44 protein-coding genes and 2 pseudogenes (2 of these 46 running past the window's edge) are annotated in these 57,671 nt (G+C 42.8%); 22 read left to right on the top strand and 24 right to left on the bottom strand.

Annotation, left to right across the window (positions count from 1 at the left end; translation table 11 throughout):
* Positions 1–2,478, top strand: partial view of an insulinase family protein gene (locus tag Q9G97_RS11190; protein WP_305898880.1) — the 3' portion only. The gene continues 591 nt to the left of window position 1, outside the view; the window shows 2,478 of its 3,069 coding nt (coding positions 592–3,069); the start codon falls outside the window, past its left edge; its stop codon occupies positions 2,476–2,478.
* Between the two features lie 89 nt (positions 2,479–2,567).
* Here Q9G97_RS11190 and Q9G97_RS11185 read toward each other — a convergent pair whose 3' ends face one another.
* Positions 2,568–3,131, bottom strand: coding sequence for an NUDIX hydrolase (locus Q9G97_RS11185; RefSeq protein WP_305898879.1), 564 nt, complete (start codon positions 3,129–3,131; stop codon positions 2,568–2,570).
* A gap of 334 nt (positions 3,132–3,465) precedes the next feature.
* On the opposite strand from Q9G97_RS11185, the gene Q9G97_RS11180 reads away from it, so the two are divergent.
* The gene (locus Q9G97_RS11180) at positions 3,466–4,242 is read left to right on the top strand and encodes a CoA pyrophosphatase (protein ID WP_305898878.1); all 777 of its coding nucleotides are present in this window, start codon (positions 3,466–3,468) and stop codon (positions 4,240–4,242) included.
* Between the two features lie 22 nt (positions 4,243–4,264).
* Here Q9G97_RS11180 and Q9G97_RS11175 read toward each other — a convergent pair whose 3' ends face one another.
* The 3 genes from Q9G97_RS11175 to nhaA all read right to left on the bottom strand — a co-directional run bounded on the left by Q9G97_RS11175 (position 4,265) and on the right by nhaA (position 7,562).
* Entirely contained in the window at positions 4,265–5,581 is a 1,317-nt protein-coding gene (locus Q9G97_RS11175; RefSeq protein WP_305898877.1) for an oxygenase MpaB family protein, read from the bottom strand.
* 147 nt (positions 5,582–5,728) lie between these two features.
* Positions 5,729–6,316: a DUF2799 domain-containing protein gene (locus tag Q9G97_RS11170; protein ID WP_305898876.1), complete on the bottom strand. Its 588-nt coding sequence runs from the start codon at positions 6,314–6,316 to the stop codon at positions 5,729–5,731.
* Positions 6,317–6,362: 46 nt separating this feature from the next.
* Positions 6,363–7,562, bottom strand: a complete 1,200-nt coding sequence (nhaA, locus tag Q9G97_RS11165) for a Na+/H+ antiporter NhaA (RefSeq protein WP_305898875.1) — start codon at positions 7,560–7,562, stop codon at positions 6,363–6,365.
* Between the two features lie 587 nt (positions 7,563–8,149).
* Between nhaA and Q9G97_RS11160 the strand changes: the two genes are divergently transcribed.
* Positions 8,150–8,905, top strand: a complete 756-nt coding sequence (locus Q9G97_RS11160; protein ID WP_305898874.1) for a TSUP family transporter — start codon at positions 8,150–8,152, stop codon at positions 8,903–8,905.
* Positions 8,906–8,977: 72 nt separating this feature from the next.
* Here Q9G97_RS11160 and Q9G97_RS11155 read toward each other — a convergent pair.
* From Q9G97_RS11155 to radC, 4 genes and pseudogenes are all read right to left on the bottom strand, one after another.
* Positions 8,978–9,550, bottom strand: a pseudogene (locus Q9G97_RS11155) (sodium/glutamate symporter); the annotation flags it as partial.
* A gap of 180 nt (positions 9,551–9,730) precedes the next feature.
* Positions 9,731–11,104, bottom strand: a complete 1,374-nt coding sequence (locus tag Q9G97_RS11150) for a dicarboxylate/amino acid:cation symporter (protein WP_305898872.1) — start codon at positions 11,102–11,104, stop codon at positions 9,731–9,733.
* Positions 11,105–11,613: 509 nt separating this feature from the next.
* Entirely contained in the window at positions 11,614–14,592 is a 2,979-nt protein-coding gene (locus tag Q9G97_RS11145; protein WP_305898871.1) for an acyl-CoA dehydrogenase, read from the bottom strand.
* Positions 14,593–14,876: 284 nt separating this feature from the next.
* On the bottom strand, positions 14,877–15,560 hold the full coding sequence (radC, locus tag Q9G97_RS11140; protein ID WP_305898870.1) for a DNA repair protein RadC: 684 nt from the start codon (positions 15,558–15,560) through the stop codon (positions 14,877–14,879).
* A 165-nt stretch (positions 15,561–15,725) separates the two neighbouring features.
* Between radC and coaBC the strand changes: the two genes are divergently transcribed.
* Both coaBC and Q9G97_RS11130 read left to right on the top strand, forming a co-directional pair.
* Positions 15,726–17,132 (top strand): bifunctional phosphopantothenoylcysteine decarboxylase/phosphopantothenate--cysteine ligase CoaBC, encoded by a 1,407-nt coding sequence (gene coaBC, locus Q9G97_RS11135; protein ID WP_305898869.1) that lies wholly within the window; start codon positions 15,726–15,728, stop codon positions 17,130–17,132.
* Between the two features lie 50 nt (positions 17,133–17,182).
* The gene (locus Q9G97_RS11130) at positions 17,183–17,965 is read left to right on the top strand and encodes a sulfite exporter TauE/SafE family protein (protein ID WP_305898868.1); all 783 of its coding nucleotides are present in this window, start codon (positions 17,183–17,185) and stop codon (positions 17,963–17,965) included.
* 52 nt (positions 17,966–18,017) lie between these two features.
* On the opposite strand, the gene Q9G97_RS11125 is transcribed toward Q9G97_RS11130, so the two are convergent.
* The 4 genes from Q9G97_RS11125 to Q9G97_RS11110 all read right to left on the bottom strand — a co-directional run bounded on the left by Q9G97_RS11125 (position 18,018) and on the right by Q9G97_RS11110 (position 21,331).
* Positions 18,018–18,224 carry a DUF2905 domain-containing protein gene (locus Q9G97_RS11125; RefSeq protein WP_201570119.1) on the bottom strand — a complete coding sequence of 69 codons (207 nt, stop codon included), beginning with the start codon at positions 18,222–18,224 and terminating at the stop codon, positions 18,018–18,020.
* A gap of 149 nt (positions 18,225–18,373) precedes the next feature.
* Positions 18,374–19,291: a histone deacetylase gene (locus tag Q9G97_RS11120; RefSeq protein ID WP_305898867.1), complete on the bottom strand. Its 918-nt coding sequence runs from the start codon at positions 19,289–19,291 to the stop codon at positions 18,374–18,376.
* 104 nt (positions 19,292–19,395) lie between these two features.
* Positions 19,396–20,115: a YbjN domain-containing protein gene (locus Q9G97_RS11115; RefSeq protein ID WP_305898866.1), complete on the bottom strand. Its 720-nt coding sequence runs from the start codon at positions 20,113–20,115 to the stop codon at positions 19,396–19,398.
* A 121-nt stretch (positions 20,116–20,236) separates the two neighbouring features.
* Complete coding sequence (locus Q9G97_RS11110) at positions 20,237–21,331, bottom strand: hypothetical protein (RefSeq protein WP_305898865.1); 1,095 nt, start codon at positions 21,329–21,331, stop codon at positions 20,237–20,239.
* A 126-nt stretch (positions 21,332–21,457) separates the two neighbouring features.
* On the opposite strand from Q9G97_RS11110, the gene ccmA reads away from it, so the two are divergent.
* From ccmA to ccmE, 5 genes are all read left to right on the top strand, one after another.
* Positions 21,458–22,117: a heme ABC exporter ATP-binding protein CcmA gene (ccmA, locus tag Q9G97_RS11105; RefSeq protein ID WP_305898864.1), complete on the top strand. Its 660-nt coding sequence runs from the start codon at positions 21,458–21,460 to the stop codon at positions 22,115–22,117.
* A gap of 72 nt (positions 22,118–22,189) precedes the next feature.
* Complete coding sequence (locus Q9G97_RS11100) at positions 22,190–22,891, top strand: heme exporter protein CcmB (protein ID WP_305898863.1); 702 nt, start codon at positions 22,190–22,192, stop codon at positions 22,889–22,891.
* Between the two features lie 233 nt (positions 22,892–23,124).
* Complete coding sequence (locus tag Q9G97_RS11095; RefSeq protein ID WP_305898862.1) at positions 23,125–23,925, top strand: heme ABC transporter permease; 801 nt, start codon at positions 23,125–23,127, stop codon at positions 23,923–23,925.
* A gap of 46 nt (positions 23,926–23,971) precedes the next feature.
* Positions 23,972–24,181, top strand: coding sequence for a heme exporter protein CcmD (gene ccmD, locus Q9G97_RS11090; RefSeq protein ID WP_305898861.1), 210 nt, complete (start codon positions 23,972–23,974; stop codon positions 24,179–24,181).
* A gap of 234 nt (positions 24,182–24,415) precedes the next feature.
* The gene (gene ccmE / locus Q9G97_RS11085) at positions 24,416–24,916 is read left to right on the top strand and encodes a cytochrome c maturation protein CcmE (protein ID WP_201570111.1); all 501 of its coding nucleotides are present in this window, start codon (positions 24,416–24,418) and stop codon (positions 24,914–24,916) included.
* A gap of 119 nt (positions 24,917–25,035) precedes the next feature.
* Here ccmE and Q9G97_RS11080 read toward each other — a convergent pair whose 3' ends face one another.
* From Q9G97_RS11080 to Q9G97_RS11050, 7 genes are all read right to left on the bottom strand, one after another.
* Complete coding sequence (locus Q9G97_RS11080) at positions 25,036–25,884, bottom strand: aldo/keto reductase (RefSeq protein ID WP_305898860.1); 849 nt, start codon at positions 25,882–25,884, stop codon at positions 25,036–25,038.
* Between the two features lie 283 nt (positions 25,885–26,167).
* Complete coding sequence (locus tag Q9G97_RS11075; protein WP_305898859.1) at positions 26,168–27,139, bottom strand: MetQ/NlpA family ABC transporter substrate-binding protein; 972 nt, start codon at positions 27,137–27,139, stop codon at positions 26,168–26,170.
* Positions 27,140–27,325: 186 nt separating this feature from the next.
* A complete protein-coding gene (locus Q9G97_RS11070; protein WP_201570107.1) occupies positions 27,326–28,012 on the bottom strand; it encodes a methionine ABC transporter permease in 687 nt (228 codons plus the stop codon).
* A gap of 15 nt (positions 28,013–28,027) precedes the next feature.
* Positions 28,028–28,798, bottom strand: coding sequence for a methionine ABC transporter ATP-binding protein (locus Q9G97_RS11065; protein ID WP_201570106.1), 771 nt, complete (start codon positions 28,796–28,798; stop codon positions 28,028–28,030).
* A gap of 246 nt (positions 28,799–29,044) precedes the next feature.
* On the bottom strand, positions 29,045–31,231 hold the full coding sequence (locus tag Q9G97_RS11060; RefSeq protein WP_305898858.1) for a sensor histidine kinase: 2,187 nt from the start codon (positions 31,229–31,231) through the stop codon (positions 29,045–29,047).
* A gap of 90 nt (positions 31,232–31,321) precedes the next feature.
* Complete coding sequence (locus Q9G97_RS11055) at positions 31,322–32,044, bottom strand: response regulator transcription factor (protein WP_201570104.1); 723 nt, start codon at positions 32,042–32,044, stop codon at positions 31,322–31,324.
* A 284-nt stretch (positions 32,045–32,328) separates the two neighbouring features.
* A complete protein-coding gene (locus Q9G97_RS11050; RefSeq protein WP_305898857.1) occupies positions 32,329–33,624 on the bottom strand; it encodes an efflux RND transporter periplasmic adaptor subunit in 1,296 nt (431 codons plus the stop codon).
* Between the two features lie 485 nt (positions 33,625–34,109).
* Here Q9G97_RS11050 and pilG point away from each other — a divergent pair, with 485 nt between their 5' ends.
* From pilG to Q9G97_RS11015, 7 genes and pseudogenes are all read left to right on the top strand, one after another.
* Entirely contained in the window at positions 34,110–34,502 is a 393-nt protein-coding gene (gene pilG / locus Q9G97_RS11045; RefSeq protein WP_201570102.1) for a twitching motility response regulator PilG, read from the top strand.
* Between the two features lie 132 nt (positions 34,503–34,634).
* Positions 34,635–34,997: a PleD family two-component system response regulator gene (locus Q9G97_RS11040; RefSeq protein WP_305898856.1), complete on the top strand. Its 363-nt coding sequence runs from the start codon at positions 34,635–34,637 to the stop codon at positions 34,995–34,997.
* Positions 34,998–35,000: 3 nt separating this feature from the next.
* On the top strand, positions 35,001–35,531 hold the full coding sequence (locus Q9G97_RS11035) for a chemotaxis protein CheW (protein ID WP_201570100.1): 531 nt from the start codon (positions 35,001–35,003) through the stop codon (positions 35,529–35,531).
* A gap of 355 nt (positions 35,532–35,886) precedes the next feature.
* A pseudogene (locus Q9G97_RS11030) lies at positions 35,887–36,906 on the top strand (methyl-accepting chemotaxis protein); the annotation flags it as partial.
* Between the two features lie 186 nt (positions 36,907–37,092).
* The gene (locus Q9G97_RS11025; RefSeq protein WP_305898855.1) at positions 37,093–44,211 is read left to right on the top strand and encodes an Hpt domain-containing protein; all 7,119 of its coding nucleotides are present in this window, start codon (positions 37,093–37,095) and stop codon (positions 44,209–44,211) included.
* Positions 44,212–44,268: 57 nt separating this feature from the next.
* Positions 44,269–44,844 carry a hypothetical protein gene (locus Q9G97_RS11020; protein ID WP_305898854.1) on the top strand — a complete coding sequence of 192 codons (576 nt, stop codon included), beginning with the start codon at positions 44,269–44,271 and terminating at the stop codon, positions 44,842–44,844.
* A gap of 87 nt (positions 44,845–44,931) precedes the next feature.
* Positions 44,932–45,459: a cytochrome b gene (locus Q9G97_RS11015; RefSeq protein WP_305898853.1), complete on the top strand. Its 528-nt coding sequence runs from the start codon at positions 44,932–44,934 to the stop codon at positions 45,457–45,459.
* 143 nt (positions 45,460–45,602) lie between these two features.
* Here Q9G97_RS11015 and minE read toward each other — a convergent pair whose 3' ends face one another.
* The 5 genes from minE to Q9G97_RS10990 form a co-directional block, all read right to left on the bottom strand.
* Positions 45,603–45,890: a cell division topological specificity factor MinE gene (gene minE, locus Q9G97_RS11010; RefSeq protein ID WP_201570095.1), complete on the bottom strand. Its 288-nt coding sequence runs from the start codon at positions 45,888–45,890 to the stop codon at positions 45,603–45,605.
* A gap of 2 nt (positions 45,891–45,892) precedes the next feature.
* Positions 45,893–46,705 carry a septum site-determining protein MinD gene (gene minD, locus Q9G97_RS11005; protein ID WP_201570094.1) on the bottom strand — a complete coding sequence of 271 codons (813 nt, stop codon included), beginning with the start codon at positions 46,703–46,705 and terminating at the stop codon, positions 45,893–45,895.
* A gap of 351 nt (positions 46,706–47,056) precedes the next feature.
* Positions 47,057–47,905: a septum site-determining protein MinC gene (gene minC / locus Q9G97_RS11000; protein ID WP_305898852.1), complete on the bottom strand. Its 849-nt coding sequence runs from the start codon at positions 47,903–47,905 to the stop codon at positions 47,057–47,059.
* A gap of 77 nt (positions 47,906–47,982) precedes the next feature.
* Positions 47,983–49,125 carry a hypothetical protein gene (locus tag Q9G97_RS10995; RefSeq protein WP_371747884.1) on the bottom strand — a complete coding sequence of 381 codons (1,143 nt, stop codon included), beginning with the start codon at positions 49,123–49,125 and terminating at the stop codon, positions 47,983–47,985.
* A 177-nt stretch (positions 49,126–49,302) separates the two neighbouring features.
* A complete protein-coding gene (locus tag Q9G97_RS10990; RefSeq protein ID WP_305898850.1) occupies positions 49,303–50,256 on the bottom strand; it encodes an acyltransferase in 954 nt (317 codons plus the stop codon).
* Between the two features lie 471 nt (positions 50,257–50,727).
* Between Q9G97_RS10990 and Q9G97_RS10985 the strand changes: the two genes are divergently transcribed.
* The 5 genes from Q9G97_RS10985 to Q9G97_RS10965 form a co-directional block, all read left to right on the top strand.
* Entirely contained in the window at positions 50,728–51,381 is a 654-nt protein-coding gene (locus tag Q9G97_RS10985) for an OmpA family protein (RefSeq protein ID WP_305898849.1), read from the top strand.
* Between the two features lie 223 nt (positions 51,382–51,604).
* Positions 51,605–53,044: an imelysin family protein gene (locus Q9G97_RS10980; RefSeq protein ID WP_305898848.1), complete on the top strand. Its 1,440-nt coding sequence runs from the start codon at positions 51,605–51,607 to the stop codon at positions 53,042–53,044.
* Positions 53,045–53,269: 225 nt separating this feature from the next.
* Positions 53,270–54,958: a di-heme oxidoredictase family protein gene (locus tag Q9G97_RS10975; RefSeq protein ID WP_305898847.1), complete on the top strand. Its 1,689-nt coding sequence runs from the start codon at positions 53,270–53,272 to the stop codon at positions 54,956–54,958.
* Between the two features lie 79 nt (positions 54,959–55,037).
* Positions 55,038–56,180: an imelysin family protein gene (locus tag Q9G97_RS10970; protein WP_305898846.1), complete on the top strand. Its 1,143-nt coding sequence runs from the start codon at positions 55,038–55,040 to the stop codon at positions 56,178–56,180.
* Positions 56,181–56,253: 73 nt separating this feature from the next.
* Positions 56,254–57,671, top strand: the 5' portion of a protein-coding gene (locus Q9G97_RS10965) for a DUF1513 domain-containing protein (protein WP_305898845.1). It continues 145 nt past the right edge of the window; 1,418 of the gene's 1,563 nt are visible here — the first part of the coding sequence; the start codon lies at positions 56,254–56,256; its stop codon lies beyond the right edge, outside the window.

Here is a 57,671-nt window from a genome sequence, read left to right as displayed (position 1 = left end):
GGCGGTGACCCTGCTGATATTCCAGACTTGACCCACAACGAGCTGGTCGAGTTTCATCAGAGCCACTATCATCCGTCTAATAGTGTGATTATGAGCTTTGGTAATATTCCAGTACGCGAAACTCAAACTAAGATCCATGATGATGCTTTGACGCGTTTTGCGGCGGGTAAAAAGCATGTTTCGCGTCCAGAAGTGCGCTTTTCTGCCCCTATTATCGCCACCGACACTTATACTGCTGATGAGGCAGGAGACCACCAAACTCACCATGTTATCGCGTGGTTATTGCCGTCGATTACTGATCCCAAGCAGCGCTTGGCATTGCGTTTGCTTGAGGGCGTATTAATTGAGCATGCAGGCTCGCCATTGCGTGCCTATCTTGATAGCCATCCGCTGGGTAAAGCACCAAGCCCATTATTAGGCCTTGACGATAGTCATTACGAGATGGTGTTCTATACCGGTCTGCGCGGTTCTGAAGCTGAGCATGCCGAAGCGGTTGAGCAAGGTATCATTGACTTGTTGACGCAAGTGGCCAGCCAGCCTATCGATGATGAAACCATTGAGACCATACTGCATCAGATTGAAATCGATCAGCGTCATATCGGTGGCGATAGTATGCCTTATGGGTTGAATCTATTGCTTGAGGGCTTTAGTACCGCTATTCATGATGGCAATCCTCTAGATGTTTGGGAAGTTGATGAGCACCTACTATGGCTACGCGAGCAGGTAAAAGATAAGCAGTGGCTACCTAATTTAATCAAGCATCACCTACTTGATAATAACCATCGCGTACGTGTGACGTTGACACCAGATAGCGAAAAGTCTGCGCGTCTTGCGGCTGCTGAACAAGTGCGTCTTGACACTATCGCGATGGATATGAGCGCTGATGATAAGTCTATTCTAAAGCAACAAGCGCTAGACTTGGCGGCGCGTCAAGCCGCACCAGATGACTTGAGCTTGTTGCCAAAGGTGGGATTAGAGGACGTGCCTGCAGATATTAGCTTTAAGCAAGGCAGTCAAAAGCAGATCATGCTAAGTGGCGAGCAGAGCACATTATTCGAATATGAAGCGGGCACTAATGGTCTGTATTATTATCAGGTCATCGTGCCATTAACAGATGCGATCAATCCTGAAAACGCCGACTCTATATATAAGCAGCTGCCTGCTAACGATGTGATTAATCATCCGCTATTGCCGGTTTATTTAGCCCTATTATCTGAGCTTGGTACCGACTCAATGGATGCCTATGAGCTGCAAGCTAAGCAAGCGGCGCACTCCTCTGGGGTGACCGCACGCGTCAGCCAGCGCACAAGCATTGATGATAGCCAAACAATAACAAGCTATTTTGTGATGGCAACTCGTGCCTTGAATCGCAAGCCTGAGGCTATCGATCTGCTCAAGGAAGTCATGGAGCATAGTGTCTTTACCGAGCACGCACGTATTAAAGAAATCTTGCAATCACGCCAAGCTTCTTGGCAATCGCGTCTATCTAGTGCAGGTCATGCTTATGCGCTCCAGACCGCCAGTCGTGCCATGAGCCGTCAAGCGCAGTTGGAGTATGTGCGCAGCGGTCTGCCTGCGCTGGGTGCGCTCAAGGAGTTTTTGACTCATGCTAGTGAAGATGAGGCGCTTTGGGATCAGCTGGCGACGAGCTTGATGGACTTACATCAGCGTCTGCTAAGTCTACCCAAACACGCGGCTATTATTTGTGAAGCCGAGCAAACCGAGCGTTTGAGCAATTTGATTGTCGAGAGCTGGCAAGACAGTGATGCGCCAAAGTTTGACGCAACCGCTCAATTATCGATGGTTAATATTCCAAGCGAGTTTAGTGGATTATCTTTAGATTCAGCCCTAAATGGTGAAACAGACGTCACACAATCTTTAGAGAGTAATCCAATTGTTGAGGATTTGGCGTGGTTGGTAGCGACCAACGTGTATCATAATGCCAGCGCCTATACTGTGCCAGCCGCTGATCATCCTGATACCGCAGCGCTAATGGTGCTCGCGCCTTACTTACGCAACGGCTACTTGCACAGTGCTATTCGTGAGCGTGGCGGCGCGTATGGTGGCGGGGCAGGCTACGACGCCAACGCTTGTGCCTTTAAATTCTTTAGCTATCGCGATCCCAATTGTAACGAGACCTTTGCGCATTTCGATGCCAGTATCGAATGGCTATTAAATGAGCCGCAAACGGATGAGCAATTAGAAGAAGCTATTTTGGGCATCGTTTCAGGCATGGATAAACCAGGCTCTCCTGCTGGCGAGGCGATCAAAGCTTGCTTTGCCAATCTGCATCATCGTGGAGCAGACTGGCAACGCAAGATGCGCGCCGCTATCTTAGCCGTTACTATCAATGACTTGCAGCGCGTTGCTCAGCAATATCTGCAGGGTCAAGACCATGTACGCGCGGTGTTAGCGCCGTACGATAAAGAAGAGGCTGTAAAAGAGCTTGGCTTTAAAGTATGTAAAATTAAGAGCTAACCTACTGCTGTATTTTAGATTATAAAAAAGCCAAGCATAGTTGCTTGGCTTTTTATACTTTAGGTTCAGTAATAATTAATGCTTTAATGCTAATAACGCTTAATGCTCTGATCTTTAGCGATTTGATCTTGATGAATAGGGAAGTCTTCGCGATTATCAAATTGCTTGCGATCTGAAAAATAGCTTTTTAGGGTACGTTTTACCGCCTCAAAAGCAATAGTATCCCAAGGAATGTCTTCTTCAGTAAATAAGGCACAGTCAAGACTCTCAGAGCCGATACCATAAGCGCCGTCTTTAAGATCATTCAAATAAATAACGTAAATCTGACCAATATCAGGAATATCATAAATACAGTAAAGCTGTGGATTAGTGACTACTGCATCTGCCTCTTCAAAGCTTTCGCGCGCTGCGCCCTCTGCGATGGTCTCACCATTTTCCATAAATCCCGCAGGTATCGTCCATAAGCCGTATTGTGGCTCAATAGCACGACGGCATAATAACACTCTGTGTTTATGTACGACCAACGAGCCACAAATCACTTTTGGATTTTCGTAGTGAATATAATTGCAGTTAGGGCATACCAAACGCGGTATATTATCAGTAGGTGGGATTTTACGTTCGGCTTCGTGGCCACATTCGAGACAATAGCGCATAATAACGGCCTTATTGTTATAGAAATTATAAATGAAATTTATTTTCAGTAAGTAAAAACAAGCAGTAAAAGATTGTTTTAGAATTTTACCTTAAGATAGCACAGATTGAGCTGATATTAATTATTGTCCAGCGCTGAAAGTTAATAATCGTATCAGCAGTCACATAAACTTTGTGCAGTAGAGCAGGGTTTAGGCTAGTCTAAATCAAATGCAGCTTTTAGCGTCTACCGTTTGATAATATTAAAGATCTGATAGTCTTTAAAATGAAAATACAGCGCTGTTCTAAATTGCAAAAATATAATAAAGAATAGCTAAGAAAAAGAAGGTACTTACAATGACCAAATCGCAATATGCTGATAATTTTAATGAATTAACAGTCGCGCTGCCCGCTTTTATTCGTCATCCTACGCTGAGACAATTGGCTGAGCGTGTGCAGTATGAAACGCTTAATACGCCAGATCAGACGATAGGCCAAACGCTAAATAATACTAATAGCAGAGATGGTATTTATCATAATAGCAATCGCACTCGCTTATTAGATAGCTTATATAAAACCCCTATTGCCGATGCTTCGGTACTAGTTGCTATCACTAATGAAAATCGTCCCAAGCTATTATTGACTCGGCGCGCCGCACATATGAAGAGTCATGCTAGCGAGATATCTTGTGCTGGCGGGAAATATGAAATAGGGGATGGCAACAACGTCGTGACGGCACTGCGAGAAGCCTGTGAAGAAACCGCCTTGTCACCGAATAAAGTACAAATCGTTGGTCAATTGCCTATTCAAACCTCAAAAAGCGGTATGAGTGTACGCCCTATTGTGGCGCTTATAGCACCAGATTTGGTGCTGGTGCCAGAGCTGGCAGAAATATCGCGTATCTTTTGGGCAGACTTTGAAACTTTTACCACTCAACCGACCATTGAGTATGCGATAGAGTATACCATGTTAGGGCAAACATCGACTATCGTCACCCCAAGCTGGGAGATTGAAGGCGAAACGGTTTGGGGCTTAACGGGTATGATCCTAGCAAATTTACTTAAAACAGGCTTTGATCGTCAGCTCGATTGGTATTATCGCGTGCAAGAGTCAGGCATAGCATTAGATCGCTAGTTTAAGATTAGGTCAGCGATAGCTATTTATAATAATTATCGTTCTTTTTGAGCCACCAGTTCATATTATCTTGGCGACGAGCTCGAAAGCGCTCTAGCTTATCAGCAACTCTATCATTATATTGTCGTGCGCTATCGAGTGCGAATAGTATCGGCACTGAAGACAGCACACCAAAGCGAATTTTGGACTTTGGCAAGTCCAGCCCATCGCCGATATCATCACCGACTAAGGTTCGGGTCACGCTAGCGTTGACCATCTCTACAAACCGACCTTTACGATTGTCTTCACCCATGAGTTGGCGCGGTAGATCATGTAGCGCTTTGGCTAATGGCTGTCCCATCTTAAAATCCAGCTGCTGGATTGAGAGGTAAGTATAAAGCCACTCCCAACAGGCGGCTTCATCTTTGGGCAAGCGCTCAAGATCGACGCCCATCCAATAGCTGGCAAGATTCCACAGATGTAGGATGCCTTGCGCTTCCTCGCTACTGATACGCGCACCCAAAATACGCAGACCACGCATAATCAATAATGAAAACTGCAAGTGAGTGGCGATCATATCACTTTGATTAATCGGCACACCCCAATAATCTGTATTCCAGCTACCATCAGCATTATGATGTTGATCACTATCAGCAATAACACCTTCTGCTGAAGTTAACTTGCCTTTAAGCAGATTTTGCCGAACTAAGGTATGAATTTGACGTACATTTATAGACTGTCGCCAGCCCTCAGAGCTGATCGCTAGTACTTGACTAATAGGCGCTTGCTTAGGGTTAGTCTTGAGCTGTGGGTATTCAGATACTGCCAATATATAAGCGTAGGTACGCATGAGCCTAGGCAGGGCATCATGCATTAGTGCGCCCGTTTGGATAAGTGGTAGTGAGAGGGCAGGAATACTATAGCCAGCCATCAGCGCCACATTACGCAATAACCAAATGAGCATCAGGGGATAGCGACGATAAGCGATAGCGCCAATCTCAGCCAGCTTAGGGTCATACCAGTCAGGATGAGCGCCAAATTGCTCAGTCAGCATCATAAAAGAGGGGTTATCAGCAAGCGATTGGTCACTTTCACCTTGGATAATACTGCGCTGTAGCGGCTTAGCAAAGCGTATGCCGTCGGCGGCAAGCTTATCCGCGATAGGATCACCGATATCATAACCCTCTACTATTTGGGCTAACAATGTCGGTGAGATAGTAAAATCTTTAGGCAGAAGGTGACGCTTGATACGACGTAAAACCTGCAAATCACTATGATCATCAATGCTTGTGGTACGCCCATGACGTTGATAGGTCTGACGGCTTGAAGGATTTATAAGGCTGCTATTATCTATACTCATCAACGGCTCTTATTATGATTGCCAAGTCTTGTGAATGACAGGTCGTTAAGTGCAAGTGCTATTAATGGAGAAATAAAAAATAGTCAAGTTAAGAGGCTTAGCCTTATTCTCAAACTTATTATTAATCCTAGTATCTGATAAAACCTATCACCGATAAGGATTGGTCCGATCTAATAGCTCTATTCTGCGCTCATTATTATCGATTCGTCGTTGAATTTTGTATAATTCTTCTGGCAAGTACAATAAGCGCGTACGTGCTTCTTTTTCGGTCTCAAAATCTAGCATGTCACCATTACGCAGCTTGTCATACTCGTCGCGATAAGTCTTAATCAGCTGTTTATCTTTTTCTATCTCATTAATAAAGGTGTAGTACTGCTGACCTTGCTGATTGATTTTTCGTAGACTGCTCATCATAGACGCAGGACAGACATTGTTCAGCGCATTGCCACGGCGACCTACATTGTAAGCACTATCAGCTGTGCAGTATTGCTGCAACCCAAGTTCGCGACCGCGCTCCCACGCCTGATAGTCAGGCGCAACACTTACTTTAGCGCAAGCTTTAGAGTGTGAAGCTAGTCGCTCTACAGAGTAGCCTGCTACACCATCATTATAGCCAATAGCTTGCCAGTCACCGACTATGCATTCTTGCTTAGATAGCGTCGCACAGCTTGAGAGTAGCGAGATGCTGCCTATTACAAACATCGTGGTCATTAACTGCATAGTTATTAACCGCATACTGACCTCCTGTATTAGCCTCTATAAGCAAGTACTAGCTTGTCGTCTATGGGTGAGTCAGATCAACTGAAGTAGTATTTACTTCATCTTTTAGAGTGACTTTTAACATAATGTAGCCGGCGATACCTGAGACAATGGATCCCATAATGATGCCTAAGCGCTCATCAAATACATAATCGCCACCTGCAAATGCAAGACCACCGATAAACAAACTCATGGTAAAGCCGACACCACATAGCAGAGCGGCACCATATATTTGCTGGAAATTCATGCCATTAGGCATCTTAGAGACACCTAATTTAAATATCAGCCAGCAAGCAAGCATAACGCCAAGCTGTTTACCAATGAATAATCCTGCGGCAATACCTAGTGGGACTGAATGGAACAAATCAGCAAGTCCTGCACCTTTTAGAGAAATGCCTGAGTTGGCAAAAGCGAAAAGTGGCAAAATAGCGTAAGATACAATATCTTGCAAACTGTGCTCAAGCTCTTCTAAGGGCGAGTGTTCAGGATCGGTCTTATCAAACATCGGTATAAATAAGGCTAGTACTACACCTGCTAAGGTGGCGTGAATACCAGACTTTAAGACGAACACCCACATCACTAAGCCGATTATCAAATAAGGCGCAACGTTCGTGACATTACGACGGTTAAGCAGATATAAAAAGGGCAGACATAGTCCTGCCAATGCAATGGCGCTCAAAGATAGCTCGCTGGTATAAAACAAAGCGATAATCAAAATAGCGCCAATGTCATCGAAGATAGCAATGGAGACCAAGAACACTTTTAGCGAGTTGGGTACGCGACTCCCCAATAAGCTTAAGATACCTAAGGCAAAAGCAATATCAGTAGCCGCAGGAATTGCCCAACCTTTCCAATATTCAGGCTCATTGTAGTTAAATATCAGATAAACAATAGCGGGAAAAATCATCCCACCAATAGCCGCGCCTGCTGGCAAGATAATCTGCTTTACGTTAGAGAGCTCACCGATAAGGACTTCGCGTTTAAGCTCAAGCCCGACTAAAAAAAAGAAAATCGCCATCAGGCCATCATTGATCCAGTGATGAGCATCTTTAGCAATCTCAAAGCTACCTATTTGAATGGCAACTGGCGCATGAATAAAGGCCTCATACCACACATTGAGAGGAGTATTGGCGATAATCATTGCTGCGATAGCGGCTAGAGCTAAAATAATTCCGCCTGCTGCTTCGAACTCAAAAAACGCCTTTATTCTTTGTATTGCCATATCGTCCTCAGTTGCAAAATATTCAATAAACGTAGATAAATAGTATCGTCAATAATGACGTTTAATAGCATTTATCTATGTTTTCATAATGTTATATCAATAATAAACAAGCCAAGCGCTATCTATTAGGCAACCGTGTAGCTCGGGCAATAACCCTGCGGTGGTCTTAGATGGTGAAACTGATAGTAGAGTAATGCTGACTTGTGGGCATCCTTATTATAAAAGTTGTGCAATCTTCTTCCATAAAGGTTCTACGGTTATTACTTAATGCCTTGTTGCTCCTTCTAATTTAGTGACATGGTCATTTATAGCGTTAAAATATAGGTGTTTATAAAAAGTACTAGATACTAGATGTTGTCTTACAAAATATAAAACGTTGATGCAGTGTTGTCTAGTCATCAAATCGTTAAAATGGGCAAACTTTAGCTATTTTTAGAACTTTGGCTCTATAATGTATGGTTTTGCTTATTCATCTTATTGACTCTTAAGCCATATATCAATAGTTAATCCTTTTTTCTCTTAGCAACTGACCTTTATCAGTTGAATACACTCCCGTTGTTTCGTTATACATTTACAAGGCCAGTGCCATGGACTTATCCCTCTCTTTAGAAGTTATCTTGATGTTGACCGCCATTGCTGCCTTAGCAGGTTTTATTGATGCTATTGCAGGTGGCGGTGGTTTATTGACTATTCCCGCTATGCTACTGGCAAATATTCCACCTGTGCTGACACTGGGCACGAATAAGTTACAAGCGGCATCAGGAGCGCTTGCCGCTTCTATTACGATGATAAAAAAGGGCATCGTCAAACCAAAAAACATGAAAGTGGCTATTGTCGGTGCTTTCGTTGGCTCCATAATTGGTGCTATCGCCGTACAGTTATCACCGCCTGATCTTTTAGAGACTCTCATACCGTTTTTGATTGCCGCTATCGGTATTTATACTTTATTTGCGCCTAAGCTTGGTGAGGTTGAGGCCGCGCCGCGTATTAGTGAGCGCAAATGGCAAAAAGTAGTAGCGCCCGTTATTGGCTTTTATGACGGTTATATGGGACCTGGGACAGGCATGTTCTTTGCGTTAGGTAATGTTGCGCTACGTGGTCGAAAAATCATTGAAGCGACAGGGGCGGCAAAGGTACTGAACTTATCTACTAACGTTGGCTCACTGATATTTTTTATCTTAGGCGGTAATGTATTATGGAAGGTGGGACTGGCAATGATGGTCGGTCAAACTATAGGCGCGTACTTTGGCTCACAGATGGTGGTCAAAAATGGCAGTAGACTGATTCGACCGATGATCGTATTGGTTTGTTTAGCGATGCTAACCAAATACGTGTTTGGTTAGTTTAAAACAGAACCCCAATCATTAAAAACCCCAAGCTTTAAAGGCTTGGGGTTTTCTTTATTATTATCACACTATTAAATCACAACTTAAGATAATCAGTACAGGACCTGCCAAATCGGTCAATTGCCATAGCTTCAAGGACAGTAACGCCATCGCTAAGAACAAGCTCAAAGAGGCGTTATCGATAACATCAATAGCACGATCGAATATATCGAAGTTAAACACTATAGTAAGCGAGTTGTGAATAATGACCTCAGCTGCTAGCGCCCAAACGAAGGTAGGCAGTTGAAACCAAGTCCCTTCTGCAACATTGGTCATTATATCGGCAAAAGCTAAAGCAGCAGCAAATAATGCCAATGACTCAATAGTAGAGGAGGCCGTGATAAGGCGAATATGATCTGGCTTCTCAAAAATCTCTTTTTCGTGAAGGATCTCATCCTCGTCATGTTTCGTGCTATATAACGACTGTGCGCTGGCTACTTTTTCGATATCAGTGGGATTAGGGTCGGCGAGTGTAGGGCTGATGCCAAGGTTACGGATGAGTTTACGTGCAACAGGTCCACCAACTAGGCCGCCTGCCACTAAGCCATAAGTGGCTACTGCAATGCCTAATGTTGTCGCACCAATCACGCCATACTCTTCCTCACCTTAGTACAGGTTTTAACCATTTTTTTGGGATAAAATACAGTAAATACTTAGAATGCTGTAGGAGATTTTATTTAGAGTAATTTACAGCGTTATTTTAGTAAAAGTAGGTATAAACAAAAAGTCCTAGACTATTCGACTAGGACTTTTTACAGAGGTTCGCTAAGAGGTAGTTAGTTGTTATGGGCGACGATCATCATCATATTCGCTACCCATTTTCCCATCGGTAAAGACACCCGCAAATTCGCGTTCGCTATCTTCATCAATATGTCCATCGAAGACCTCTTTAGTGCCAGCAGCAGGATCATTGTAAATTGCCAAGTCCATCTTGCCCTCAGATTTTGCGACAATAGCAGTTACTGCAGCATCACCACCGACGTTTACAGCCGTACGTAGCATATCAAGAATACGATCCACGCCTAAGATAAGAGCGATACCCTCGACTGGTAGGCCAACTTGCGAGAAGACCATCGATAACATGATAAGGCCTACGCCTGGCACACCAGCAGTACCAATAGAGGCGAGTACTGACATTAAGATTACGGTCAAATATTCAGCAATACCTAAATCGATACCGTAAATGTTGGCAATAAAAATAGTTGCCGTACCTTGCATAATAGCCGTACCATCCATATTGATAGTAGCGCCAAAAGGGACAGTAAACGAAGCTACTGAGTTGTCCACACCCATACGTTTAGTGACCGTACGTAGGGTAATAGGAATAGTCGCGTTCGAGCTTGAAGTACTAAAAGCAAAAATCTGTACTTCGCGCATTTTTGCCAAAAAGGTTTTGACTGATAACCCTGAGAATAGCTTTAGGACAATCATCATAGTGATAAAGAAGTGAAACGCGAGTGAGCCGACGAGTACGGCGACATAGCCGAGTAAAGAGACAATAAGATCTAAGCCTAAGTCTGCCATGGCATTCGCTAAGAGTACAAAAACACCATAGGGTGCAAGATTCATAATAATAGTCACCATCTTCAAGATGACTTCATTAAATAACTCTAAGCTCTTTACCAAACCTTTAGCAGGCTTACCAACCATCAGAATACTAATACCTAATAATACGGCAAAAAAGATAATCGATAACATGTCGCCATTAGCCATCGCACTAATAGGATTGGAGGGAATGATATTAGCGAATACCTCCATGAGCGGCGGCGCTGCTTTGGCTTCAAAAGCGGCCTCGGTAGGAATATTCATACCTTTGCCAATGCCAAGCAATACGCCAAGGCTAATAGCAGTCGTGATGGCAAGTGCCGTAGTCATCATATAGATAAAGAAGGTCTTAGTACCAATACGCCCAAGCAGACGAATATCACCAATACCACAAACTCCACAAATCAGTGATACAAGTACCAAAGGAACGACTAACATTTTTAACGAATTAATAAATAGCTTACCTATAATGGCAAACAACCCTTCGGTCACGTAAGTATTGACAAAGCTACCTTCAACATTCAAATTTAGCACGTTGATAGTTAAGCCCAGTATAATACCGAGTACCATAGCAACAATAATCTTGCCGGTTAATCCCATATTCTTCCACATAACTTATATCCTTGTGTGTACGTAACGCTTGTTAACAAGCCATCATCCAATCAAAATAATGGTAAGTACAGATTTGTTACCATTATTGTTACGTCTAAAAATTATTCTCTATCATCTCTTGTCCATCTCTATTATTACTTACTTGCTGTTAGATCGGGCAGACAATATAAATAACTATTAAGGGTACTGCAATATTTTTTTATCAAGTCTTTCAATTATTTCTCATAACTTAATGATTTATAGGTTTATCGTCAAATAATAGCCTAGAAATAAGTCATTTATTCATTCTAAACATATTATGATTAATAAACTAATATTTTTTAATTAATTTTTATGATAAGGCTAACTAAAAGTAATTGAATAAGAATCAAGGTAGAAGGTCAGCTATTTTTACTATAAACATAAAAAAGCAAGGCTACCCATAATGGATAGCCTTGCTTATAGTCATTTTCAGGTCACGTATATATCTTGAACGTGTGTATCTCAAACGTTTTATCGTAAAACAGTCTTTACGCCTTATCGCTCTCATCTATATCATGATGCTGTGAGTCGCCACGTTGCAAACCATCGTGCCAAGCAGCGTCTTTACTAGCAGTATCCGTAGAGCTATTAAACTCAAAGTGGTCAGCTACTTTATTTTCGCTTAAGCTAGTATTACGTTTGTCTAAATTTTTATGATTGTAGCTCATACGCTCACTGAGGATGGACTCTGCATCACGGCTACGGTGGACCAGAGCGTCGTCTTGCGGGTTGCTACCCGTAAAGTCCGCTTGCTCAGCAGCTTCTTTGATGTCAGTTTGCTCATCGACCATCTTGACATCGCCATCCGCTTCATAACCATGATTAGGATTAGCGTCTCCTGTTTGCTCATAGATAGCTGAATCCGTATCACCATTCTCCTGGATTATAGAGTCACTAGCGACTTTTTCATTTTCTGCATCACCATTCAGCTGCGCATTGTTTTTAAGCTGAGCATAGTCAGTAAGCTTATATACTGCATTCTCAAGGCTATGCGGGTTGATACGATCTAGAGCAGTATGCAAATGTTCATCAAACACATCAGTCAATAGCGAGTCAAAACGTAGCGCATTATAGTTGATAAGTTGCTCAGCTTCTTCTTCGGTAACCTCACCAATCTGACTGGCATGAACGACATGATCTTCAAAAGTTAAACCCTCAAAGTCACCATTATGCTCAGCCTTTTTGAACTTATGCCATAAAGGTTCAATTGCTAGCAGCATCTGATAGGCATGCTCCATGCGTCCCGTGATATCGTCAGGCTCAGTATTGTAATAAACCATTGTTTTGAGATAATCACGGAAAGGGTTGGCCTCAAAATCATCCATAAAGACATCACCAAGCTGAGTTTTTAGCGCATCGCTGACAGGTGTGAAAATACGACCACTTGGAAAAGTCACAAAACTCACAAGATTTGCTGCCATACGATTAGGGAAATTCTCAAATAATGCCAAAAAAGCCTCTTGAATAGTATAAAGACTATCTTGCAGGGCAACCTCAGCATGCAACTGCTCCGCTTTAGATTTACTACCATGCTCATAAAACTGCAAAATAGCGGTAGCGATAAATAAATGCCCATGAATATCCGCTAAGCGACCAGAGAGCATCTCTTTACGCTTGAGATCACCAGCCAGCAGTCCTAAAGCCATATCAGCGGTTAACGCAAAGCTAGCGCTGAGACGATTGATATGCTGGTAGTAGGGACGAGTGAATTTATCAGCAAAGCTTGGGGCTGACTTGCTACCACCGACATAACCTGCGACAAAAGCCTTAGCACCGCGATTAAAGGTGTAGCCTAAATGCTTAAAGAATAAAGTATCAAACTCTTTAACAGCGCTCTGTTTATCTTCACTTTGTAATAGTTGTAGCTCATCGAATAAATACGGATGACAACGCATCGCCCCTTGACCAAATATCATCAAGGATCGGGTGAGAATATTGGCGCCTTCTACCGTAATTGAAACAGGAATCGCTTGATAGGGCGTCGATAAAAAGTTACGCGGTCCCATCTGAATCGCGCGACCACCCACCACGTCCATACCGTCATTGATGACCTCACGCATAGTTTCAGTGGCGTAATATTTTGCCATAGCCGTCATCACTGACGGGGTTCCCCCTTGATTGAGACCGCAAGTGACGAGATGTCTGAAAGCCTCTAGCATATAAGTCTGACTTGCCATACGACTCGTCGCATCTTGTACGCCCTCAAATTTACCGACAGAGATCTTAAATTGCTCCCGTACCTTAGCAAAGGCACTGACGGATAAATAAGTCATCTCACTGGCTGAGGTCGATAGCGCTGGTAAGGAGATACCGCGACCCACACCAAGACATTCCATCAGCATTCGCCAACCGCGCCCAGCGTTCTCAACACCACCGATAATATAATCAAGCGGGATAAAAACATCGGTACCGTCAACCGTACCATTCATAAAGGGCGAGCCACTTGGATAGTGACGCGGACCTGTGATAACCCCATCATGATCGGCAGGGACTAGTGCACAAGTAATGCCGTAATCGGTTTTACCCGCCTCGCCCAAACCGTTGGCGCCTAATAAACCCTCAGGATCATACATCTTAAAGGCTAAGCCGACGACTGTGGCGATAGGCGCAAGAGTAATCCAGCGTTTAGAGAAGTTCATACGCAAGCCAAGCATCTGCTCGCCTTCATGCATGCCATAGCAGACAACCCCAGTATCAGGGATAGCGCCAGCATCAGATCCTGCCTCAGGGCCTGTTAGACCAAAGCAGGGAATCTCATCACCGTTAGCGAGACCTGGTAGCCAATGCTGCTTTTGTGCATCAGTTCCATAGTGCATGAGCAGCTCACCAGGCCCTAAAGAGTTAGGTACCATACAAGTGACTGCAGCGGTAGGTGAGCGCGAAGCAATCTTACTCATGACTCGACTCTGCGCATAGGAGCTAAAAGCCAAACCGCCATACTCTTTAGGAATAATTAAACCCAAAAAACCATTGGCTTTAATAAACTGCCAAGCTTGTGGCGACAGATCTTTGTCTTCGTGCTGAATCTTCCATTCATCAAGCAGCACGCACAAGGTTTCGACTTCATTGTCGATGAAGCTCTGCTCTTCCTCGGACAGCTGTGGATAAGGATAGGCGGCAAAAGTATCCCAATTTGGCGCACCCATAAATAGCTCTTTTTCCCACCAGCTCGTACCAGCGTCGAGTGCTTCGCGCTCAGTATCACTCATACTCGGCATAGCGCCGCCCAAGGTTTTATAAACTCGCTTAGTAATGAGCGCCTGACGCATAGGGGTGATAAGTAGCACTAGACACAATAGCGCTATCGGCACACCCAAGATCAGCGACCACGGACTAATAATAGCGGTGACTACTACCGTAATGAGCGCTACGATACTACCAGTAACGCGAGATAGTGACAGCAAAAAGATGGCCAAAACGACGGCTAACTGAATAATCACTGCCAATATAAATAGGCCAATCGCCATGACACTCTCCTTGATAAAACAGCATTAAAATTATGCCAATGGATAGATAAGATTTTGAATAGCCCTAAAGCTTTGATGCAGTATTTAAGCTAGATACTATTTGTTAAGCTAAATACTAGTTATGCCAAAAATACTTATTCTATAACTAAAAAATATATGTCTACTACTATGAAACTTGTTTTATCAACTATCAAGGACAAAAATGCAATCCTATGTCAATAATATGTATTATTTTTAATAGTAATATAAGAGCTTAATCCTATTTTGTGATAAGTATCAAATAATTAGTCAAAAGGCGTCAAGCTGCTCTCAGCATATGATAGCGTATCATTGCGACCGACAATGATGTGATCAATCAAGGCTAGATCTATTAGGTCGCAAGCCTTTTTTAATTCATAAGTTAATAAATTATCAGCAGTTGAGGGTTTAGCGTCAGTATGAGGATGATTATGAGCGATAATCAGCTGGCTAGCAGCGTGATTGAGGGCATGACGCAAGACATGTTTGATACAGACGGAGCATGAAGATAGACCGCCTGTAAACAGTATCTCAAAGTTAAGTAAGTTGAGCGAATTATCTAGACAGAGTACAGCAAATACTTCACGCGTCTCACCCCGCAGTTGCGTGCTGATATAGTCTTTGACCACCTGCGAGCGTCCCAGCGCTTGTCCTGTCTTGAGTTGACTATTGAGATAGCGCGTACCCATCTCTAAGGATGCCAGCATTTGCGCGTATTTGGCAGGGCCGATACCGTGACAGGCTAAGACGGTCTCTTTTGGCGCTGCAAGCAACTCAGCTAAGGTGCCAAAATGATCGATTAAGTAGCGCGCTAATTCGATAGCAGACTGCGACTGAGTGCCCGTACGCAGAAATATCGCCAATATCTCAGCATCCGATAACTGACTGGCACCAAACTTCAGAAGTTTCTCACGTGGTCTATCGTCTTCGTGCCAGTCTTTGATAGCCATTATCATTCCTTAATTAAAAGTTATAAATTTATAAAATTTACGCAGTCGATTAGATAACCAAATAAAACCTTACCTAACTTATCTCATAATTGTTACTATAAGCGCAATTTTATCTTTTTATCTTTTCTCAATTATCTTTCAACTATCTATAGTAACGCTACGCCTATGAAAAACATTGTACTGGCTATTACTGGTGGTATTGCCGCTTATAAATCTGCTATTTTTGCACGTCTTTTGGTTAAGGCGGGGTTTGAAGTGCGGGTTATTATGACGACTGGAGCGCAAGCCTTTATCACACCGCTGACTTTGCAGGCTTTGACGGGTAATGAAGTGCATACCTCTTTGCTTGATGAGCAAGCTGAGGCGGGTATGGGTCATATTGAGCTGGCTAAATGGGCGGAGCTAATCATCATTGCACCTGCCTCTGCCAATACTTTAGCAAGGCTTGCGATGGGTATGGCCGATGACTTATTGACCACCGTTTGCTTGGCTACTACTGCGCCTGTGATTATTGCGCCAGCGATGAATCAGCAGATGTGGGCGCATCCAGCCGTGACCCTAAATGTGCAGACATTGCGTGATATGAATTACTATATGATTGAGCCTGCCAGTGGCGAGCAGGCGTGCGGTGATGTGGGTGCGGGCAGACTACCTGAACCTGAGCAGTTATTGGCTGAGGTGCAACTGTTTTGTGCGCAGCAGATGACAGCACAATTATTAGCAGACAAGATTGTAGTCATTACCGCAGGGCCTACCGTTGAAGCTATCGACCCCGTGCGCTATTTATCTAACCATTCCTCAGGGAAGATGGGCTTTGCTTTGACGCGCGCTTGTATTGAAGCAGGCGCTAAAGTAATACTTGTGGTAGGTGGTAAAGTCGCTCTGCCAACACCGCTTGGTGCAACGCGTATTGATGTATTATCTGCGCAAGATATGCTAATAGCTGCTCAGCAGTGTGTAGACGGCACTCATCCCATCATGTTATCTAGTCTATCCTCCTTGGCACACGATCACTCTCTAAATAATCACAACCACGACCATATGCACGACCACCATCATGATCATAACCATCAAAATGGAGAGTGCGATTGTGGCGATGACCATCCTAGCGATACTCATAACCACCACAGTAATGAGCAGCAACCTCTAACGGCTGATATCTTTATCGCAACCGCTGCGGTCGCGGATTACCGTACTGAGGAAGCTGCCCCACAAAAAATCAAAAAGACTCAGGATACTATGAGCTTAAGCCTCGTTAAAAATCCTGATATTTTGGCAACGATTTCCTTGTCGCATCCCCAATTATTTGTCGTAGGTTTTGCTGCTGAAACGCAAGATGTCGAGCATTATGCGCGTGGTAAATTAGTCGCAAAAGACTTAGATATCATCGCTTGTAATGATGTCTCACGCGCAGATATTGGCTTTGCGAGCGACGATAATGCTATGCAAGTATTTTTTGCCAAAGACTACGAGCGCGAGGCCATAAACTTAGATAAAGCCAGTAAAGATGATATTGCTAAGCGGCTCACTACCATCATTGGTGAGACCATCTGGCAGCATCGACGTGGCTAATTGGGTTGTCGCTACAGTCGCTTCCCTTTTAGTGCTATGGTCTTAGCACTATGACAGCCGCGGTCGATAGCGACAGCACGCAGACGCTATTACTGATGGCGATTTTTGCGCTGGCATCGCTACTACATGGCATAAGTGGATTGGGAGTCACATTAGTAACGACCACGGCTTTGGCCAGCATGTATCCCTTACCGTATGCCATTGTCCTTGTGATTTTTCCATCCTTACTACTCAATGCTATGACTTGGCTGGCGGGTGGCGAGCGCACTATTTGGCAAAACTTCATTTATTATGGCAGGCGCTATTGGCTGCTCGCGTTAACCAGTCTGCTTGGCAGTATCTTGGGTGCCAAGTTACTGCTAATCGTAGATAGCGCTTATATTCTACTGCTGCTAGCGGCGGTGATTGGCTATTACGTTATCAGCAGCTTACTGGGCAAGCAAATTAAGCTACCCAATACCAAGCCTGTGCTGATCATCGTAGGGTTTAGCGCAGGTATTATTGGCGGCTCGACCAATGCCATGTCAACGATATTGATGATGTATCTGTTGTCTGCCAGCGACGATAAAAACACCATCGCCAAAGTCGGTAATATGTGTTATCTATTAGGCAAAATCGCGCAAATTATCGTCCTACGTGAGCCTATTATGGCGCTAAGCCATGGAGAGTGGCAATTAATTGCGCTACTTAGTGTCTTATCCGTTGTAGCGCTATTGATCGGTATTCGTATGCGTCGTTACCTGCCACAAGCGCGTTTTCGTCAGCTTATTTTGGTGATTTTGACAGTACTTGGATTGCGGGTAGGCTGGCAGGGAATTACGGCGTTTTTGTAGAACAAGGCCCTAGAGCAATAAAGTGTCTGACTCTGTATGTTTAGCGATACCTTTAACGATTGAATAAGTTTAAGACGATAGTCGCTACTATACTTATGATAATCATAGAGACAATCGGGAAGTACACGCGGGTATTGCCTGAGGTGTGTTTGATGTCTCCTGGCATATTACCAATCCAAGAAAAAGCGCTTGGAAATAGCAGCCAAATGATACCAACTATAACTAACACTACTCCTAAACCAATCAGTAGTTTTGCCATATAAAATTGTCCTATTACTTTACTTTATCGACTATCAAGAAACTCATATTCTATAATTGCAATATAATCCGTGGGTTACCACCCAAGCTACTTATCAAAATTACTCACTTGATTATTTTACAAGATGATATCTATATTCAACAAAAAAACTAGCTAGCCGTTTCACTAAAATATATCTGCTGCGCCACCCGAAAGGTGTTGCAATGCGCCTCGACCACATCCTCAATATCTTCCGAATAGCCGCCGCCCATGACGATAGCGACGGGTATATTAGCCGCTTTAGCCGTACGCAACACATAGTCATCACGCGCCATGCAGCCCGCCTGCGTTAGTCCTAATTTCCCTAGTTTATCAGTCGCTAGCACATCAACCGCAGATTGATAAAAGATCATATCTGGCGCGACCTCTGTTATTAATCGTGGTAAAGTCTCTGTCAAAATCTGCAAATATTCCTCATCACCTGTGTCATTATCCAGCTCGATGTCTAGATCTGATAGCTGTTTACGAAACGGGTAGTTCTTTGCGCCATGCATACTAAAGACAAACACCCGAGGCTCATCCGCCATGATGCTGGCGTTACCATTGCCTTGATGCACGTCCAAATCCACGACTAATATCTTCTGCGCTTGCCCGCGATTTAATAACAAATTGCTAGCGATACAGACGTCATTGAATACACAAAATCCTTCGCCGTGATCGGCAAAAGAATGATGAGTGCCACCTGCAACGTTCATAGCCACACCATATTGCTGAGCGTATAACGCGCATTCATAAGTAGCGTGAGCGATATGACGACCGCGATCGACCAAAGCTGGTGTCATCTCAAAACCAATAGGTCGCGCCTCTTTTGGCGTTAACGTCTGAGTTTTGAGCTTATACCAATACTCAGGGGTATGGGTGGTCAAAATCTCAGCTTCGCTCAAGCGCTTAGGGGCAAAGAAGTTCGCCGTAGTGATAGTGCCCTCAGATAGCAAGCGCTCAGGAATCATCGTGTATTTCTGCATAGGGAAGCGGTGTTTCTCGGGTACGGAATACCGAAAGATCTCGGAATAGGCGATTTTTAGCATAGAATTAAAGAGCATCCTTTCAAAAAATTAATAGTTTTTTAATAGTGTAATTTTAGCTAAAACAATCATTGGTAGAGTAGGAGAATAGTAGCTTTATGCAGCGATTACTGCCTCTTTTGTGAGGGTAAAAAGAATACTCTAGCATCCGCTTGCAGGCGTAGCTCACTGAGTAGCGTTGCTATATCTTCACTTGGATCTTGTGTATCGACTAAGTCACCAAATATCTCATAAGCGACGGTAGTCATCGCAATTACGCTCTGTAGTAAATACTCAATAGTGGCGTCATTCATACCAACGGCTTCAACATCGAGAGCGTTTTTATAGCGCAGCTCACCATCACGGGTATCTAGCTCAAGATTGCCAATGAGCATGTCATAGTTGATCTGAGTTATCAGCAGTATAGCAGCGTTTTGATGGCTCTCTGGTATCACAAAGGGCAACACCCCGTAGAGTGCTAACAACGCGTTTTTTTCTTGTACTCGAAACATATAACCACAGTCGAGCTTTTTGCTACGCATCCGTAGGGAGAGATGATGAGACTTTTGCGGGTCGTTTTTTCTGGGGCGATAGTGAGTATAGTGCCACTGCTTATTATCTAAGTAGCGTTTGAGATAGTCGATAACAGGCGTCGACTCAGTATTAATCTGCTTGACTAAAGATACTTTGGCCCTACTGTCAGGGTGAATAGAGCTCTTAGAGTTAATGGAGTCTACTAGTGATGAATCCTGAGGCTCATCTACAGCATCTATAATCGACTGCGGTGCGGCGCTGGTCAGCAGGCGTTTGAGCTTTTGCCATAAAGTAAGCTTAGGATCGTCACTCATAAAGATTAACTCATAATTTTCAGACTTTTGATAAAAAGGGTAAGCGCTCATTAGTATTTAACGATTAACGATTAGCTATTGGCAATCAGCTTTTAGCGACTATATTTTTAGTCATTGGTTTTTATTCATTAAAAGTAAAGCTATCTGTAATGGTGGCCTGATTATAAAAGGCTTGCAGCATCTCGCGGATATGGGCACCAAACCAAGGGCTGTCGATAGCATCATGCGCTAGGGGAAGTAGGGCGATGCTGAGCTGAGATATCGCGGCCTCATCAATATTTAAGCTGGCCGCTAAGCTGGCAAAGGTATCGGTTTGATGGGCGTCATACCAAGTCGTTACTCCAATAGTAATCAGGCTGTGCAGATAGGGCGATACCCGCAGGCGCTCATAGCTCTGCTGCACGCTAGCCTCAAGATGATAGATGCTGCCATTATCAGGATCAGCATTAAGATAAGTCTGAATATGACTGATCGGCTGATCTTTGATACGCGCCCAGCCAGTAATCAGTAGACGGGCGACTTCTTCATTAGATAGATGCTCTTGCGCATTCGCTTCAGCGCGGCGAGCTAAGTCTTTTATATTACGATTTAGATAAGTTTGCAGCTTTTCATCAAGGTTGCGATTGGTCGCTTTCTCAAACGAGCTGCGCCCCATTTTCATAAGTTTACCGACACCGCCAGCTTTATCTAAAGTGTTCTCCATAAAGTCGTTGATGGCGTGATAGAGAGTTTGAGTTAATAAGTCAGCAAAGGTTTCATTACCGATTAAAGTATGAATAAGTATACTGCGCTGCTGCTCATGACTGCCGATATAATGCGCAACGGTATCTATTTGACCGTCATCAATAAGCTCAGATAATGGTACAGTGTCATTGATAGGATGATAGATAACACTGTGCAGGATATCACGAATATCTTTACGCATAACCTCGCTCATCGGCTGGGACAATAACCAGTCCTTGATGATATATTGTAGGTCATCACTCTTGATGTAGCGGCTTATCGGCTGCTCGCCCAGCCATTGCCATGCTTGCACAGTAAGCGACTGTGCCTGCTCACGCAACCAGTGCTGCATAAAGCTAACTTGCGCTTCGATAAGGCCATCTAGGTTTGCTATAGAGGCAGTAGATGTAGATATTGAGTTTTTAGATGCATGGCTTTGGCTTTGGTTGCTAATATTATTTGCAGTCAGGTTTTGCATATCTTTTGAGGTCATATTTGAGGTCATAGTCGTCGGCAATTTGTTATACTGTGAGGGTAAGCATAGCCTATTATGCCCTGGAGATAGTATTTATTTCTGGTGAATATTTATTGCTCATCGAAAAAATAATAAGAGGTTTGGATGACGGCATCGTCTCTATCTATAACAGAATCTGCGAGGCCCTCTATTTTAGAGTTTGAGCAGCTGAGTGTTCAACGCGGCGAGACGCCTTTGTGTGAGCAGGTCAAGCTATCCTTAATGGCAGGTGATATCTGTCATTTGGTTGGTGCTAATGGTACTGGAAAAACCACTTTGCTGATGCAGCTAGCAGGTCTATTACCAGTGTTGACAGGAGATATCCATTATAAAGGGCAGGCCGGCGTCCCCGTGCAGCCGTTATATGTCTCACATCAGTTAGGCATTAATACCAGTCTGACGGTAGCGCAAAACCTAATGTTTTTGCTTAATCTGTATGGTATTACACCCAGCATCGACGATATCGATGAAGCATTGGCTTGGGTAGGTCTGCAAGGATTTGAGACGATTAGCTCAAGTCATTTATCCGCAGGGCAAACCCGCCGAGTGACTTTGGCGCGCTTATACTTATTGACCGCTGATGTCACGCCACTATGGTTACTTGATGAGCCTTTTACAGCGCTCGATGTCGATATGGTAGCTCGCATGCAGATGCGCCTGCAAGAGTTTGCGCAGGCAGGTGGAGCGATAGTAATGACTAGCCACCAGCCAGTCAATGTCGCCACTCAGCGCCTTGATTTGTCAGATTATATGAGCTGTTATTAGGCTGCACACAAAAAATAAAGTTGTAGAAGATAAAGTCATAAAATACAAAAATTGCGGTACAAAGGATAAATAATGACAGAGAGCCCAATAATGTCAGAGCCGCGTAGTATTCTTTTTATGCAGCTGTGGCGGCGCGAATGGCAAGTTAAGCAGCAAGGAGCCGTGCAGTGGCTTTACCCCTTGATATTGTTTTTGGTTATCGTAACCCTGTTTCCATTAGCCGTTGGTAGTGAGCCTGAGCTATTACAGCGCCTTGCCGTGTCAGCGGTTTGGATCGCGGCTTTATTATCGCTAGTGATGGGCGTCGATAGCTTATTTAAGCCCGCGCTTGATAATGGTACTTTGGCGCAGTTGGTAGTTTCTCAGGCCTCCTTACCGCTTTGGGTGTTGATTCGCTTGGCGATTCACTGGCTATTTAGCAGCGGTATTGTGGCGTTGTTGAGCTTACTCGCGGTGCCTTTATTTCAGCTTAGCTGGTTTGAAGCTGGTATCTTGATGTTATCTATTATCGTAGGTAGTCCTATGCTGCTTATGCTCTCAGCGGTCGCTAGTAGCTTAACCTTATCACTGAAAAACGGTGCAGTATTAGTGCCATTGATTGCCTTACCGATGCAGCTGCCGGTACTTATCTTTGCTACAGGTGCGGTTGATTTATTTGCTACAGGCATGAATGGCTTGCCTATTTTAGCGTTATTGCTAGCAGGTAGCATAATGTCAGTCGTGATTATGCCCTGGGTCATCTCGGTGACTCTAAAGATGTCGTGGCTTAATTAGGGCGGGTGTAATGATGTTCAAATTAATATAGATTTTGCAGACTCAAAGGTTTTTAGCTGGACTATTTACTTCATGCTGAAAAGCGCCAGTTTTGCTATAATGAATTATTGAATAACTCGTTATCTATTTTGTCAGTATTTAATGTCAGCAGGTTATGGAGATGTATGATGAGTAGGGTCAATGCCCACTGGTTATATCCACTCAAACCATACGCTGTGCAATAGGTCTATCCCATGCCCAATCTGAATAATAGCTCAACTCCCAGTCCAAATGGTTCAATGCGCCAGCGCATTTGGCAAGGCTTTTTGACCACTGTGGGCACTAAGCAATTTTTTCGCCTATTTGCGCCTTGGGTAAAATGGCTTGCTATCTTAGCTACTATTTTTTTAATGATAGGTAGTATTTGGGGCTTAGCATTTGCGCCGCCTGACTATTTGCAAGGCAATAGCTATCGTATTATATTCATCCATGTACCTGCTGCTAGTATTGCTATATCGATTTATTTTGCGCTTGCGATACTTGGGGTTATCTACCTAGTATGGAAAATAAAAACTGCTAATTTAGTCGCGCAGGCAATAGCACCGATAGGGTTTTTGCTGTGTGTAATCAGCTTGTTGACGGGCTCTATTTGGGCCAAACCTACTTGGGGTACTTATTGGGTGTGGGATGCGCGTCTCACATCGATGTTGATTCTGGCATTTTTATACGCTGGAGTAATGGCTCTATTTGCTGCTTTTGAACATACTGCCAATCGTGGTAAAGCCGCTGCTATTTTGTCTATCGTTGGTGCAGTTAATTTGCCTATTATTAAATATTCTGTTGAATGGTGGAACACTTTGCATCAAGGCGCGACTTTTACCCTGACCGAAGCGCCTAAGATGTCTGCCGATATGTGGATGCCATTACTGTTTATGGTTATTGGTACTTATTTATTGGTTGCAACGCTAGCGATTTATCGGACCAATACTTTGATTTTATATCGCGATCAAGGCAAAGCTTGGGTAAAAGAGTACATTCGTAATCAAAATAAGTAGCCGTTGTTCTAAAATTTATAGCAAAATTGACTAGCTGGAGAGTCTAATGCAGCCTTATTTTTATAGCTTGTCTGAGTTTATCGCTATGGGCGAGCATGGTGTCTTTGTTTGGTCTTGTTGGGCTATTACCATCGTTATGATGTTAATACTGGTGATCTATAGCCGTCGCCAACGCCAGGCACTGGTCAAGCAGCTTACTATTCAGCAGGCAAGACAAGCACAGCGTAACGCTACTAGTGAGGCGTCTAGACCTTGAGATTCTAAACACCAATGCTCCAAATACTGAGATTTAACAGCATAGTTGCTGGCAATTTTCTGTAGTTGACTTGCTATCATCACCTATTGATTTACACCCAAATCGCTACCATATAGCCTATATAAGGTCTTTATCTGCATAGCTAAGAGCTATGATTTGCATAGAGTCAGGCTGAATCAGTCTCTATTTTGAATCTGTAGAGCCGATATTAAAAGCATATTATGAGGGAGTCGTATGAACGCAGTTCGTCGCAAAAAACTTATGTGGGTCTTTTTTACCCTTGCAGGTGCAGCGGTGGCCGTGGTACTGGTACTGTATGCTATTGGACAACAGACGGATTATTATTTTGACCCAACGGCTATCTCAGAAGGTCAGGCCCCTCAAGATAAGCGCATTCGTGCAGGCGGTATGGTGGTTGCAGGCAGTGTACAGCGCTCGCCAACCGATCCCCTGAGCGTTGAATTTGATATTACTGACTTTCAATCAACAGTACCCGTGACTTATCAAGGTATATTGCCGGATTTGTTTGCCGAAAACTCAGGGGTAGTCGCTACAGGTAAGATGCAAGGTAAGACCTTTGTAGCAGGTGAAGTGCTCGCTAAGCATGACGAAAACTACATGCCAGCTGAGGTCGCAAACTCTCTTAAAGAGAATAATCGTAGCAGCTTAGCACCTGCTTCTGAGCAGTACAATCCTGCTGAACCTTTGCATAAAACTCAAACTCTCGTACAGTAGAATTATTTTTAGCTAAATTAATCTAAAAATTCATTGCAAAAAAGCCACTGTCTGATGCAGTGGATTTTTTAGTAATAAAAATAGTCTTAACTTTTAGATTGTATACTTTTCATTCTTAATCAGTCATCCCACTTGGGGGTATAATCTGGATGTTCAATTTTACGACCGTCGCTACGAGCCAATTTACTGATTTGCGTTAATTCATCGGCATTCAACTGTACTTTAGTCGCATCCAAATTACCTTGTAAGTGGTCAGGGTTAGATGTCTTCGGAATAGCGATACGGTGTTTGTCTGATAATATCCAAGCCAATGATATCTGTGCTGGCGTCACGTTATGCTTGTCAGCGATGTCTTTGATGATGTCATTATCAAACACATCACCGCGCGCCAGTGGCGAGTAGGCTTCTAATAAAATATGATGATTATTCAAAAAGGTCTGCAAAGTATCTTGCTTAATAAATGGATGAAACTCAACTTGGTTAACCACAATCGGCACGTCAGCATACTTTTTGGCTTCAATAATATTGGCAATATTAAAGTTAGAAACGCCGATATTGCGCGTTAAGCCTTGCTTTTGTAGCTCGCACAAGGCTGGAATGGTATCAGATAATAGCACACGATCATCAGGCCAGTGTAGTAATAGCAGGTCAACATAATCGGTATCTAGATTTTCTAAAGAACGTTTAGCCGCTGCCACCAGTTTCTCTGGCTCAAACTTCATATCATCAGGGAAAATCTTCGTCGTCAAAAAGAATTTATCACGTGCCACGCCTGACTGTTTAATACCTTTTCCAACCTCGACTTCATTGCCATAAGCTTGCGCGGTATCGATATGTTCATAACCCATTTTTAGACCTTGGCTGACGACATCGATACAGTCTTGTCCAGTCGACTGCCAAGTTCCTAGTCCCAGTACTGGAATATTGGCTTGTCCAGCGGTACGGATATTATAGTTTTTAGTACTCATATTTAGACCTTATTATTCGTGTGATTTGTTAATAGAGGACTTATTAAGAGAGGTTACTCATGAATATTATTGTCTCGACCTCTATAGAGCCTAACTACTATAGAAAAAAGCAGGCTAAAGTGAAAGGGCGAGTGACGGTTTCCTACAAAGCTTACACAGGCTGTAACGTCAAAGCTTACTATTATAAAGCTTAGTGACCCTTTAAAATCAGTCATAAAAAACGCCCAGTACCTTTTGGTAGTGGGCGTTTTTATATCTACTGTTTAGAGCTCTGACAAGCTAGCTATTCAGCAGCAGCGACTTCGCCAGTAGCAGTAGCCGTACCTGCAGTAGCGCTAACTTTTGCGGCATAATCTTCTGGATTCCAAATCTTTGGATATTTATAGCCTGGGAAAGTGTCGTTCGCATACTTTTTGAACTCATCTGAGTTATAAGCGTTAGTGATGTCTTTGACCCATTTTTTATTAGCATCAGCAGATTTAATCGCTGACCAATTGACATAATTGAAGCTAGGCTCTTGGAACAGAGCGCTCGTCAATTCGATGCCAGCGTCAGTCGCATAATTACCATTAATAACCGCAAAGTCAACTTCGTCACGAGCGCGTGGTAATTGGGCGGCTTCTAATTCAACGATTTTGATATCGTATTTACTATTATCAGCAATATCAGACTTTGCTGCAGTCAGCGGGTCGATATCGTCTTTTAACGTAATCCAACCAAGATCGCTCATCATTACTAACGCGCGAGCAAAGTTACTAGGATCGTTCGGCGCTGAGACGCTCATGCCTTTATAGGCTTCTTCGATGTTAGTTTTTTTGCCAGAATAAATACCTAATGGCGCGGTAGGAACTTGAAATAGCTCAATCAAATCAAGATTATTTTCGGCTTTAAAGTTATCGAGATAAGGCTTGTGTTGGAAGATATTAATATCTAGGTCGCCATCAGCCAAAGCTAAGTTTGGACGCACATAATCGGTAAAAGTGATCAACTCAACTTCGTAGCCTTGCGCTTCTAGCGAGCCTTTGACTTGATTACGGACCATATCAGCAAAGTCGCCTTCGGTCGTACCGATGACGATCTTGGTATGGTCAGGATCGATATCACTAGGAGCGGCTACGGCAGTTTCACCTTCGGTTACTGCCTCTTTAGTGGCTTCTGGTGCTGATGAATTATTACAGCCAACGAGCACGAGACCTGATACGCCAACAGTCGCTAATGCGGTTGCTAATTGACGACTGATATCTGTTAATTTCATGGTTTTTCCTCAAGGATAAGTGGTAAATAGCTAATAATATAAAAGGCTGGTATTAAAAGATGAACAAATTAAGATGACGGCTTTTAATTCGGCACCACTGGGCAAATGATGATAAAACTAAACTTAGGACGCGCTAAAGTCAAGGGTTTCACTTATGATAACTAAATTCTACGCTTTGGGCGTGGCCTAGCGCTTATCTAAGCGAGTGGCTAGCCAATTACCAAAAGCCTGAATTGAGATCACCATAATCGATAGCATAATGACGATGAACACCATAACCTCAGTTTGATAACGATAGTAACCATAACGAATCGCTAAATCACCAAGACCGCCACCACCAATCATACCTGCCGCTGCCGAGTAAGACAGCAAACTAATACACAGGATCGTGACGGACAATATCAGTCCTGAGCGCGCCTCATTGAGCAGTACTTTGATAATAGTAAAGGGACGTGCTCCCATAGATTCGGTGGCTTCAATGATACCCCGCGGCACTTCACGCAGGTTTTGTTCAACCAGTCGTGCAAAATAAAACGAACCTGCAATAGCCAGCACTAAAGAGGCGGCAATAGGTCCAATGCCTGTGCCGACGATAGCTTTGGTAAAAGGGCTCATTGCAATCATCAAAATCACGAACGGAAAGGCGCGCATAAAGTTGGTAATACTACCTAATATTCCATATAGCGCTTTGTTCTGTAAGAACTGTCGATCACTTGATAAGAATAAAAATATTCCAAATATTCCACCAATAATAATCGCTGCAGTCGTTGAGATACCTAGCATAATAAAAGTATCGAGGGTCGCCTGCCAAATTTCTTTACGTAGGGTCAGTAGTTTATCAATTGAGACGGATAATTCAGTGCCAGTTAACATAATGATCTCTTTTGGCTAGTCTTCTTGTACTAAGCCTTTGCCGATTAAAGTAGTCGCTTGAATCAGGCCATCGCTAACATCCGCAACCTCAAGCAGATGTCCTTGATGTAGCAAGGCGGCGCGATGGCAGAGACGGCGAATAACGCTCATCTCATGGGTGACGATGACGATGGTCACGCCTAATTGCTCATTGATATCACGCAGGCAGGTGAGCAAGCTACGCGTCGTAGCAGGATCGAGCGCACTAGTTGGCTCATCGGCTAGCAACACTTTAGGACTAGGCGCAATAGCCCGAGCAATCCCAACGCGCTGCTTTTGCCCACCCGATAACTGAGCAGGGTATTGATCCGCTTTATCCGTAAGATCGACAATGTCTAGGCACGCCATTACCCGCTTGTTTATATCGCGACTCGCGTACCCTGAGACGGTTAGATTAAAGGCAACATTATCGTAAACCGTACGATTAGCCATCAAATTAAACTGCTGGAAAATCATACCTATATTATGTCGGGCAATGCGTAAGTCGCTGGCGGATAACTGAGTCAAGTCCACACCATCAATAATGACTTGACCGCTATCAGGGCGCTCAAGCATATTTATCAGGCGTAGCAAAGTTGACTTGCCTGCCCCTGAATAACCCATCAAGCCGAATATCTCGCCTTGCTGTACAGACAATGAGGTCGGCTCAACCGCTACAAATTGCAACGTTTTACCATCGGCACCCTTTATAGAGCGATCACTCATAAAGCTTTTGGTTACATCATTTAGGACGATCATCTCGCTCATAGAAAACTCAAGATTAGATAAGTTTTTTTGGTTATCAGCAGTGCTTATTTTTGAAGGATTAAACAAGCTTTGAAAGGTGATAACAAAATAGGGGCGTCAATATAGCATATTATTGACAGATTTAGTTATGAGGTTAGTGACTAAGGATATAGAGGTAGGATATTAGTGATTAAGCGAGAGCTAATACACTATTGAGAAGTGAGAGAATAGGGTAGGCTCTAGTCTTTTTAGTCATGGCTATAATGATTATTCATGACTGTTATGATCATTATAGTTATAATGCGGGTCGTGCTTTACTGGTAGTACTAATAAAAATCTAGTATAGCCATTGATAGTGTCGGTCGTAATACGTCCTTGATGCGCGGTGACAATTTGCGAGACCAGCGATAAGCCAAGCCCTGAGCCTTTTTTCTTTTGTTGCAAACGTACAAAGGGGCTAAAGATTTCTTCGCGCTTATCTTCTGGTATACCAGAGCCTTCGTCTATCACAGCTAATACGACATAGTTGGGCAGAGGTCGTGTTTCAATTTTAGGTTTTTTGAGATGTTTTTTAAATAAGCCTTCTTTACGAGGAGATGCCTCCGCATCTGTGGTCTCAAGCATCGTTAAAGAAGTCTTATCAGCAATCTCTTTACTGGCTTTTTTAGACTTCTGATTATTTATCTTAGACTTATTTGGTTGATCCTCATTTACTGCATTGTTATCCGCTAGCAATGAGGTTTTGACTTGTGAGGTTTCAGGAACCAAACGCCAAACTACTTTTTTGATTTTATCTGTTAGATTAATGGCCGCCTTATCGTGATTATTGATCAGTAAAGGTACAATGTTTCTAGGAATATTGTTTTTGGGACTATGGTTTTTATCAAAGAACTCATCAGTAGAATGCTTATTACTAATTGTATTACCAGGTAATTTTCGCTCTACTGCTTGTTCGAGTGATAAGGTGCTCGCTTTATTATACGTGTCAGAGTCATCGCTATTATCGTCAAAAGCATATCTATTATTGCTATTTTTGATCAAATCGTCATTGAGTATCTCGTCATTAATGGTCTCACCATTGCAATAAATAATAGGCAACGCGCTACTAGGATCTGCTTTAGTCTTATTGTCGTCTTTAGTTATGGCATCTTTAGCGTGGCCAGTCGTCTGTTGACCATTTTCAGACCATGCTATATCACCCAATGGCTCATCATAATGACTGTGATCGGGATCGTTGTAGTCAATCAAGCTACTAGATAACAAAGATTGCAGTAGATAATCGGGAATAATATCGGCCTCATCGATAGTCTGTACACCATAAAGAAGCACAGTAATAGGCGGCTCGCCGTGTAGCATCGCGTTGGTTAATAGATTACGGATCAGATGCGTAAGCATAGGAGGTTGGCCTTCAATAGCGATATGCTCGCCGATTAAAGTTGCCTCAGAGAAGTGTTGACGCTCTTGATTGACCAAGTCATATAAGTCAAAGGTCTCAATCTGCTGCATGACATGACCTGCATCTAGCCGACTTACCAGCAAAATGCTCTCGACCAAGTCATTAAGCCCTGACAGATCACGATTGATTGCCTGCGCCCGTTTATCAAATTTAGCTTTAGTATCAATGGGTAATACTACCGCTAGCATATCCATCATCTCAATTTGCAAGCGAATACGAGTAATGGGTGTGCGCAATTCATGAGAGGCATGGGCGAGTAACAAGTTATTGGCATTGATAAGGTGCTCAATCTTTTGCGCAGCTTGATTAAACCCATGTGCCAGTAAAGCAATCTCGTCATTACCACGCGCGTTGACTCGTACACTAAAGTCGCCATCACCGAGCTGGCTCATCTGCTGGCTCATCTGATTGATCCGCCAAGTCATCGACCGCGCAATCCACCACAGCGCACATGACATAATCAGTAATAGCAGCAGCGTCCCAGTAAATAAGTTCAGGGCAGCGGACAGTACAGGTTTTTTGGGTGGTAGGCGTGACTCGTATAATAAGGTATAGCCAGTGCTGCTATAGACTTGTGCTTGTTGAGTGGGCGGCGTATCTACAAAAGAGGGGAAAACACGTGATAATAGTGACGGCGTAGCAGGCAGCTCAAGCGGCAGGTCGCTATTATCGGTTTGCATGAGCAAGTTACCCTGAGCATCATATAAGCCCATCTTTGCTTGTAATGACTCATCAAAGATATCGAAGCTTTTTTTGACTACTGCTAGCATAAAGCGCGACTGCAGGCGATTCTCCTTACTAACTGAGATATTGAGCTCCTGCAAAAAAGGATCTATCTGTCCCAAAATTTGCATCGCTAACACCTCAGAGCGGATGTTCGCATCTTTGTCATGAACCAATTGAGTCAGCAGCACCATGGCCACTGCAAATAAGATAAGCGCCAGCATTACGCTGGCGAATAGCTTAGCAAAAACAGAGCGAAAACCCAATTGCTGCATCAAATAGTCTCAGTAGTCATTCTTAGAGGTTACAGTACTCAAAAGTCATAGGGCTTAAAAGTTACAGTTGCAGCATTAAACCATTATCACTTAAACCTGATCCGTTGCAAACTGATAACCGACACCACGTACAGTAATGATGCGTTTTGGCTGACGAGGATTGTCCTCAATCAATGCGCGTAAACGTGAAATATGGACATCGATAGCACGATCGATATTGTCCGAACTATCGTCATTTGGCATCGCTTGCCATAACTGCTCACGATTGAGAACTTTACCTGAATGGGTAGCAAAGTAGTGGAGCAATTGGAATTGATGAGTAGTTAGACGTACAGGCTGCTCATCGATAGTGACTTCATGGCTGTCAGGAAACACACTTAAACGACCAAAAGTTAAACTATCTGATTGACTCTCAGCTTGGTTAGGCTGCTCATGACGACGGATAACCGCACGAATACGAGCCAATAGCTCACGTGGCTCAAAAGGCTTGGCAATATAATCGTCAGCACCCATCTCAAGTCCAAGTACGCGATCAGTAGTATCGCCCTTGGCCGTGAGCATGATAATAGGTACTTTATTAGTCATATTATTTTTATTGCCACGAATTTTTTGGCAGACTTGCATACCGTCCATATCAGGCAACATCAAATCAAGCACGACTAAATCAATATCACGCTCTTTGGTGTCCAGTAAGTCTAAACCTTCTTGACCTAGACCTGCATGATGGACATCGTAGTAATTCATCGTTAAATAATCACTGATCAATTCTGCCAAATCTGGATCATCTTCAATCAATAAAATCTGCTTGCTCATAAAATAGCCTCTAAAGTTAATATTTAATATTTTTTCTGTGAATTCTTATATCTGTTAGCTTTTTATAATGATATAACAGTCTAAACGCTGATTGTTAATCAAGCTTAGCCTAGACTATAGTGCCTAATTGTGACGTTACCAAACAAGACATGCTTTGTTAATATTTCTATACCATGTAACTGAATCAAAGTAACTGGGCTAAAGTAACTGAATTAAAGCAAATAACTCTAAGTAACCAAGCCAAAGTTTCAACAGCTATATTCCGTATATTTACTATGCTTACTCTAAGAAACAATCACCTTTTTACCAGCTGATTGTAGGGGCAGCTGGGCTAAACAGATTAGACTGTCATTATTAATGCCAGCGATTAGATAGCGATCCGTATCAGGATCGTATTCTATAACTTCTACTGGCTGACGCGTCAAACGCTGATTTTGTTGAATGATCCAAACATTGGCGGTAAGGGTCATCATAGGTCTAAAAGGCGCTTTGGTAAGAGCTGATAAATCGGCATCGTGAATAGCACTTTTTGGGACGATAGTACCGACCTCTATCTGTCCATAATCAACGCGCCCAGTCACCGCCATATTGGCTTTAAGCTTACCACGATTGTTATCGGTATTAATAACATGAACATCAACCAATAGCTTATCATCAGTGCTAACGGTCAGCTTACTCACTTGACCTGTAAAAGTGTCGCTTAGACTCGCCGTTGTAAAGTTTACGGTTTGTCCCACTGAGAGTCGAGGCTTAGCTTGAATGGGCAGTGTAGCAACAAAATGTAGATCATTATCATTGCTTAAGTTTAGCATAGGAGCATTGATATCTAGTTGCTGCATAGCTTGAATAGACAGAGTATCTACGCGGCCTGTAAATGGCGCTTTGATAGTAATAAATGACGGGGCATTCATCTTGGGTTTAGAGGGGCTTTTATCTTTGCTCTCGTTAACGATATTCTCAAGTGCTGTATCAGCCGTTGCCGGAGTAATATCTGGCTTTGTAGTCGGATCATCTGGCGTAGTTACTGTTTTTGCAGCGCTTGAGCGGTCATTACCTGTATTTGTAACGGTCTTGGTATCCGTTGTTACTATGCTATCTTTTTTAACATTGATATCGCTATCATTAGAAGAGTTGTTGTTTACGATAGTCTCTGCTGGAGTAGTGGTATCTTGAGGCTCAACTATAGCTTGACGTTTGACTATGAATAAAGGGGTGCCAGCCTCTACCCATTGATTAGGCTCAACCAGTACTTGTTGCACAGTCAAGGCTTGATTGGCCTTAAAGCGCACCTGTTTGATAGCTGCGATATTCCCTTGCAAGCCTAAGCTTGGCTGATAACGCGAGGGCTTGATGCTCAGTATATGCTCAGGTGACATGGTGACTGTGTTTTCATCAATGATAATAGGCAAATCAGTTGCGGGCTGAGCGTCGATAGCTGGCTTTTCAACGATTGGCTCAGGAGGCTGGCAGCCTGTCATAGCTATTATGACGGTTAGTAGAGAAATTCTTAAAACAGCCTTTTTATAACCTTCCTTATGTTTATAGCCTTTTTTATAGTATTTCTTATGATTATCGGACACCATGTCACCTATTGTTATTTAGATTATAATTTGCAATTATAAACGTTATTTCATTGTGTAAACAAAGCTTAGACATAAAAACTAAGTTATCTACCTAAGCTCTCGACTAAATACTGTTAATTTGATCGTTAAACAGTGCGCATTATTGATATTTTTTGCTATGATAAAGCGCAAACGCTACAGGGTTGTGACTTGCTTCTAATAAAGCTAAAATTTATTTTTAGTTTATATTTTGCTATCAGATAATTATTAAGGCAGTATGAAGGCTCAGTTTAGTCTTTGTGCTAAAAATATAACGGTAGTCAATGCTATAATAGGTTAGTACTTGTTAACTTGATCTTGACTGTTGTCGTAATGCATTGAGCATGTATAAACAGTATATTGAAGACATAAAAATATCACCTGTAGCGGATAAATCATAACCATAAATTTGTACAACAAACACTGCTATTACGCATAAAACCGTTATTTATAGGATACAAAACATGGAAAATAATTTTGAAGGGCTAAAGGTGATGGTTATTGATGATTCAAAAACTATCCGCCGTACGGCAGAGACTTTACTACAACGAGCAGGCTGTGAAGTCATTACTGCCGTCGATGGTTTTGATGCCTTAGCAAAGATTGTGGATAATAATCCAGATATCATTTTTGTCGATATTATGATGCCACGTCTTGATGGCTACCAGACCTGTGCTTTGATAAAAAATAATCCAAGTTACGCCAGCAAGCCCGTTATTATGCTGTCATCAAAGGATGGCTTATTTGACAAAGCTCGTGGGCGCATTGTTGGCTCTGATGAATATTTGACTAAGCCTTTTAGTAAAGATGAGCTATTTGACGCCATTAATAAGTATCGCGATACGGTTCAGTCATAATGAATTTATGATAGACAGAAATACTGATTTTAAAACCTACGGGTTTTGTTATCTACACAATACTCAAAACATTCACAGTGTTATTCTCGCCCTATATCATAGAGGGTATCACTGATAATCAAGGAAACAACTATGACCACGGTTCTAGTCATTGATGATTCGCCATCTGAGATGGTAAAGCTTCGCGATATGCTGGCTAAAAATAGCTATAAAGTACTAGAAGCCGTTAACGGTCAACAAGGTTGTCAGATGGCCACTGACCATATACCAGATGTTATTTTGATGGATGTGGTTATGCCTGAGATGAACGGTTTTCAGGCCACTCGTAAGATCACTCACACAGAAGCCACTGCACACATCCCTATTGTGATGATAAGTACCAAAAGCCAAGAGACCGATCGGGTATGGGGTAAGCGCCAAGGTGCCAAAGAGTATCTGGTTAAGCCTATCGATGAGACGGAATTAATGCGTGTTATTCGCATGGTAACGGAGTAATTTGTGACCTCTAAAGGATTTATTGAGCTACTGCGTTTGGCTGATTTAGCCAAAGCACGTCTGAGTGGTCGTCAAGGCGGACAAGAGTATGACTGGCGCGGGGTGGTATTTGAGGTGGGTGGTCAGCGTTTAGTTGCACCTATAGGAGAGGTGTCAGAGATACTGGCTATGCCTGAATACACTAGTGTTCCTTTAGTAAAACCTTGGCTCTTAGGTATTGCTAATGTTCGTGGGCGTCTGCTGCCGCTGACAGATTTGTCAAAGCTATTAGCCGTGCCCAGTCATCTACCGCAATTGAGCCAGCGCAAGGTAATCGTCGTTGATCATAGTACGGTATTTTCAGGGCTGATCGTTGATCAAGTGCTAGGGATTGAGCAGTTTACGCGCAGTCAGTATCGTGCGCAGCCTATGGACAGTCACTCGCCATTTGCGCCCTACAATCACGGTAGGTTTTTCAAGAACCAACAAGAATGGTTGGTTTTTATGCCAAGCTTATTAGCACAAGACTCGCGCTATATTGATGCTGCAATATAAAGGAATAACTACAATGAATGATATGACTAAACGATCTGCGCTTAATATGAATAAATCTGCTTTACCTACCGAAAATAATAATAGTAAATGGATCGCTTTGTTAGGGATTTTCACGGTAGTCATCATAATTAGCTTGGTTGTTATATTTAATTCACTATCAGCAGTGAGTCAGTATTTACAGAATTTCAATCAAGCAGTGGTTTTACCCGTTATCGCTTTTGTAATCGCTTTAATTATAGTGGTCTATTCTTTATCACAGCTGTTCAAGCAACGCGATGGTAGTGAGCGCACCTTAGTTGAACAAGAAACGCTACGCCGTCGACAAGAGGCGGAAACTGAGTCGGAGCGCTCGCGTCAAATTCAAGAAGAAAACGAGCGTAATCAGATGGCTATTTTGCGTCTGCTTGATGAATTAGGCGACTTAGCAGAAGGCGATTTGACCGTCAGTGCTACGGTATCGGAGGACTTTACAGGAGCTATCGCTGATTCAGTAAACTTTGCTATTGATCAGTTACGTCAGCTAGTAATGGTCATTAATAATACTGCTGAGCAAGTATCCCAGTCCTCTGAGCGTACACAGCTCAAAGCCGTTGAGCTTGCAGAGGCCTCTGAGCATCAGGCCCAAGAAATCGCTGGAGTATCCGCGTCTATCAATGAGATGGCGGTATCGATTGATAAAGTGTCCAATAATGCGACTGAGTCAGCGATAGTGGCTGAGCGTTCAGTCGATATTGCTTATAATGGTGCTGAGGTTGTACAGCGTTCCATTGAGGGTATGAATGTTATTCGTAACCAGATTCAAGAAACCTCAAAGCGTATTAAGCGCTTGGGCGAATCCTCGCAAGAGATTGGCGATATTGTCAGTTTGATTAATGATATTGCCGATCAGACCAACGTTTTGGCATTGAATGCCGCTATTCAAGCGTCAATGGCAGGCGAGGCAGGGCGCGGGTTTGCGGTAGTGGCTGATGAGGTTCAGCGTTTGGCTGAGCGCTCGGCTAAAGCAACTAAACAGATTGAAACCTTAGTTAAGACCATTCAGGCTGATACCAATGAGGCTGTCATGTCGATGGAGTCGACAACCTCAGAGGTGGTACGTGGTGCGCGCTTAGCAAAAGATGCTGGTGAGGCACTTGAAGAGGTGCAAAACGTCTCTAATACACTATCCGACCTTATTCAGAATATCTCTAATGCCGCGCAGCAGCAGGCAGAATCAGCAGGTCATATCTCGAACACTATGACTATCATTCAAGACATCACCTCACAAACTTCTTCAGGCACGTTAGCAACAGCGCGTTCAGTCGGTGAGCTCAATGAGATGGCTGGAGCACTGCAAGAATCTGTAACAGGTTTCAAGATATCAAATCATAGCTAATACTCATGCTATAAAAACCTTGTCATTCAACACGATTTTTGGTTTAGCTGTTGCCAATGACTAGGTACTAGTTAATGCTCAGAGGTTAATGAACTACCAAGCATTAATCGACCTCTGAGCATTAGCTATAAGTATCATAATTGATAGCTGGTAAGAATTAGCGCCTTAACAAGTCAGGATAATCCTATGAATACCCAGTCCAACAAAATTGTGATGCTTGAATGGCTATTGCCATTGCTAGACCAGCAACTATCACAAATGTCTGACAACTGGCAGCACCATAGTGACTTAAAAGGTGATCTGAAGGCTAATAATACAATACAGTCTTATAAACAAATTGCTCAAGTATTGCTTATAGCAGACTTACCAAGATTGAGCTTACTGGCGAGTAAGCTTAGTCAATTGGCTAAAGCCTCTAAAATATCGTATGAGCAGTCAAAACGTTCAGAACGATTGGGTACGTTTGCTCATAATCTATTAAAAAACGAGCTAATATTTTTTGTACAAACGGGTAGCTATCGTCGTGTGCTTATTGATAGCACTATCGCTGAGCTCACTCAAATGCTCACGCCAAAAGAGTCAACTTTGCGGCATGAAAAATCCATTACCTCTCAGATAGCACATATTGACAATGAGCGTTATCAGCTTAGCGGATTTGATAGTGCCACGGTGAGCTTTACTCAGTATATTGATCTTATCATTCCAAAACATAAGACCAATCCAGCATTAAAAACTAGTAAATATCAGCAATTACTAAAAGCGTGGCAGCAGCAAACGCAAAAACTGCTGGCTGAGTCACTAGTTGATAACAAACAAGCCCCTGTTATACAAGCGCTGATCAAGGTTTGTCGTAGTCTATGGCAGGCCAAGCTGGCAGCTACGGCTATCGATAACAAGCGCCTATGGTTCCTAACTGAACTATGGTTGAGCAGTTTGATGAGCCAACCACAGTCTTCCAAGCAGATTCATCCACTACTGTTGCGATTAGAGCAAGTCTTACAGATAGCCATTGAGCCAAACACTTTGGTTAATCAAGATGAGCTTGTCGAGCGTTTAGCGACAGATATTTATCTACAGCTTAGCTTAGCAACCACTGACGAGAGTATTCAGGCTAAGCTTGATAAGCTGACGCGCCAAGCTGATATAGAGGTGCGTTTTTTGTCCTATATGCTGACTGAGCTTGAGACTATAATATTTACGCTTGATGAGCCGCAGGCTGTAGTAGACCCTCTACAGCGTCTAAAGGAACAGTTGGCGCAAAGAGGCTGGCTGCTATATGAAAACCAAGTCGCTCAAATTCTGACAGATCTTACGGCTAGTATGAATTCAGAAGACGCTTTTTCGCAAATGCAGTGGCAGATTGAGCGTCAACTGCAAGAGCTGTGTAGCATTATATATGATACTGAGCATGCTATTTCTAGTTATCTCGGGCGGCCAGTTATCAATGATGCCAGTACTAATATTATAGGTCGCAATCGACAAAATTTGGATGAATTAGCAGACGACGAATTAATAGACGACGAACTGACAGAAGATAGTGACAAAAACTCGCTAGCGAGGCTACGCCAAGCTTTTACAGATATTAAGCTAAATATCACTGATAATATCAAAAGCCATCCCGATGCGTTAAAGGCATCTACTAGCGCTACTACTGATCTTAATACTGTGCTAGCAGAGATGGGGGTACTTTCATTACAACAAATTAGCGATGAGTTAGATAGCTTATTTGCGCAAATTACTACGCATAACATCAACTCTATTGGCATAGAGCTAACCCAAGCACTAGCAGCAATTATAGCTATTCTCGAGCGCTTGCTGGATTATTGGGCCCAGCAAGTATTAGATCAGTATCTAGTGCAACAAGCGTATGATTATATTGAACAAGCGCAACACTTATTAACGGTGAGACTGGCAACGCCAGATGCTGATTTTGAAGCAGATAAATGGCAAGTAGTTGGGCACAGCACAGATAATGCTGCGACTGCTGTCGTGCGCTATGATGATAGTGGAGAGGTTACGGATGCTACAACAGCCAAGAACACAACTAATAAAACTATGAGTGATGATGGCGCCACTACTAACTCTGGCGCTACTGATACTAATAGTGATAAAAATGGTCAGCAACAGCGAGAGAACGAACCATCGGAGAGTGCTGCCTTACAGCTGGTTCGAACAAAAATAAAAGCGGATAATTTGCAGATGAATAAAGCGGTTCGTAGTCTTTTCATTATAGAGGCGATAGAGGTTGTTAGTGATTTAGAGGGCCTTTTGCTGACATGGCAACAAGACTTGCAGGATTTGACTGCTTTAACAGAGATGCGAAGTAACTTTTACGCCTTAAAAGTGTCAGCAAAGGTAGCCGGCGCTTTTGGCATCAGCACGCTAGCTGCGACAGTTGAGCATTTACTCAGTGCAGTCGTCAATAATACCTTATTAGTCACTGAGGACTTAATAACGTTAGTATTGCAGGCTAAAGAGCAAGTAACGATTTTGATTGATGACTTTTCTAACGAGCAGCAACCGAGCATTGACTTGGCTCATACTATATTAAAAAGCAATAATTTGATCGCAGGTTTGCCATTATCTCAAGGGATAAGTAGCACTGAAAGTGAGCCAAAGCCCAATGATAATAACGACAGTATTGATAATGATATTATTAATAAAGACAGTGCCAATAAAGTCAGTGTCAATACTGCTGATGCTGATACAAAAAAGGCTATCAAGCGCGATTCTATAACTAATAATCAGCGCAGTCTAAGCCCAACAAACTCGGACTCTAGCCTTCCAGTAGCGCTTGCGCCTTTTATAAAACAAGCAACACCGTTGCCTACTGATTCAAGCGATGCCGATCCTGATATCAAAGAGATATTTATCGAAGAAGCCCAAGAGGTGCTGGCTCATATCACAACATTGAATGAGCAATGGCAAAACGCCCCTAATGATTTGACAAAACTCAAAGAGATTCGACTCGGCTTTCATACCCTAAAAGGTTCAGGGCGTATGGTAGGTGCAAATACTAGTGCTGAGCTGGCATGGTCAATTGAGAATCTTCTTAATAGAGTATTAGAGTCTAGTATCCTAGTATCTACAGACATACAAAGTCTGATTAGCGATGTTTTAAGTGCTTATCCGCAGCTGGTTGCTATTTTTGCTGAAAGTAAAATAGACTATCCCGCTAACGTCTTATTATGGATAGCTTGTGCTACTGCTTATAGCCAAAAGCAAGGAGACACCTTTAGCTATTCAGATATACAAGCTTACGCCTTGGCTAATGAGCGTAGCGATTCTAAAACTGGTAAAGCTGACGAAACTGATAAAAGCCATACCTATGATGAGAGTAGCAGTGATAGTGATAACATCGATCCTATGCTCCAGACTATCTATTCAGTCAATGAGATTATGGCAGAAGCGTCTGTCATAATAGCGCCGCAAAGTGAGGAGGAGCAAGCGCTTTGTGAGATATTCATCGAAGAGGCACAGAGCCTAGTACAAGAGATAGATGATTTTGTACAGAAGTATAAACATAAGCGCCGAGTCAAAGTCAGCGATCAAATCGTGCGAGCTTTTCATACGTTACGAGCCGCTTCAGGCTCAAGCGCTTTGGTCGCTATCAGCGAAGTTAGCGCTACTATAGAGCATAGCCTAGAGCAGTTGCAGCAGCAAGATATTCCTATGACACCGCAACACTTGCAGGCGCTGACTCAATCGGTATCTTTGATTAAAGGATATCTAGACAGCTATGACTCAAGCTTAAAGCAGCAAAATAGCGTTGTCGAAGAGACGCACAGTGATGATGACTTGGCCTCACTACAGGCTATGCTTGATGAGTCTGATGAATTACCTGTTATGATTGACAGTCAATTGAGCGCAGCGCAGCTATTAGACTTAGGTATTGACGGACTCCTAGATGCCGAGTGGCAATTAGTATCTGCACTAAAATCTGAGAATGCAACGTCCAATATGCTTGATGCTGATGCTAAGAATGAGGATGATCATAAGCTCAGTGATATAAATGATGCTAATCCAAGCATTGAGCATCTGCAATCAGTACAGACCTATATTCATCAGCAGCGTCAACAAATAGCTAGATTGGCAGCTAAGACTTTAGAGTTACCGAAGTTTCCGCCGCTCCTTGAAGCCTTAGATAGTGTCTATCATCACTTATATAAGTATCCGAGCTTAGCTATCGATACGGCTATACAGCAAGTATTGCTAAGCGGACATGCCCAGCTGGTTGGGCTGTTTGATGCATTAGCGGCTAGTATGTCGCCAAAAATTGATCAGCAAGTGCTTGAGAGCCTACTCGCTATCTCCTCTCAACAACCTCTTATCCCTCAATCTTCCAAAGATACTTATAATGTCGCAAGCAAACAGGCAAGCGAGCTGCACATTGAGATTATTGACACTGATGTTGAGCTGTTGGAGATATTTTTAGAAGAAGCGCAAGAGTTAAATGAGGCTATTAGCGACACTTTAGATATCTGGTGTGATGATATCGAAAACTTAGCTACGATAAAAAAACTACAACGCTACGCGCACACTATCAAAGGTGGCGCGCAGATGGCAGGTATCTATAGTGTCAGTGAGCTTACTTATCAGATAGTTGATATATATGAACGTTTCATAGAAGATGATATCAGTCCGACTATGCAATGGGCCTACGTCGTAAAAAAACTGCAGGATGTTTTAGTTTTACAGATTGATCAGTTATTAACTGCCAAACAGTCGTTTTTTGCGCTTGAGCTGATTGAGCAATGTCGAAAGTTCTTGCAAATGGGAAAACTGCCTTATCACGTTAGTCTTACAATACCAGCACCTGAAGCTCAGGATAATGCAAGCTTATTAAAGACAGAAGAAGATAGCGAGTCGACATCAGCAATTAGTATAAATGAGCTGATAGCAGAATCATGGCCTAATGAACAGCCTGACGCTGATATCTTAGCGCTTTATCTAGAAGAAGCTGAAGAGCTCATTAGCAGTAGTAATAAGAGTTTACAGCTGTTTTTGACTAATAATCATAATACTGAAGCACTGCAATCATTACAGCGAGACCTACATACCATCAAAGGCGGCGCCCGTATGGTCGGAGCTAATGGTATCGCCGATTTATCGCATGAGATGGAGAGTATATACGAAGAGTTGGCCCTTCGCCGTCGACCCGCTACTAAGATGGCCTCAAAGCTGTTGACCGCTTGTCATGACTGGATCGTTGACGCTGTTTTTGTATTAAAACAGCGTGTTAATCCACCAACTCCCGTCGCATTTATTGCAGCTTTAAAGCAATTCAACAGTAAGTCTGATAGTCTCAAAAAAATTCCCAATGAGTCGCTCAATGATTTACGCGAAACGATATTAAACGCCAAAAAAGGCTCAGAAAAACACTACATAGCCATCGATGTCAGTGAGATGCCATCGATGTCAGGCAACTTCTCTGAACCAGTTGAGAGCGTTAGCACTGCTGAGGTAATCCGCATACCTAGTAGCTCAGTTGAACATATGATCAATCTATCTGGCGAGTCAGCGATCAACCGTACGCGTATTGATATGGGTATGACCAGCTTGACCAATAGTATTGAAGAGATGGGTACTACAGTGCAGCGGTTGGCCGATCAGCTCAGGCGCATGGAGCTGGAGCTAGAAGTACAGATACTATCGCAAATAGATGAAAAACTGATTGATAGTGAAGATTTTGATCCACTGGAGATGGACCAATATTCCTCATTGAACCAATTATCCAAGTCTTTGAGCGAATCAGCATCAGATTTGGTGGATATTAATAATACTTTGTTAGAAAAGACTCAAGATAACGAAAGCCTGCTATTGCAGTTAGCGCGTACTCAAACAGAGTTGCAAGATGGTCTTATGAGTTCGCGCATTGTTCCTTTTACTCGTCTGACTCCGCGTTTGGAGCGTATCGTACGTCAAACGGCCAATGAGCTAGACAAATCTGTTGACTTAACGATTATCAACGCTGACGATGAGATGGACAGAACCATCTTAGAACGTATCACCTCACCCCTTGAGCATATGATCAGAAACGCGGTCGATCATGGTATTGAAGATACTCAGACACGCCTAAAATCAGGTAAGGATTCTAGTGGTCATATTACTTTAGAAGTCCTGCGTGAAGGTAGTGAAGTGGTCATTCACCTAAAGGATGATGGACGTGGCATCGATGTCGAAGCGGTACGCAAAAAAGCGGTTAGTAAAGGCTTAATCGATGTTGATGATCATACGCTTAGCGATTTGGATATAATGCAGTATGTCTTTAACGCGGGTCTTAGCACCACCGATCAGTTGACTCAAATATCTGGACGTGGCGTGGGTATGGATATCGTCGTCAGTGAAATTCGTCAGCTGGGCGGGGTAGTGTCAGTGTCGTCTGAGCCTAATAAAGGCTCACAATTTACGATACGCGTGCCTTTATCAGTGGCTATTACTGATGCCTTAGTGGTGCGAGTGGCTGATGGCTATTATGCGATTCCATTGGTGCAGATTGAGCGAGTGGTAAGAGTTAATTCTGAAAAGCTCTATGATTATTTTAAGTCAGGTGCCGCTATGCTTGCCATTGACGATCAAGCATATCGTGTTCGTTATCTCAATGAGATCCTCTCAGGTAGTAAATTTAGTGAGCTGATAGTGAATACCAATACCAGCCTACCTTTGGTCATTATAAAGAGCCGCACGGGACAAAATATCGCTCTGCTAGTGGATCAGATCTCAGGTTCGCGTATTGAGATGGTGGTTAAGCCTTTAGGTCGTCAACTGTCGCATATCACAGGAATGTCAGCAGCTACTATCATGGGTGACGGCTCTGTTATGCTGGCTTTGGATCTAGTTGCCTTGATGCGTAATGCTTCTTTATCAAAAGCTGTGAAGCCTACTCTCAAGGTTAATGCTGCTGATACTAAGAGGCGACCAACGGTTATGGTCGTTGATGACTCGGTAACGGTACGTAAAGTCACCTCAAGATTTTTAGAGCGGCAAGGGGTTAATGTTATGATTGCCAAAGATGGGGTAGATGCGATTGAGATTCTACAAGAGACCGTACCGGATTTGATTTTATTAGATATTGAAATGCCTAGAATGGACGGTTTTGAGGTTGCAACTCATATTCGTCATAATAAACGCCTGCAATTAATACCCATTATTATGATCACCTCGCGTACAGGGGAAAAACATCGTACGCGCGCATTTGAAGTAGGTGTCGATGATTATATGGGTAAACCTTTTCAAGAAATACAACTGCTTGAGAAGATAAACAAGCTTCTAGATAGTGAAGTACGTTTAGATTATGATGGCTAGACCATCTATGAGTAAAAAGTATATTCAGATAAATTTTCTATTGATTGTGAGTATCTTATGGACCAGATCATCAAGCATTCGTTTGAAGCAGTCAGCCTATTGACGACTGATAAAGGTATGTTGGCGGTGACAATGATTCCTGCTATGGGTCAACCTGCTTGGGTTATTCCTAGCAGTTTGATTCTGAATATTGAGGAGGAGCAAGAACGAGTTTGGACTTATCTATGGCAACGACAAGAAATAGCCGTTTTTCACCTGTTACCGCAAAAACAAGACGTTGATAAAATTATTATCTTAGAAGGTAATACTATTAATCATCGTATAGCTCTGCAAACGGCAGGTGAGTTGCGCCAAGCGAAGCTGCGCATCTCTGAAGTCAAAGATATAGAGCTACCTAAAAAATACCAGCATCAGCCTGTCTTAACCGCTGAATATAATAAGCATCAAGCAAAGAAATCTAGTAAAGCTCAGTCTAAGGATGACTCTGATAATAAAAGCACTCAACAACCTTTAAATGAAAACGAAGTATCCTCTTATCTGTACCAAATGGTACTAATCGACAATGTTGAGTACTTGATACCAGATTTGGACAAAATAGCGCATCATTTGATTGATTTGAACGGTTCGAGATAATCTTGAATACTATTCTATTTACTATATAATCCGTTTGGTCAAATGAGTATTTATATAAGTTAGGTTTAGCGCACAAGAAGGTAGATAATGAATAGCACCAATATACGCTCAAATAAATGGCCCCTTAGCAGTCAAGTATTTCATTGGATTAGTGCCCTGTTATTATTAGTGACTTGGCTATTGATGCTGCTATATCAGTATACGGATACTAAGCTATATATTAGTCTACATAAGGCTTTTGGCATCAGTGTACTGTGTTGGATGATAGCACGAGTCCTCAACCGTTTATTAACTAGAGCGCCTGCACCTGTTGTTATGCCCAAGTGGCAACTATTGATATCGCAGTTAAATCATTTTGTACTTTATGCGATCTTGATTGCTATGCCCATAGCTGGACTACTGATGTCCGTTTATGGCGGGCGACCAGTAGATATTTTTGGACTGTTCGAAATACCAGTCTTTGTGACCCCTGATCGTAGTTTAGCGCGTCTTTTTAATGATATTCATACCGATATTATTTGGCCGATGATTATAGCTTTTACACTACTACATGTTGGCGCGGCGCTGTATCATCAATTTATCTTAAAAGATAAGCTGATCAATCGTATGAAGTAGATTTCAATATAATTGAGCTTAATAACTATAAGCACAAATAAAAATAGCCGCATAAAAAAGCCCCAAATACTATCATTATTGATTATAGTATTTGGGGCTTTTGCTATTGATAATCGGTTTTATAGCTTAGCGATTTCATCAGATTACTTTTTATGTTCAGGTAAGCTGATGTTCATCTCTAACACATCGAGAGCATCCTCAGAACGATGGTTTATATTGACATCATCAATTTGTACGCCATTAATATACTTATTGACGACTTCTAGTATTTCACGTTTCATTTTTTCGATACGATCGGCTGTTAAGCGATTGTTTAAGCGGTTTTCGCTAGCCACAATTACCTTGAGACGCTCAGTCGCCATATTAGCGCTACCAGAGCTACGATCATCAGTACCAAATAAATTACTCCAAAACCCTTTTTTCTTGCTCATTATTAACCTCCAAACCAACGCTGTAGTAGACTCTTTTTCTTTATATCAATATGACGCAGTGGTCGCTCTTCACCCAAAAAACGCGCAACAATATCGTCATAACACTGTCCAGCTACTGAGTCGGTATAATGAATAACAGGCTCACCGTGGTTTGAAGCTTCTAGCACCGAATGACTCTCAGGTATCACTCCTAATAACGGCACTTTTAAGATGTCATTAGAGATAGTGTCAATACTCATCATCTCATTAGCAGCAGCACGCTCCGCATTATAGCGCGTTATAATAAGATGCTCGCGAATAGATCCTTGGTCTTCTTCAACCTTTTTGGTGCGGCTTTGCAAAATCCCTATGATACGATCCGAGTCGCGCACAGATGAGATCTCAGGATTAGTGACGATAATAGCTTCATCAGCGTGATACATAGCCAGCTGCGCGCCGCGCTCAATACCAGCAGGCGAATCACAAATAATATAATCGAACTGTTTTGACAGCTCAGCCATCACCTCAGATACGCCTTCATCTGTTAGTGCATCTTTATCACGAGTTTGACTGGCAGGAAGAATATATAAATTATCTAAACGCTTATCTTTGACTAGTGCTTGTGACAGGCGAGCATTACCAGTGATAACGTCAACAAAATCATAAACAATACGATTCTCACAGCCCATGATCAAATCTAGATTACGTAGACCTACATCAAAATCGATAACCACTGTCTTATAGCCTCGTAACGCCAGTCCTGCGGCAAAAGAAGCACTAGTGGTGGTTTTACCCACACCACCTTTACCTGAAGTGATTACAACAATCTTCGCCACAATGGCACACTCCTATCAATCAATGAGATTTTTATTAAATAAAACAACATAAGTATCTGTAAACTGATGAATCTACTAACAATACCTATCAGTACATTTGTTGTCTGCGAGCGTAAGCCTAGCATATATATCTATAAATTTATAGCCAGTCATTAACAAACATCAGCAATCAGAACGAATACGTTATTGAGCAATACTTTTTGGTACAACCTACTACCGAGAGTGTATATGATGGACCAATTAATAAATTATAGTAGCATAGTCTTGTTGATTAAACTTACTTCAACATTAAGCAAGGCATAAATATAAATATTAGCAATAAGACTGATAAATAATAGAGCCATTAATCAGCTACACATCTTCCATAACTTTAAACACTAAGCCTTCACCTTCAATAAAGCGTACTTGTACGGCTTTATCGATAATGCCTTCGGGTAAATTATCACGCAGACAGTAAGTACCTGCGACTGATACTAGTGAAGGGTTAAAAACTTGGCAAAATATACGTGCGTCTTTATCACCCGTAGCGCCTGCTACTAGTCGCCCCTGTGCGCGACCATAGACGTGTAGACTATTATCGGTAATGGCCTCAGCGCCACTATTAATACTATTGGTTAGTATTAAATCGCCACCGACATGATTGAGACTTTGACCAGAGCGCAGCATTTGATCATAGATAAGGCTGGTGATTTGCTCAGTACTGATTATAGTTTCAGAAGAAGTAGCTATAGCAGGACTAGCGTTTGAATCTTCGTTTGCACCTGCCTGAATATTAGCACTGTTGTTAGCACTGATACTGTTATCGTTATCAGAGCTGTGAGCCTCTTTAGAATTAGCCGTATTACTTTGTAATTGTACTGCTGACTTTTGAGTAGATATGATGCGCTCAATACGTTTGCCATCACCTGGAAAGATAGCCAAGCGTTGGATGCGAGCTTGATCTTCTAATAAGCCTTTTACTACGCCGATAGGCTGTAGACCCCAAGACCACAAGAGCTCTGTTAGGGCGGGCAGATCTTGCTCAATATCGCTATCGATAATCACTGGCATATTGCTGGTCTTATTACTGAGCATAGTGGCCAGCTGAGCATCGATAGCATGAAGATCATTAGTGATTAACTGTATGCGCGAAAAGGTCAGCATCTTGCCAAAAAAAGCCATGGCAGGTGGTGATTGATCATTTGTTGCCGAATTTGTCATGGTAGTAATCCTTAAAAATACGGGTAATGCTAGAGTTGCTTTATTTATCTTGTCATCAAAGGGTAGGGTATAGAGTATTAAAATCTCAACATATCATGATGCTTCCATTGCTGTACTTTTATTTGCGCTTCAAATTCGGTCAAGCTATCGGCAATAATACTAGCGATTAAGGTATCAAGCTCAGTATTGTTAATGTCCATATAAGCGATGCTATGGGCTACAGTCTTGAGTAGGGTATCGATAAGCTCAGGATCTAGTAAGCGCTCATTTAGCGAGTAGACGACGTTCTCACCGACGCTATGACCGATTTGTTGTAGTTGCGATTCGATCAAGCTGCCAGCAATAGGGATGAGCCTTAGCAATCGGTGTAGCTCAGGAGTATTGGCTATGCCATCTTCAATCGCCAGGCCAACCTCATTGGCAATCAAAGCACCACCAGCTGATTTGCCAGATAGCTTTTGCAGCTGCGGCGCCAGTTCTGTCTGCAACAGTGATAGTAATACCGCTTCCATATCATCGCGATTACGATCGACTAGCTTTTGAATCAGCGATTTTTGCATTGCTGAGTCGGTTAGCTGCTCTTTATAGTTATGAATAGTCGTCAAAATGACACGATCGGACAGCTCTTCTAGTAGAATATTAATATAAAACTTTATGCGATTGATCCATGGCTGCGGCAATACTTGATAGCCCAGCTGATGTAGCCGTCGACCTATCACTACTGCCCGAAACAGACGTAGCGCCCGTAGCTGCGGAAAGCAGCCCAATACTTCATACCAATGAATAAAGGGGAAGAAAAACCAACGATAATAGATTTGATCCTTTATAGCAATAGCCCAGCGTAGTAAGAGCTCCAAGATCAAAAATATAGTAAAAAACCCGCCAGCGGTACGCAGAGGTATATGCAAAGTATCTTGATACCAGCTCAAAGTATTGCTAAGCGTAAGCCAGCGAGTCACTTCACTACTAAAGTTGCTCATCAATATAGCATCAATACTGATCAAGAGCAGATCAATACTAATAGCGATGAGCATAACAATATCATAAGTGAGCTTAAGGCGGCTCGGTCTTGGTTTATTAGGGCGCTGGGGACTTAGACCCGCATTGGATGGACCAGTAGCTGGTGAATCGGCTGACTGCGTAGAGGCATTTGATATAGAAGCATTAGACGCAAGCTTTGCATCTATTAAAGAGGCGTTAGAAGAGGCGGGCACAGTCATACCTTTTATTAATTAAAGCTTACTATTGCAGTAGCGTCATCCTATGAACAGATAACTTTGCTGCAATAATAACGTTACAAAAGCAGATATGCTAGCGCTGATAGCGTAATTCGTGATGAAAACGCTCAAACATAGCTTGATTTGGACGCTAGGGCGTGTTGAAAACGCCCTAGAGAACTATGCTTTGGGTAACGGTTCAAATTCAGCACGCATAGTGCTGATGAGCTGATCCTTTTGCTGCCAAATGCCAGCTAACCAATCAAACAACTCTTCTTTGATAGTATCATCATGCTCAAAGCTACCTTCTTCGATACTAGTAAATAAGTCTTTTGGCATCTCAATATGGCGCACATCTACGCCTAAGCGCTTGATGTTACCTTTCCACAAATCACTATAAGTCGGTATGCCATCAGGATAGACAATAGTCATATCCAAAATACCATCAATCTCTGAACCCAAAGCGTTGATCGCCAATGCCAAGCCGCCAGCGCGTGGGTTCAATAAATGGGTGTAGGGCGACTTTTGTTTATCATGCTTAAGAGGGGTAAAGCGGGTCCCTTCCAAATAGTTAAGCAGAGTAAAGGGCTTGTTCTTTAATAGCGCACAGGCACGTTTGGCCTCGATAATATCTTTGCCCTTTAAGGCAGGGTTTTTGGCGACCTGTTCTTTTGAGTGTCGACGCATCATAGGAAAGTCTAAAAAGTAAAAGGCTTGCCCAACGACGGGAATGTAAATCAGCTCAAACTTGGTAAAAAACCGTGTTAAAGGCAAGCGCTTTGCACTGATATACTGCACGATACTAGTATCTACCCAAGATTGATGATTACTGATTAATAGATATTTGCCATCGGGATGAACATCATCGGGCAAATTGATCCGCCAGTCTTTATCTAATAACATGTCATCTATCATGGTATTGTTCGTAGCGATCCAACGATTGGTTACTTTGATAACTTGATCGTCAGCGGTTTGCGAGCCAGTAATGACTTTGGCTGCGCCCATAACCCATATCGGAAGGCCCGCTCTAAAACTACTACCCGTAATGACGGTTGCTGCTGTCACTAAGGAGGCGGCCTTGCCAAGTTTAGGCGCTCGTTTATGCAGCTTTTGAATAGTGGAAGCCAAACTCATATAAAATCCTTGTATGACGAAGTCAGTTTATTCAAAGTATTTTTGAGATAAAAATTAATCTCTGTATAAAACGCTATAAGCTATTAATGCTATCAATATTATTCAAGCTATAAATTACTAAAGTGATTTTAGCAGAAATAAAAAGCATAGTTAGCTTATAAACGTAACTTATACTGGCACAGACTATTTACTAATATAGCTTATTATTAGCAAACATTTTTTTATTAATACATGGTTTACTTGGTATTAGTAGGATATCGTATACGCTATATACAGAGTTATGACAAAATATTACACATAGTTAGATTGAGCTTGCCATAATAATGACGGATATAAAGCATATTAGCAGTAGCTCTAGTCGCTACCACCTGTTATTAATATACAGTTGTTAATAACAAGTGGTAACTAATAACAAGTAGTATAGAGTCATCAAAATTTATAAAGTTCACTTCAAAATTAAGAGGAAAAATTATGCGTAATCAACTTATGGTTGTAGCAGTAGCATCAGGTTTAGCTTTGAGCGGTTGTACTACTGATCCTAATACAGGACAGCAGCGCTTAAACAAAACAGCATTAGGTACTCTAGCGGGTGCAGCTGGCGGCGCTGTAATATCTAAAGCGACTGGTGGTGACAAAACTGGCCGTGATGCGGCAATTGGTGCTGCATTAGGTGCTGGTGTTGGTCTGTATATGGAGCGTCAAGCCAAGCAGCTTGAGCAGCAAATGGCAGGTACAGGTGTTACGGTTACACCAAATGCTAATGGTAACATTGACTTAGTTATGCCAGGCAACATTACTTTTTCATTCGATGATGCGACTCTTAATGCATCATTTAGACCAACGCTTAGTAAGCTTGCGCAGACTATGAATCAGTATAATCAAAATACAGTCACTATCGCAGGTCATACCGATAGTAAAGGTGCTGCGTCATATAACCAAGGTCTATCACGTGATCGTGCTTATGCAGTCGCGAATTATCTAACGGCTAATGGTGTTCCAGCTAATCGTATCAATGTCGTTGCTTATGGCGAGTCACGTCCAGTTGCTAGTAACGATAGCGAATATGGCCGTCAACAAAACCGTCGTGTTGAATTGACTATCAATGCACCAAGTAGCGTAAACTAATTTAGAATAATTTTAACATAGCTTATTTAGATAAAAAGAGGCCAACTTAATATTGGTCTTTTTTTTGTCCTTTTTTTATGAGAATTTTATATGTTAATGATTAGCAGTATTATCAATCATTAATATATAGTTGATAATCGTTATCAATATCATTATAATTCACAGCACTGAGATTTAATGAATGTTGTGACATTGAGACCTATCAATGCTTTTGAGGCTATATATGACAATTTCTACCGTAACTAATATCGCAACTAAGAGCAAGCTTATCCCGAGTGCTTTGGCAGCCGCGCTTGCTGGTACACTATTATTAGCAGGTTGTACTAAGCAGACAGAGGATACTACAGCAGCTGAGACGACTATAGAGAGTGCAGCACCAACACCGAATGCTGAGCAGGCGAATATCGATAGGTTATTGATCAGCTATGCAGATATGGCTCATCATGCTTATAAGGATTCTCTTGATACCGCGAAGCTATTGCAAACGGCAGTCAATACTTATGTAGATACACCAAACGAAGCTAATCTAGAAGCAGCAAAAGCGGCCTATAAGGCGGCACGTCTGCCTTATTCACAAACTGAAGTTTTCCGTTTTGATGAAGGTTTTGTCGTAGCCAATGATAAGCGTGCGCTAAATAGTATCGATGCGTGGGAAGGTCAAGTTAATGCGTGGCCACTTGATGAGGCGCTGATCGACTATGTAAGTGATAGCTATGAAGGGGAGTATAATAGCCAGGACAATATCATTAATAGTGATAGCCTTAGTGTCGGTAGCTTAAAGCAAGATACCAGTAAGATCACCCCTGAATTATTAATTGAGATGAATGAGATAGGTGGTAGTGAAGCGAATGTCACTACGGGCTATCATGCGATAGAGTTTTTATTATGGGGTCAGGACATTAATGGCGTTGGCGAAGGAGCGGGTATTCGCCCTGTTAGTGATTATCTAACCGCTGATGGTCAATGTACTAGCGGTGATACTACTAATACTGACGCTAGCATTTGCGAGCGCCGTGGCCAATATATAAAAGCTGCGACTCAGCTACTAGTCGATGATCTAACCGCAATGGAGGCCGAGTGGCAGCCTGAGAGTGTCGATACTTTGCGTAGCGATATGATTGCGCGTAGAGATGGCAATGCTGTACGTCAGGTTATGTATCAAATGGGCAGTTTAGCTTTAGGTGAGCTGGCCTCTCAGCGTATGCAAGTGGCCTTTGTCACAGGATCAACTGAAGATGAACACGATTGCTTTAGTGATTTGACCCATTTAAGCTACGCTAATAATGCACGCGGCATCCAAAATATTTTTAATGGTAATTATAAAACCGTCGCTGGCAAGTCGATTGGTGGTTACGGCATCAAGCAATATCTAATAGACACTGAGCACAAAGACGCTGCGGATAAACTAACAGCTGACTTTGAGCGAGTAGATAATGCTTTTAACGTCATTGTCGATAAAGGTGAAAATCAAGGTATCAAAGTCGATCAAATGATCGCTACTGTATCTCAAGCTAGCAAATATAATATCTCATCTGAAGAGCAAAACAAGCGTCGAGGCTGGATTGAGAACGGTATTAATAGTCTGCAAGAGCTGACATCTGGTATCGAAACCGCAGCTAGCGCTATTGGTATCGATAATTTAGATGCTGATGCAGGTTCATAGTTCTAAGTTTATATTTAAGCTTATAATAATGGATTGGCACTGTAAGCTCGTAGTATTACGACTGTGTCGCTCATTAGCTGACGTGCCTAGCGAGTCGTTATTAGTTAATGAGAATGGTTTTCATAATCCATTTATTTAAGTATAATAAACACGTTGCTGATGGTGATTAGCAGCGTGTTTTGGTTTACGTTTTAATAGCTCTATATTTGGGCTCAGGTTATAGATATGAATATAATAAAAGCGCTACCATCAGTTTTTATTCACAAGTCTACCAAGCAAGATTTTAGCTATTATAAGTCCCAACTCTTATCTAACCATCGTCAAACAAATACCTCAAAGCCGTTTTTTACACAGACTACCAAACTCTCTTTAACCCTATCATTCGCGCTCGCGATTAGTGCTTGCCAACCTAGTCATGTTGCTGATAACTCATCTGTCACCACTGAGCGCGCACAAACCGTTGAAAGCTTAGCGGGCGTATCGATGCAGCATCTGGCGACTTTTGATCCGCAAGAGATCAAGCAAGGTGGCGATACAGGCGTAACTATTACTAGCGCTGAGAGTTACTCTAAGCCTTCATCGAACCTGACGGCTTTACGCAAAGGTGACTTTTTTGTTGGTAATGCCTTTTTTAAACAACCTTGGGTGATCGCGCCTGCCAGTACCGATAGCCGTGATGGTCTTGGCGCATTGTTCAATGTTGCCGCTTGCCAGTCCTGCCATATCAAAGATGGGCGTGGTCATGCACCAATGACTAGTAGCGACGATGCGGACAGTTTACTGATACGTTTGGCGATGCCTGCAAGTACTGATGAAGAGCGGAAACAACTTGCACAGTCGATGATAGAAAAAGTCGTGCATCCTATGTATGGCGGTCAGCTGCAAGATCGCGGCATTCAAGGTGTGCCCGCTGAGGCGCGTATCTCGGTACAGTGGACGGACAAGCCCGTTACTTTTGCTGATGGTCATATCGAGACTTTACGCGCGCCTACTTTTACACTGACTGATCCAGGTTATGGCGCGTTTGATGATGAGCTAATGGTCTCACCACGCATTGCGCTGCCGATGATTGGGCTAGGTTTACTCGATCAGATACCTGATGCGGATATTAAGAAGCAAGCGGTCAGTGTCGATAACAGCGCTAGTAAAGACACCACGGCTATTAGTGGCAAATTTAACTGGGTGCTTGACCCACAAACGGGCAAGACATCATTAGGGCGTTTTGGCTGGAAAGCAGGGCAAACTAAGCTCGTCACGCAAAATCAAAGCGCTTTTAATGAAGATATGGGACTAACATCCAATATTCGACCGATCGAATCTTGTACGCCGTTGCAAACGGCTTGTCTAAACGCAACTACAGGCGCTGATGAACAAGGCAATGGTAAGCCGCCTGTTGAAGTCAGCGATGAAGTGGTCAAGTTCGTTGAGTTTTATACCCGTAACTTAGCCGTTCCGAACCGCCGCGATGCTGATAGTGAGCAGGTGCTTGCTGGCAAAAAGCACTTTTATGATATGGGCTGTCAAAGCTGTCATACACCACGCTATCAGTTGCCAAAAACCGACGATGATCATCTTGAGCAGCATGGACAAGTGATTTATCCTTATACCGATTTATTGTTGCACGATATGGGTGATGATCTAGCCGATCGGACTATCGCTGGTAAATTGCCGTCAAAAGACGCACAAGTTGAATTCTTGGCCAACTCTTATGAATGGCGCACTCCAGCGTTATGGGGTATAGGGCTGGCGCAGACCGTCGATTCACAAGCAACATTTTTGCATGATGGTCGTGCTCGTACACTTATAGAAGCAGTACTATGGCATGGCGGTGAGGCAAAAGCCCAGCAGCAAAAGGTACTCCAGTTAGATGAGCAAGGCCGTGCTGAGCTAAACGCATTTTTACAATCATTATAAGCGTATAGCTAAAGTTATCCGCTTTAGCTATTAACAAATAGAACCATTAAGCCACTATCAGGCTAATACAGAGAACATTATGAAAAAGAATCACGCCCTAATGATGGCATTATCGGCACTGAGTGCGGGAATACTAATCAGCTGCGTAAAGCCTGTTGATGAAAATCAGAGCGCTGACGTTGAGAGCCAAGTAGTCGCGCCTGATACCGCCATAAATGAGACGATAACTGATGATCAAGCTATCGCTATCACTCCTGTAGATATCAGCGCTGATACGCAAAAGAGCTATTTAACCCATGTAGCGGATAATATTGTCATACCAGCGTATGCGAATGCGGCTAAGCAAAGCACTCTGCTCCATGAGTTAGCACAAAAGCACTGTCAAGGCACAGCGGTCAGCGGTGATGAGCTGCAAGCACTGCGTGATCAATGGCTAGTATTAGCCCAAGCTTGGGCAGTAGCTGAGATGGTTAACTTCGGTCCAGCAACCGAAAGCATGAGCAATCTATATATTAATTATTATCCTGATGAGCGCGGACTCATTCATAGTGGCGTTGCAGATCTGATAGCCGCTAATCCTAATCTGACACCAGCGCAACTACAAGGTGAGAGTGCTATTGTACAAGGAGTGCCAGGATTAGAAGAAGCGCTTTATGCTAAGGATAGTCTAGATGCAGCTCAGTGCGCTTATGTGATCAGTGCCAGTAGCGCACTAAGCGACCGCTTAAGTACCATCACAACAGACTGGCAGAATAATGCAACAACGCTATTAGCAATCAATAAAACAGCAACGGGTGACCAAGGTCTAAATCAATGGATTAACTCCTTACTGTCACTGCTTGAAATCATGAAGACCAATGCTATCGATCAGCCATTAGGACTGACGGGTAAAGCTAAAGGTCATGTGCCAGCGTCTACAGCAGGGCAGAGCCGAGCTATTATTAATGCTAAGATTGCCACGCTCAATAAAGCGCTAACTGACCCTGTATTAACTGCAATCTTGAGTACGAACCAAGACAGTAACGTCGGTAATGAGTTATCAACGGCACTTAGTGACACCACAACGTTACTGGCGCAAATGCCAGAGGATATTGCTACTGCTGACAAAGCAGCACAGCAGGATCTGTTTGATCATTTAACGACAGTGACGCGCCTGATGAAAAGACAGTTGATACCTGCTCTAGGTTTACGAGTAGGTTTTAATAGTAACGATGGTGATTGATTTAGGGTGGATAACTGGCAACTGTAGGCTAAGCAACGATAGGCTGGGCAATCTGACACAAGAGGTGCTGATAATGAGTGAAAATAAGACGTCTAAAAAACAATTAGCAGTACATTCTAATGTCTTAAAAACGGCGATAGGTACGGTTTTTGGGACAGCTACCTTAGTCTGCATTCATCATCGCTATCGCAGACAACAGCAAGCGGACGCGCGCTTGCAAGATTATTTAACAGGCTTGCGTTATCAGCTGCGCTCTTTAGCAGTATCACCAGACTTAACCCTTAACCGTTTACAACACACCTATCAGCAAGCGGTATCGAGCTACAAAAACTACCCTAAAGATAGCTTAGCTACGCTAAATCGTTCAAGCGATCATTATGATATAGCTAAGCGACATACTACTGTGATGCTAGCACGTCCAATTTGCTGGGTAAGTGGCGTATCATCGATGCCAAAGCCTATGAGCTCAACCCTTGCCAAAGTATCTATCAGTGAGAAATCAATTAGTCCAGAGCGCAACAGCGAGCCTTGTTGCGGCGTCGTCGGTATCGATGCCGATCGGCAAATCGTTTGGCAGACCACGATGCCTGAGCGCGTGCATGATATTGTTGTGCAGCCGAATGCTAGCCAATGTAGCGATAGCGAAAACCGTGATGTGATAGTGATGGGTCGTCGTCCAAGCGAGAGTTTTTGGGTATTAGATACGGCTACTGGACAAGTAAAACACGCGATAAAAGCGGCAGCGGATCGACACTTTTATGGTCATGCTTGTTATAGCTTAGACGGATCACAGCTATATGTGACCGAAAATGATACCGTCACTCTAAACGGCAAAATCGGTATTTATGATGTTAATGATAGCTGTCAAAAAGTAGCAGAGTTTGACTCATACGGTATCGGTCCGCATGAGCTGCTTATGCATCCTAATAGTGAGACTTTGATAATCGCTAATGGCGGTATAAAGACCGAGCAAGCGTCACGCGATGAGCTAAATTTAGATAGTATGCGTCCGTCACTGGTCTATCTTAATCGCCATAACGGTGAGCTGTTGGAACAGATTATCCCTGAGCATAATCAGATGAGTATTCGTCATTTAGCCATGCATGATGATGGTACAGTAATGATCGGCATTCAGTTCCAAGGGGAGCGGCATATCAATGTGCCGCTAGTATTGACTCACTCGCGCGGTGATAGCGAGTTTAAGCCACTCATTATGCCGAACAATCAATGGCAGCGCTTTCATCAGTATATCGCCAGTGTCGCAGTCGATAGCGAGAAAAATCAGCTTTGTGTCACCACACCTATCGGTGGCTGCGCGGCGATTTACGATCTAACCACGCGCAAATTAATCGATGCGGTAAATCTCCCTGATTGCGCAGGGGCTTCAATTTTGACCAATAGCGCTACTACTAGTGCCATTTTCAACACTAGTGCCAACGGCAGTGCTAATGATGAGAATTATACCAATGACATAAGTTCAGGCTTTATCGT

It is taken from the genome of Psychrobacter sp. M13 (assembly GCF_030718935.1).
GTDB classification, from domain to species: domain Bacteria; phylum Pseudomonadota; class Gammaproteobacteria; order Pseudomonadales; family Moraxellaceae; genus Psychrobacter; species Psychrobacter immobilis_G.
This window is presented reverse-complemented; position numbering and strand designations above follow the sequence as displayed.

Coding starts and splice junctions, on each gene's coding strand:
- Q9G97_RS11175 (WP_305898877.1), bottom strand. CDS start 5,581: ATGAGTATAGATAATAGCAGCCTTATAAATCCTTCAAGCCGTCAGACC.
- Q9G97_RS10995 (WP_371747884.1), bottom strand. CDS start 49,125: ATGACTGTGCCCGCCTCTTCTAACGCCTCTTTAATAGATGCAAAGCTT.
- Q9G97_RS10990 (WP_305898850.1), bottom strand. CDS start 50,256: ATGAGTTTGGCTTCCACTATTCAAAAGCTGCATAAACGAGCGCCTAAA.
- Q9G97_RS11120 (WP_305898867.1), bottom strand. CDS start 19,291: ATGCTAAAAATCGCCTATTCCGAGATCTTTCGGTATTCCGTACCCGAG.
- ccmD (WP_305898861.1), top strand. CDS start 23,972: ATGCAGCCTTATTTTTATAGCTTGTCTGAGTTTATCGCTATGGGCGAG.
- Q9G97_RS11060 (WP_305898858.1), bottom strand. CDS start 31,231: ATGCAGCAATTGGGTTTTCGCTCTGTTTTTGCTAAGCTATTCGCCAGC.
- coaBC (WP_305898869.1), top strand. CDS start 15,726: ATGAAAAACATTGTACTGGCTATTACTGGTGGTATTGCCGCTTATAAA.
- Q9G97_RS10970 (WP_305898846.1), top strand. CDS start 55,038: ATGAAAAAGAATCACGCCCTAATGATGGCATTATCGGCACTGAGTGCG.
- pilG (WP_201570102.1), top strand. CDS start 34,110: ATGGAAAATAATTTTGAAGGGCTAAAGGTGATGGTTATTGATGATTCA.
- ccmE (WP_201570111.1), top strand. CDS start 24,416: ATGAACGCAGTTCGTCGCAAAAAACTTATGTGGGTCTTTTTTACCCTT.
- Q9G97_RS11100 (WP_305898863.1), top strand. CDS start 22,190: ATGACAGAGAGCCCAATAATGTCAGAGCCGCGTAGTATTCTTTTTATG.
- Q9G97_RS11130 (WP_305898868.1), top strand. CDS start 17,183: ATGACAGCCGCGGTCGATAGCGACAGCACGCAGACGCTATTACTGATG.
- Q9G97_RS11015 (WP_305898853.1), top strand. CDS start 44,932: ATGAATAGCACCAATATACGCTCAAATAAATGGCCCCTTAGCAGTCAA.
- ccmA (WP_305898864.1), top strand. CDS start 21,458: ATGACGGCATCGTCTCTATCTATAACAGAATCTGCGAGGCCCTCTATT.
- Q9G97_RS11095 (WP_305898862.1), top strand. CDS start 23,125: ATGCCCAATCTGAATAATAGCTCAACTCCCAGTCCAAATGGTTCAATG.
- Q9G97_RS11065 (WP_201570106.1), bottom strand. CDS start 28,798: ATGAGCGAGATGATCGTCCTAAATGATGTAACCAAAAGCTTTATGAGT.
- Q9G97_RS11040 (WP_305898856.1), top strand. CDS start 34,635: ATGACCACGGTTCTAGTCATTGATGATTCGCCATCTGAGATGGTAAAG.
- Q9G97_RS11115 (WP_305898866.1), bottom strand. CDS start 20,115: ATGAGTGACGATCCTAAGCTTACTTTATGGCAAAAGCTCAAACGCCTG.
- minC (WP_305898852.1), bottom strand. CDS start 47,905: ATGACAAATTCGGCAACAAATGATCAATCACCACCTGCCATGGCTTTT.
- Q9G97_RS11020 (WP_305898854.1), top strand. CDS start 44,269: ATGGACCAGATCATCAAGCATTCGTTTGAAGCAGTCAGCCTATTGACG.
- nhaA (WP_305898875.1), bottom strand. CDS start 7,562: ATGGCAATACAAAGAATAAAGGCGTTTTTTGAGTTCGAAGCAGCAGGC.
- Q9G97_RS11170 (WP_305898876.1), bottom strand. CDS start 6,316: ATGCGGTTAATAACTATGCAGTTAATGACCACGATGTTTGTAATAGGC.
- radC (WP_305898870.1), bottom strand. CDS start 15,560: ATGGCTATCAAAGACTGGCACGAAGACGATAGACCACGTGAGAAACTT.
- Q9G97_RS11080 (WP_305898860.1), bottom strand. CDS start 25,884: ATGAGTACTAAAAACTATAATATCCGTACCGCTGGACAAGCCAATATT.
- Q9G97_RS10975 (WP_305898847.1), top strand. CDS start 53,270: ATGAATATAATAAAAGCGCTACCATCAGTTTTTATTCACAAGTCTACC.
- Q9G97_RS10980 (WP_305898848.1), top strand. CDS start 51,605: ATGACAATTTCTACCGTAACTAATATCGCAACTAAGAGCAAGCTTATC.
- Q9G97_RS11075 (WP_305898859.1), bottom strand. CDS start 27,139: ATGAAATTAACAGATATCAGTCGTCAATTAGCAACCGCATTAGCGACT.
- Q9G97_RS11160 (WP_305898874.1), top strand. CDS start 8,150: ATGGACTTATCCCTCTCTTTAGAAGTTATCTTGATGTTGACCGCCATT.
- Q9G97_RS11025 (WP_305898855.1), top strand. CDS start 37,093: ATGAATACCCAGTCCAACAAAATTGTGATGCTTGAATGGCTATTGCCA.
- Q9G97_RS11055 (WP_201570104.1), bottom strand. CDS start 32,044: ATGAGCAAGCAGATTTTATTGATTGAAGATGATCCAGATTTGGCAGAA.
- Q9G97_RS11125 (WP_201570119.1), bottom strand. CDS start 18,224: ATGGCAAAACTACTGATTGGTTTAGGAGTAGTGTTAGTTATAGTTGGT.
- Q9G97_RS10985 (WP_305898849.1), top strand. CDS start 50,728: ATGCGTAATCAACTTATGGTTGTAGCAGTAGCATCAGGTTTAGCTTTG.
- Q9G97_RS11180 (WP_305898878.1), top strand. CDS start 3,466: ATGACCAAATCGCAATATGCTGATAATTTTAATGAATTAACAGTCGCG.
- Q9G97_RS11070 (WP_201570107.1), bottom strand. CDS start 28,012: ATGTTAACTGGCACTGAATTATCCGTCTCAATTGATAAACTACTGACC.
- Q9G97_RS11150 (WP_305898872.1), bottom strand. CDS start 11,104: ATGTGGAAGAATATGGGATTAACCGGCAAGATTATTGTTGCTATGGTA.
- Q9G97_RS11185 (WP_305898879.1), bottom strand. CDS start 3,131: ATGCGCTATTGTCTCGAATGTGGCCACGAAGCCGAACGTAAAATCCCA.
- minE (WP_201570095.1), bottom strand. CDS start 45,890: ATGAGCAAGAAAAAAGGGTTTTGGAGTAATTTATTTGGTACTGATGAT.
- Q9G97_RS11145 (WP_305898871.1), bottom strand. CDS start 14,592: ATGGCGATTGGCCTATTTATATTGGCAGTGATTATTCAGTTAGCCGTC.
- Q9G97_RS11110 (WP_305898865.1), bottom strand. CDS start 21,331: ATGACCTCAAAAGATATGCAAAACCTGACTGCAAATAATATTAGCAAC.